This is a genomic window from Peptoniphilaceae bacterium AMB_02, from assembly GCA_036321625.1.
GTDB classification, from domain to species: Bacteria; Bacillota; Clostridia; order Tissierellales; family Peptoniphilaceae; genus Microaceticoccus; species Microaceticoccus formicicus.
Genome location: CP143259.1, coordinates 2,421,789 through 2,479,459 on the forward strand (window position 1 = coordinate 2,421,789; position 57,671 = coordinate 2,479,459).

The following is a 57,671-nucleotide window of genomic DNA, read 5'->3' on the forward strand; positions in this document are numbered from 1 at the left end:
ACAAAGGCAAAAGGTACAATCTGTAAGTCTCCGTTTTCGTCATACTCTACGAAATCAATTTTATTCATTTCAAAGTACTCTTGATAGATATAGTTTTGACCGAGGAGTTTTCTTAAGATTCCTTCCCATTCTTCTCTAGTATGTTCTTTTCCTGCATATACCGAGTAAGACGCGTAGCCGTCATACGGCTTTAGTATATAGTTATCTTTATAAGTTCGTACCCTTTCATAATCGTCTTCTGTTATGAATTCTTCGGTAAAGGGGACATGTAATTGCAGAAATTCATTTTCTTCATCAGTTAAAAAGGCTCTTGTCTCACTCAATCTCAAGATTTTAAAGATGAGTTTGGAGTGCATAATCTGTGATCTGAATGAACCTATCATGACATATGCATCATCCAAGTATGCATCTAAAAATGGTTTTATTTCATCCTTTTTTTCCATTACATCCATGGTAACTGCTCTTCTATAGACTAGGTCAATTTTAAAGTCACCGCTGTAGATTGCTCCGTCTTTATATTCTATATCTCTTGGATCTACAATTTCGCATGGATATCCTGCGTTTTCATAGCACTCTTTGAATTTGATAAACTCGTTGGTGGTTCCCTTGTCGATAAAATCCACTATGGCTACATTTGGTTTTTGAATATCCGGTCTAGCCATATGGAATATTTCAATTGATTTTTTTACCCAAGAATCGAAAAGCTCGAATTGCTTTAATTCGTATTTTTCTTGATACTTTTTAAATCCACTGCTCTCAAGCATTATTCCGCCCAGCACCCAGTCTTCGTTCATGGCAGAAGAACCATCGGTATTGAATTCACAGAATTTATAGTCATCTATGCCATTGTAGAAAACATCATATCTGCAAATAGGAACGGGAATATCGTAACCCGGATTGTGCAGTATAAGTCTTTCCCAGTCCTCAGGAAACTTGAATAGCGCTCTATACTCCGGATTATTCACATACTCTTCGGTTACTTTTCTGGTGATTTCCATTAGTATTCCGGATATTTTCCTGAATTCGTTTAAATCATCCTCACCAATGAACATCCCCTGATAGGTTACCGGAATTGGTTTATTCTTATAGATGGCACTGGAGTTATTTACCTTCTCCTGCATCTCTAAAAAATCTTTATAGTATCCGGGATCGCTCTTTATTATATCCAAATAGTCATTGACCAATTCTCTATTAAACATTTTCCACCTCAATCTTCTCCATTTCAACTGCTGCTTTTAATCCATCTACATTATATATATCTCTAAAATCGTCTCTAGGATTCTTTCCTACTCCTGAGAGTTCCTCTATTGTTTCCAAATACTTTGCTTCATCTTCATCCAAACTGTCTTTTGCCATATAGATTAGCTGATTTGCCCAATCTACAAAACTTCTACCTAGATATTTCCCATTCATTCCATATTTTGAAGCACTTGTTTTACCGGCTTGAACATCGGCATAGCTTATGTCTTTAAATAATTCATCCAGTCTATCTAGGTTTTCATCTGAATACATCAAACCCTTTATAAGTGCTGCAGCTGACAAGTTTAGTGGATATGGCACCGCATCCATCATTCTGAATTCCAAATATCTCTTTAATCTAAGGTCAGGAAATACTATTGAGATTGCGTGGTATATTTCCTCATCACCATGAACTTCAGGATCAAATATATCCTTAAATAGTGAATCACCCGTGGATGCCAGAACTCCATCGTCATCGGTAAAAATTATATTATTATTTAGTATATAGTCAGCATATTTTCCATATGAGAAGTCCTTGTCAAATGCCGTTTTTAATACTCCGGATCTATCCAAGTCGGTGTTTTCCCAAATATGTTGTCTAACGCTGTAATTTTCATAAACTTCACTTTCAAAAATATAGGAATTGTCGTACATGGTATAGAGAATCGGTGACAATGCTGAACCAATTCTGTACTTTCTTATACAGTCTTCTTCCGAAGTAAAGTCTATTGTGACCTGTACGGCACAAGTTCCCTTCATCATATTATGTGCATGAGTTCCTCTTTTCTTGAAATACTCGTACATATATGTGTATCTCTTTTTCGGAGAGATTTTAATCTCATCGATTTTAGTTACGGGATGGTAGCCCATGGCAATAAGTTCTTGATTTTTTGATTTGAAAACAGGAAGTATTTGTCTCATAAATTCTAAGTAAAGCTTATCTAGTTCCGATATACTATGTTGCGCTTCCATGCTAATTTCAAATTGTGCAGCCGGTTCAGTGCTTATTGTATAAGGACCTCGTTCAAGCCCTAATAGGTATTCATCGTTATAATAGCCTTCCCAACCTTGTTTTTCAATGTCTTTTAGGCTTTCTTCAACTCCGTTTTTGCCGTAGTATGAAACAGTTCTAAGTGAGTTTTTATCTATTATAAAATGTTCTAATTCTATTCCTATTTTAAGATTATCCAGGGATTTTTCTCCTGATTTGAAATAATCTATAAGTCTATTTCTTTGTTCTTCTAAATTCCTCATAATCATACCCCCTTATCTAGACTGTAGTTGTTATACATGGTCTATGTTTGATTATACCCATTATTTGCGATATTATGCTATGTAGATATAATAACGATCTCTCTAATAAAAAACCATCCTCCTTAAAAGTTTGAAGGTAGATGGCTTAAGTTTTTTATTCAATTCCGCCGTCAATTCTTATAACCTGTCCTGTTATATAGTCAGATGCCGGTGAGGCAAGGAAGACTACTACAGGTGCAATGTCCTCAGGAACAGCCCATCTCTTTTTAGCAATTGAATTGGTTATATTTTCAACCAGGTCCGTTTTTTCTCTCAATCCTTTTGTATTGTCGGTGATTGTGTATCCCGGCGCAATTGCATTAACATTGATTCCTCTTGCTGCCCATTCATTAGAAAGTGCCTTTGTTATTCCGATAACCGCATGCTTGCTTGCAGTATAAGAGATACAATCAAATCCTCCACCAATCCCATGTATCGATGAGGTATTTATTATTTTCCCATATCCTCTGTCAAGCATATGTTTTCCAACGCTTTGGCATAATAGAAAGACAGCTTTTGTATTGACATCCATGACATAGTCATAGTCTTTAATGCTGTGGACTTCAGCAGGGTCAATTTTAATTACTCCTGCATTATTGACTAGTATTTCTATGCTTCCGTAAACAGCTATTGCTCTTTTAGTAATCTCTTCGATGCCTCGAGTATTCGATAAGTCGAATTCAAGTTCGGTGTAATCATATCCTTTTTCCAGCATCTCTGCTTTAGTTTGACTGCCTTCAGTTCTTACTATTCCGACTACTTTTGCACCGACACGTGCAAGTTCCAAAGCAATGGCTTTTCCCATTCCTTTATTTGTTCCGGTAACCAGGGCTACTTTCCCATCCAATCTGAATTTATCCATCTATGCCTCCATCTAAAAAGAACAGTTCATCGTCATGGTATCCGGGAGATACTACGCATGATACTAATACGAAGTCCCCGTCTAAGACCTTTGCCGTTTGCCAATATCCTGCAGGTACTTTTACTATAAAGTCTCCACTTTCAGGGTCTAGTATGAAGTTTTCCAGTCTTTTAAAACTGTCAGTCTCGGAAATCACTATCTGAAGTGTTCCGCCTGCATGCCAAAGCCAGTATTCTTCAGGTCTTAGCATATGCCACTTGGATTCATCTCCGGCTTCTAATAAATAGTAGATCAGGGATACTGCTTCCCTTTCTCCACTATAATCTCCCAATAGATGATGCGGGATTATAAACTCTCCCCTTGAAACAGGAGCAAAGTAGCCGCCTTCAGGAAGGGGTACCATATCGTATTTTTCTATAAAGAACTTAGCATCTCTTTTCATTATAGATTATTTTCCTCTTTCAGTTTTAGAATTCCTTCTTTAAACGGAGGGTAGATGATACCGTATTCTGTAATGATTCCCGTAATAAGGTCGGCATCAGTTACATCAAAAGCAGGATTATAAACATTTATACCTTCAGGTGCCATTCTCTGTTCATACCACATCTCGGTAATCTCTTCCGGCTTTCTCTCTTCTATTACTATCTCTTCTCCACTTTCTATTGAAAAATCAATGGTGGATGTTGGAGCACATATATAGAAAGGTATATTATGTCTTTTTGCAGCTAGCGCCACCATGGAAGTACCTATTTTATTGCAAGCATCTCCATTTACAGCAACTCTATCACAGCCAACAAATATAATATCCACTTTTCCCTGTCTCATAACTGTCTGAGACATATTGTCACATATCAGCGTGGTATCAATTCCTGCCGCATTGAGTTCATAAGCAGTAAGCCTGGCACCTTGAAGTAGAGGTCTGGTCTCGTCAGCAAATACTTTAATCTTCATTCCAGCTTCATGAGCAAGATACATCGGAGCTGTTGCCGTACCGTATTTTACAGTAGCAAGGCTCCCGGCATTACAGTGAGTCAAAATTCCCATTCCATCTTTTAATAATTTTAGTCCGTTTTCTCCTATACTCTTACAGACTTTTATGTCTTCTTCTCTTATTTCTGCTGCTTCTGCCATAAGAAGTTCATTTAATTCCAGAGGATTATCTCCCCCGTACCCATCCACTACCACTTTCATTCTATCCAGAGCCCAAAAAAGGTTTACAGCTGTTGGTCTGGAGGTTTCGAGATAGTTTTTGATGCGGTTAAATTCACTCTTGTATTCATCGATGTCTTCTGTTTTAATCTTCTTCGATAGTATTGCAATGCCTATGGCAGCTGCAACTCCTATAGCAGGCGCCCCTCTTACTTTGAGTAGATGGATTGCATCCCATATTGACTTTTCGTCATCCAGTTCAAGCATATTTATTTTAGTTGGTAATAGTGTTTGATCTATAATTCTAAGTGCATTTTTGTCGAAATTAAAATCGACGGTATCAAAATGCTCGAATTTCTTTTCCATTTTTACCTCTTTCCTTTATCGTATATTTCACCCAGCGCTCTTGGCGGTCTGTTGTTTTTAGAGAAGAATACCAAAAGTACCAAGGTCAAAACATAAGGTAGTATCATGATTATGTCTGAGAATGTGGAGCTCATCTTTAAGACTTGCGCCAAATAGTATCCTCCGGATCTTGCAAATCCGAATAGTAGTGCAGCGAATAGTGTAGGTTTGATACTCCAGTTTCCGAATATCAAGGCTGCAATGGCAAGATATCCGAATCCTGAATATACTGATCCTGAGAAATTAGCCGAAATTGAGTAAGCGAAGCTTATTCCTCCAAGTCCTGCCAAGGCACCTGAAATCAACACGGCATAAAACCTCATTCTTCCGACGTCAACTCCTGCTGCATCGACTGCGTGAGGATTGTCTCCTGCAGCTTTTAATCTCATTCCGAAGCTCGTCCTCTCAAGTACGAAGTAAGCAATTAACGCCACTATAACTATGACTATTGAGAACGGATATATGTCTTTGAAAAATCCTCCAAGTATCGGGATTTCCGAAAGAACAGGTACAGAGTATCTGGGTGCAACACCTAATTGAAATTTATTAGATGGTCCACCAAATACTTGCATATTTATCTGTCTGGTTAAAAATTCTGTCAACGATACCGATAGTATATTTAAAACTACCCCTGAAATTACTTGATTGGCTTTAAAGAATACACATAGAGCCGCGTGAATTATGGCAAATAACATTCCACCAATCATAGCAAATAGCATAGCTACATAGATACCGTATTTTGCTATAAAGTCGGGAAATGCGATAGCTAATAATATTACGGTAAGAGCTCCGGTAAAGGCTCCAAAGCCAAGCAGTCCTTCGAGCGCTAAATTGATAATACCGCTTCTTTCACTGTAAATACCACCTATGGCTATAATGAAAAGTGGTATTGCAAATGCTAAGCCGTCTATTAAAAGTTTATTCATCGTCACCACTCCTCTTTTCCACAGTCGTCATTTTTTCAGTTTTTTGCATCTCTACTTTTCTGTTAACTCTATATCTTATATATGCACCGGTTGCACTAAATAGTAGTATTAAACTCGTTATTACTCCGGAGATTTCCTTAACTACTCCAACTTTTGAACTCATGTATACAGAACCCTTTGATAGAATCGTTATAAGTATGGAGGAGAAGATTGCTCCGATTGCATTATTATTCGCAAGAAGTGCTGTTGCTATCGCATCAAATCCTAGGCTTGAGATTACTCTTGGCTGCATGGACGCAAAGTATCCGAGATAGTAACTCACACCTGCAAGTCCTGCCAATGCTCCACTTATCATCATTGTTACTATCAGTGTTTCTCCAACTTTAATACCTGCATATGCCGCTGCATTTTTATTGCTACCTACGGCTTTGATTTCATATCCAAGTGTGGTACTTTCCAATAGTTTATATATAAATAAACTGGCCAGTATTGCAAGGATTATAGATATTGGAAAATCTGCCTTTACACCTCCGATATTGATTCCCTTTATGGTTAGAGATGATGCTTTGCTTATATACTCGGATTGTCTCGATACGGGGTTTACATAGTATGAATTTATAAAATAGCTGGTTACGAATTGTATTATATTGTTCAGCATTATACATGATACAACTTCATTTATATTGAATTTGTATTTTAAGAAACCTATAAACCCGCCAGTAAGTGCTCCGACTGTTATTCCAACGATTAATACCAGTGGTTTAGCAATTACTGCATTTAGTGGAGAATATCCAACCAAAATGGTTGCGATAAATCCCGAGATCAACATCTGTCCGGAGACTCCTATATTGAAAAGTCCGGATTTCAAAGCTATTATAACTGCAAGCGCTGCAAAAATCATAGGTGCAAGTATATCCAAAAAGCTTGTAAAGTCAGTTATTTGTCCGGTACCTCCTGCATAACTAGGCTTTGGCACTAAGCCAGAACCTTGAAGTAAACTTATATATGCTTTGAGAGGATTTTTACCGGTCAATAGTATTACTATCGAACCTGCGATAACGCTTAGGAATATGGCAAATAAAGGTATGGTATAAGATTGTCTTTTCTCATCACCTAGTAGGGTGGGTAAGAATCCATAATTTTCAGATTTCTTTTTAATCATCCCTCTTCACCCCCATCATGTATTCTCCGATTTCATTTCTATCAAGTGTTCTTCTATCGGCTACTGTCAGCATTTCACCATTATAGATAACGCCAATGGTATCAGCTAGACTCATAACTTCTTCCAGTTCATACGAGATTAGAAGTATGGCTTTCCCTTCTTTTTTCTCTCTATTTATTTGATCCCATGTATTGGAAATTGCACCTATATCCAGTCCTCTTGTCGGCTGAACAAACATGAGAAGTTTTCCGTCTTGATCAATTTCTCTGGCAATTATAACTTTTTGCTGATTTCCTCCTGAGAGTGATCTCATGGAAGAGGTAATGCCCTTTGAACTTCTGATATCATAATCAACAGAGAGTTTTTCTGCATATTCATCTATATTCTTTCTATTTAAGAATCCGGATTTACTGAATGGTTCCTTGTAGTAGGATTTTAGTATCATATTGTCTGAAATATCGAAGTCCAGAACCAATCCGTACCCTTGTCTATCTTCAGGTATATAGGCTATTCCAGATTCCTTCTTTTCTCTTATGCCCTCTTTGGTTATATCCTTTCCATCCAGAGTTATAGTTCCGGAATCAATCCCTATAAGTCCTGCTATTGCATCTGCAAGCTCATTTTGACCATTTCCTGAAACTCCTGCTACCGCGAATACCTCACCTTGACTGACATTAAAGCTAACGTTCTTTACTCTTTGAACGCCGTCTCTATCGGATACATTGAGGTTCTTAACCTCTAATACCATATCTCCTCTTTCGCATGTTTCGGGTTCATGAGTAAACTCGATATCTCTACCGACCATAAGTCTCGCCATTTCTTTAGTCGAAGTGCTTTCAACATCTTTTACGGCAACGAGTTTTCCTCTATTTAGTACCGCAAATCTGTCAGAAACCTGTTTGATTTCTTCGAGTTTATGTGTGATTAGAATTATCGTTTTACCACTCTTTTGCAGCTCTAGAATAATCTTCAACAGGTATTCTATCTCCTGAGGTGTAAGTATTGCCGTCGGTTCATCAAAAATCATGATTTCAGCTTCTCTGTATAACATCTTTAAGATTTCAACTCTTTGTCTGGTTGCAATATTTACATCTTCAATCTTTGCTTTTGGATTTACTTCAAGACCGTATTTTGCAGACAATTCAGCTATGTCTTTTTCGGCAGATTTCATATCGACTTCATCTATAAAACCGAATCTCTTTTTTATCGGTTCCTCTCCAAGTACTATGTTTTGAGCAATGGTGTAATTTTCAACCAATTTGAAGTGCTGATGGACCATTCCAATATTTAAGCTATTGGAATGCCTTGGAGAATAGATTTCCATCTTCTTGCCTTTTACGTATATCTCTCCGGAATCGGGCTCATACATTCCGAAAAGCATACTCATGAGTACCGATTTACCTGCTCCGTTCTCACCCAGTACTGAAAATATTTCGCCTTCTTTTACTCCGAATGAGATATCATCATTAGCGACAATTCCGGGGAATGTCTTGGTTATGTTTTTAAATTCAACAATATATTCATTATTCATAAAATCACCTCGATAGTATTAGTACTCATCTATGTATTTTGATGAATAAAACACTATTATTTCAAAAAAGGACGTATCTCTACGTCCCTTTTAGGTTTTATTCTTTTATAGACCTGGGAATTTATCAGGTGTATGTCCATTGAAATTAGCTGCAGGCACTATTGTACCGTCTTTAAGTTTTGCATAAGCTTCATTCAATTTTTCGATTGTTTCAGGCTTAAGTTGATGTCTGCCTTCTGCAGTAACTATTCCTGTAGAATCAGTGTCAGCTCTAAGAACGGTGTTTTGTCCTTTGAATGATCCTTCTGAAACAGCAGTAAGAGCTCTGTCCACGTTAATTCTCATGTTTTTAAGAGCAGATGTAATTACAACATTACCACCACTATATGCACCGTCGTCGAATTGATCTACGTCACAACCGATTATCTTAACATTTCCTGCTTCTTTAGCTGCAGTGAATACTCCGTTTCCTGATCCACCTGCTGCAACCAGCATAACGTCAACGCCTTTTTCGATTAGTGCTTGACCGACAACCTTACCTGTAGACTCATCGTTAAATGTACCTACATAGTTTCCGCCAACATTTTCATTTCTAACATCAGTTCCGGCATAAGATTCGATTTCAACTATCTCAGCTTTTGTATCAAGGTGAGCATTAGCATAGTTTACACCTGACATAAAGCCCCATTGATAGTTAACATTTGATGGATATGCGATTCCGTTAACTACTGCAACTTTTCCTGATTCAGTTTCAAGGGCAGCAGCAACACCTGCTAAGAATCCACTTTCTTCCTCAGCAAACATCATAGCATATACATTTTCGAATTCTTCAACTTCGTCAATTGCTTTAGGGAATGAGTCAACAAGTACAAATTTCTTTTCCGGATTATCTTTTGCAATTTGAGAAATACCTGCAAATTGGAATCCTGGAGTAATTACAACATCGTAATCTGCAACTACATCGGCAACAGCTTGTACTGATGCTGTTTCGTCTCCTGATGATTCTTGAACTGCTTGTACTTTGGAATCAGCATGAGACTTGATGAAATCTTGTATACCATTATAGTTGTCTTGGTTAAAACTTCCATCATCTACTCCTGAAGGACTTGTAACAATAACGATTTTTAAAGCATCGCCTGCAGGTTCAGCTTTAGCATCATCTTTTGGTTCTTCCTTCTTCTCATCTTTCTTTTCACCGGCAGCATCTTCTTTCTTCTCGTCCGGTTTAGCGTCTTCTGTTTTAGGTCCGCAAGCTACAAATATCATTGAAAAGGCCAACAACAGAGCTAATAAGACCATTAATTTTTTATTAATTTTCATACTACGCCCCCATTTATTATATTGTAGTTAGATATGCTCCAACTATACCTATATTATAGATTATAATAGAAACGATTTCAAGGATTATGCGATTTTCTAGGCTTTTTAGTATGCTTTATTAAGATATAATAATAATTATTTAAAGGTTATTTAATATTTTCTTTCAGTTTTGTAGGAATCATATCACTTAATTATGATATACTTAATTTAGGTGATGGATATGAAAAAAGACTTTTCTGATACAGACAGATTAGACGAAATCAGAGAACATTTGAACAAACATGCTAACTACAATGAATATAATAATGCAGAGAAAGACAGATACGATAAAAAAACCTACCATTATTATGAAGAAGATGACTACGATTATGATGATGAACAAGAACCTTATAATCCATATGATCCCTTCACTGATTTAAGTAGAAGCAAAAATATAAATAAACAAAATCAATATTTTGGACGTTCAAACAATAATCACTATTATAATGATTATGATTACAATCAAAATGTCCAGACAAAAAAGAGAGGTTGCGGTTGTGGTAACTTCTTTTTCGGCTGCTGTTTAGGAACTGTTATAATTCTTGCAATACTTGGTGCTTTTATAACTGTTGCACTTGGTGGTATAGACGCCATCTTTAGATTAATTTTTTAATATAAAAGAAATTAATAGTATCTGTAAGGCATATGCTTTACAGATTTTTTATTTTCTCCGGAAATTTTATTTTTCGTAATATTTGATATGTTATCTTACCTTATTAAAAAGATATTACACAATCTGTATACTTATATTTCCCTAAATTTCAATATTTAAACTACGATTTTAAAAAGTTACAAAATAGTTACAAACTATGTAATTTTTTATTATTCTCACAATCTACTCTCATTTTTTGCATTATAGCCCTCTAAAATTTGACTCATAAGCCACTTTCCCGTAAAATACTCCTTGTAGCCAAAATGGTTACAAAATAGTTACAACTTTTTTGGAGGATATAATGAACAAATTAACCAAGCAGCTTTTGACTCTATGTCTAAGCTCAACCCTTTTAATCGGAGTACACGCAAAAGCAGATGAATCAAAATATAATATAGAAAAATTACCAAGCGCAAGCCACGAAATTGTAGAAAAGACAAATGACGGAAAAATTCTCTATGTCGCTGACAAGAACGAATTAGCAGATGCATTAACCGGCGGAGTACTTTCTATAACAAATGGTGGAAGCCTACTTACTCTTGATTCAAATAATATTCAAGAGACGGAATCAAATCTACTGGATAAAGCGGAAAAAGTATTTGTCCTCGGAGGCGAAGAAAGAATCGGTAAATCCATTGAAGAGAGAAGTAATTTCTCAGGCAGAATAAGTGGAGCCGATAGATTTGAAACAGCAACAAAAGTTGCAGAAACACTTGGAACCGATAGAAATATTGTCATTGTAAACGGCATGAACTATGTTGACGCCATAACAAGTACGCCTCTTAGCATAATAGAAGGCAGAAATATTCTAATGGTTACCAAAGACGGTATTCCGGAAGCAACGAAAGTATACCTTGAAAAATACGGCAAGGATAGAGACATTATATTTGTAGGTGGAGAAGACTCAATTTCTTCAGAAAACAAGCAAGCTATATATAATCTTACAGGAAACACAAGTTCAGTAGATGCGAACACCTATGCAGGTAAAGACAGATACGAAACATCCATCTCAGTAGCCAAGAGAACAGAAGGAAAGAATATAGTCTTGGCACATGGTGAAGATTTTACTATGGCACTTGCCTCTGTCAACTTTACTAAATCGCATAATACGATGACCTTACTTGTATCACCTACAAATGCCGAAGAAGTTTTAGATGGTCATTTTGGAGAAAGCGAGAAAACCAATATATATTCCATAGGTACTGAAGTATCACTAAGCTCAGAAAAAGTAGAAACAGAAAATAATGAGCAGACAGAAAATTCAGAAAAACCTGAAGAAACTGCCGTAGAAGATAAAAAAGAAGAAAATAACGAATCAAATAAAGAAGAAAACAAAGAACAACCAAGTGAAGAGAATAAAAAAGATGAAGGAACTCAGACAGATAAACCGAGTACAGAATCAAAAGAAACACAAACTGAAACTGAAGTAAAACCTGAAGAACAACCGGTTGAAACTAAATCAGTTCAAAGCTTTATAGATGCTGCACTTGCCATGAAAGGTTGGGATTACTCACAATCCATGAGAATGTCAGACGGTTATGCCGACTGTTCATCACTGGTATTAAAAGCACTGATTAAATCAGGTCTTACAGAAGACACTACGAGAAACCTAACATCCGAAACCATCTGGGGAGATCCAAGATTCTACCAAATCACCCAAGATCAGCTAAAACCGGGAGATGTTTGCTATAACTACGGACACTTAGCCATCTACATGGGCGATAATTCAGTATTCGAAGCAAAAGACTGGGGAGTCCCTGCAGGCTACGGAAACTTCCAAGGAAGATTCTCTGCATTCTTCAGAATAAAAGGACTTTAAATACAAAAAACCAAACCAAGCAAAATATCAATATAAGATACCAAACCTAGTTGAAAAACCGGAAAATATACATTTCCCGGTTTTTTTTTCCCATAATTTCAACGTTAAAACGGGGTCAGGCTACACTTTTTCAAAGTATATTGCATGTTTATAAATTAATGTGCTCATTTTAGTTTCACCTGTCTCAATTTTACAATCTTATGTTTCTTTTTGTTATACTCTTTTAAGCATATTAATGCAAATAAATAAAATTAATTAGGCCTCTTTAAGTCAAGTAGTCTTTTCCAATCTTTTGGAACCCTTTTTCTCCAATGAAGGCTCTATTTTTGGTGTTTATTTTAGTGTAAAGATGTTTTTGTGGTAGTCTAGGTTGCCTTCAGCTTTGAGCTTCATTAGTTCTCTTGAAAGGGCTGAACGATCGACACATAGGTAGTCTGCCATTTGTTGACGGTTTAATGGTATTTTGAATTGTAGGGAGTTTTCTTTTATTGAGATCTCGCTCAGATAGGACATTATTTTTTCTCTTAGGGATCTTTTCGTTAAGTGGTCAAGTTTTTTGGACATTATGATGTTTTTATGTGCCAGGATATTCATCAGATTCATGGAGAATTTTGTAAAGCCAGGGACTCCTAGACTCTTCTCGCTGTAAATACTAGATACATCTATCATTAAGAGCTCAGAGTCTGTTTCTGATAAGGCTGTGACTCCAAGTTTTTCTCCTATTGATATCGCGTATGATTCTCCAAATAGGTCTCCAGGTTTAATTACTGCTATGATATTCAGATTCCCAAGATAATCCAGTTTTGTAATATGGATGCTTCCACTTAAGAGAAGTGCCATTTCTTTTATGACCGATCCCGTTTCAAAAATAACTTCATCTTTACTATATTTAACTAGTCTACTCTTTAAGCTTTTTAATACCGATTCGATTTCATTTTCATCTAATCCTTTAAATATTGGAGTGGTTTTCAGTATATCAATTTTCATTTTTTATTCCTCCGTTGTAATTGCAACGTACTTTTTGTTTTAATTTTACTATACTCTATATGTAAAAACAATATTGGAGGATTAAAATGCTTAGACAGGTTATAAAAATAGATGAAGAACTTTGTATTGGATGTGGGCTATGTGTAAATGCATGCCAAGAAGGAGCCATTGGTATGGTTGATGGGAAAGCTAAACTTCTTCGTGAGGATCATTGTGATGGACTTGGAAGATGTTTGCCGAACTGTCCTGTAGAGGCTATTTCTTTTGAAACTAGGGATGTTGCTATTTTTGATAAGACCGATGTAAAAAATGTGGAGGTAGATGAGATGAAAGATGATAAAAATACTGTAGAACCACTGGCTTGTGGATGTCCGGGAACTCATGCAAAGACTTTTGATAGGTCACAAGTTTCCAATGTAAGCGCCGTAAATGTGAATACTTCACAGCTAAATCAATGGCCTTGTCAGATTAAGCTAGTTCCAGTGAATGCACCTTATTTCCATAATGCAAATCTTCTAATCGCAGCAGATTGCACAGCTTTTGCTCATGGAGATTTTCACAATACTTTTATGAAGAATAAGATTACCATCGTAGGATGTCCTAAGCTCGATGAAGGTGATTATACAGAAAAACTTGAAGCAATTATTAAGAATAATGAAATCAAGAGCGTTACTATTGCCAGAATGGAAGTTCCATGCTGCTCCGGCCTTGAAAACGCTGCTAAAAAGGCACTTCAAAACAGCGGTAAATTTATCCCATGGCAAGTCGTAACCGTTAGAACAGATGGTACTATTTTAGAATAATGAAAATCCCGGATTGTTCCGGGATTTTTTTCTGTAGACAAAATCTAATTGAGAACAAGGTTTTTATTATGTTTTATGTTTTTAGGCTCTATCTGACTAGGAAGCCATGTGCTATAACAGACTGAAGAAATATACACAGAGAAACTTACAATTTCAATCGTTGTATTTTAAATTTATCCCTAATTTCTCAATCCTATCCACCCCTACTATGAGCAGTCATCGATATCTAACTTAGGAGAGTTGAAGTAGGAATTCTATGTAATTCCAGCCATTTGTATTTTTCTATCCCTCCGAGTGTGCTTCACAAACCCACCTCCCTCGTCAGATGGAGGCTATCAAAGACTAAAATTTCACTATTGGCGATTGTTCAAAGAACAATAGGTAATAGATTAAATTCAATTTTATTAATCCGCTTTGTCAAAAGTCTGAATAGGGTTTTTATGATATCTTATGTTTTTTGGTTCTATCTTTTGCAATCGAATTCAAGCCACAAAAATTCTTTAACAGCTCCATCTGACTATCTAGCCATCAGCGATAGCTAGATTAGGAGATATAGAAGTAGGAATTCTATGTAATTCCAGCCATTTATATTTTTCTCTCCCTCCGAGTTTGCTTCACAAACCCACCTCCCTCGTCAGATGGAGGCTATCAAAGACTAAAATCTCACTATAGATAATTGTACAAAGAACAATAGGTAATAGTTAAGTTCAATTTTATTAATCCGCTTTGTCAAAAGTCTGAACAGGGTTTTTATGATATTTTATGTTTTTAGGTTCTATCTTTTGCAATCGAATTCAAGCCACAAAAATTCTTTAACAGCTCAATCTAACGATGTAGGCATCAACGATAACTAGATTAGGAGATTTGAAGTAGGAATTCTATGGTGTTCCAGCCATTTATATTTTTCTCTCGCTCCGAGTTTGCTTCGCAAACCCACCTCCCTCGTCAGATGGAGGCTATCAAAGACTAAAATTTCACTATTGGCGATTGTTCAAAGAACAATTGGTAATAGACCAAGTTCAATTTTATTAATCCGCTTTGTCAAAAGTCTGAAAATCCCGGATTGCTCCGGGATTTTTTATTTATCTTCAGTTTTGAGTCTCTTCTTAAAATATCCATCTTTACAATAGAGCGCTACTACCGGATTATGTCCGGTAACCCTGTCTTTGACCACAAGGGTTGTGCATAATGCTTCTGAATATTTATAGAAGAGTGAATCATGTCCTACACATAAACCCATGACGATGTTGAATTCTGTTTTTTCTTTATTAAGTATCAGCGCTTGAGCAACGGGATTGCAGATTGCTTCGAAGTTTCCGGGTCTAAGTTTTACTTCTTCCGGCATTCCAACTTCAGTTTTATCCAAACCACCGGTCTTACACATTGCAGATATTATTTCGATTCCATTTTCAAGAAATATTTCACTTAAGATTTTAGCTTCCTTTTTAAATCCATTACAAAAAGCCAAACCCACTTTTTTGTATTTCATCTTTTTAATCAATTCCATAATCTCTCGAACTCTCGGCCAAATACAGTAGCCCTCTTTTTCAATTTCGGTGCTGGCTACATAAAACTCATTATATTTATCAGAACTTATAATGTCCACAGCTTCCTGATAGATACTTGAATCTTCCATAGGGCAAAATACAGGTAGGTTTTCTTCTTCCCCAACAGCACATTTTACTGAGCCGCAAATATGGCAACTTGATTGATCCTTCATTAGCTCACCTCTATCGATTAGTATAATGCTATTATACCACTACTTCTACGCATGCTTAAAAATAAAATATATAACATAGACCCAGCCTAAGATTCCATGGATAATCGCCCACAGTATTGATTTCCAAGTAGTATAGCTTATAACCATAGCAAGTACCGAACCGAATGATACCCCTTTATTTATGGTTTTCTTTATTATAGTATTTCCGCCTTTATGCCTAAATTCGTTCATTTAACATTCCTCCCATCAACCAGATATAGATTTAATACCCTAACAGGACTTTATAAAACATTTATCCATTTAAAAAGCCCGAGTTTATCTCGAGCTTTTTTTCATTATTATTCTAAATTGGATACTCTATTTCTAATGAGTTCTATCTCGGCCTGATATCCATCCAGTTCGTTTGGAGTTTCCAAATTCAGCGGCTTATTTACCAGTTCCGGTTTGGTGATGAAGTTAATGAGTGCATCCACTCCAATCAATCCCTCGCCCAGTTTAGCATGCCTGTCTTTTCTAGATCCAAGTTCAGTCATGCTGTCATTTAAGTGTATGGCTCTTAGCTTATTAAGTCCAATGATGCTATTGATTTCATCTATTACATCATCCGGTTGACTGACAATATCATATCCGGCAGAATACATATGACATGTATCTATGCAAATTCCAATACTCTCATGTCCTACACCATCTATAATATCCTTAAGTTGTTCGAATCGATAACCTATCTCCGTTCCCTTTCCGGACATTCCTTCAAGCGCAATATTTGCATGGGGATTGATTTTTACAGCTTCTTTTAAAGCATCCACGATAAACTGAGTACCTATCTCCGGTCCCTGCCCCACATGCGAACCCGGATGAAATACATATATAGTATCCTCAGGCAATTGCATAAGCCTTTTCATATCATCAATTAAAACCATATTTGCAAATTCTCTTACATCTTCCTTATCAGAAGATAGATTCATAGTATAGGAGCCATGAGCAAATAGTGGTCCAAAATCATACTCACTCATAATCTCTTTTAACTGAATTATGTCCTGAGGATCTATCTCCTTAGCTCTACCACCCCTGGGATTTCTCGTAAAAAACTGAAAAGAATTTGCCCCAATTGAAACCGCCGTTTCAGCAGCAGCTTTAAATCCTTTTGTTATTGATAAATGACAACCTAAATACATTATTTAATCCTTTCCAATACATGTTCTCGTGGAGTTAATTTTCTAATTACTCGCAGAGCCATTTGAAGCTCTATGAACCATGTATCTACCGTATCCTATAACCACTCTGTAGTATCCCGATAATTTCTCATCACATTTATCATCAAGTGTATAAATCAGCATATCTCTATCCTGTAGAGTTGCCAACTTACCTGCCGTAGATACTATCGTTACATCTTTTTTATCGACTTTGTTTAGAACTCTACTGGACAGCTGCTGATTTCCTCTACCAAAGATATATCCCTGACCTCCCATAGGTGTCACTATAAGCTTGAAAGGTTCATCTCCTATGATATCTAAAATCTGCTGTTCATTTACATCTTTTGCCACCAGTTTTTTATTCTTAATTATATCTACTCCAAGTATGGTATAGTCGAGTCCCAATTCCTTCATAATATACATGGTAGTCGTTCCAGATCCGATGATATAGAAGAGGTCATCTTGCATATCATCAATAACATCAAGTGCTATCGACTCCTGTGCATGCTCATCTGACTGCGGACTTTGCGACTTCATATTTTGAAGATAGATTTCATTGTAGGGTACTTTCAGATATCCATATACCCTCACTTCAACTCTATCCTCTCTAAATGCATCTTCATCAAGGTCTACTACTTCTTCATCCTTAAGAGTTAACTGAGCCCCATCGAGGTACTCATAGGCCAATTGTCCTGCACTTTCAGGAGTATTCCCATATACAGGTGAGTGTATTTTAACTCCGGCAGGAACTCCTATTGCCGGAATTCTAGTCTCTATTGCATTGAAAATGTCCCTGGCAGTTCCGTCACCGCCCACGAATAAAATCAATTCTACATTTTCTTTTTCAAATATCTTACATAATTCAGTCGTATCTGCATTGGACGTCTCTCCGGGTTCCGGCTTGTAAACTACTTCATAGTTTAGACCTACTTCTTTGACTTCTTCTTCACCCATCTGTCCCTCGGACACCAATACGCTTATGCTGTCTTTTAGTGGCAATAACTTTTCAAGTGCTTTTTTTGCTTTTAAAGGTGCCTCCGGTATAGAGCCGAGTTCTCTAGCTTTTTTAAGGACTTCTATCCCGTCCGTTCCTTTAAGTCCTACTCTACCTCCCATTCCAGCTATGGGGTTTATAACCAATCCTATTTTTCTCAAAATATCACTCCTCGTAAATTAATTTTTCCAATTCACAAACCTTATCTATAATTATGTCAGGGTTTAAACTCGCTAGTTCGTTTTTATCAACATATCCCCAAGTTACTGCACAAGTTTTTATTCCTGCATTTTTACCCGTTTTTATATCTACATCGGAATCCCCAATCATTACCGCTTCCGACTTTCGAATTCCTAAACTGCTTAGTATGAGCTCTACCGTTTGAGGATCAGGCTTGCGTTTATATCTTTCCTGCTGTCCTATTACCATGTCAAAAAGACCTTTTCTGAAATAAGACTCTATTGAACTCTGCGCTGCTCCATCGGGTTTATTCGTGAGCACTGCTAAGTAACTTCCTCTTTTCTTTAACTTTTCAAGCATCTCTTCTATACCTTCATAGGCGGTAGTATCTCCCAGAGGGTTTTCTATATATCTTAAAAGAAAAGCCTTGTAAATATCATCTATTGCATCAGGAGCAACTCCTCTATATTCTGAAACCCTTTCAATCAATACCCTTGCCCCATTACCTATATAAGAAGTGTACTTTTCTGTATCTACCGGTTCATATCCGTACTTTTTAAGTGCATAATTAGAATTGTCGGCAATAACACCTAAAGTATTTAAAAGAGTCCCATCCAAGTCAAAAATGTATAATTTCATACCATCACCTTAACCTATCTTCTCTTTCATAAACCAAAACATCGCAATTCCCGCCGCCATAGTAAGGTTTAAAGAGTCCACTTCATCAGTTTGAGGAATGAATATAGGCTCACCAATATCTTCAAAAAAGTCAGGTAGTCCACTACCTTCATTTCCAAATACAAGCGAAAACTTCCCTTCCGGATTTACATCTACAAGTTTTAACGGATTCTTCAACGAAAGCATAAAGGGGTGTATTTTTCTGTCTTTAAACCTCTCTAAATACTTATGAATATTATTAAAAAACTCAATTCTGACCTTAAAAAAAGCTCCCATAGATGCTCTTGTCACCATTGGATTATAGATATCACATGAATTACCGATTATCGCCAAATCATGTAATCCAAATCCTACCATGGTTCTTATAATAGTCCCTAGATTTCCCATATTTGAGGGACTGTGCAGCACTATATGATTATCATCTCCTATAGTTTGATCGACTTTCTTAAATACTCCAACTACAAAAATATTGCCTTTATTTGCAATCCTGTTTATTGTTTTATCGTCTATATTATAGTTTATACCCTTTGATTCAAGAATTGTCACAAGATTTTCAATTTCATTGTATTTATTGGATATAATGACTTCGATGATTAGTTCAGGTTTTGCTTCTATTAATTCTATGACCGGAAAAGCTCCGAATATATAGGAATATAAATCTTCTTTTCTATATGCTTTATACTTCATATAATCAACTCCTGGCTTTTTTATGTTTTAAATTTAAAATATATTTTTATGAATTCTACATAAAATTTACATTATTTAAGACTATAATGGATTTAAATTTTTATGTTAACGCCCAAAATTTATGATAAAATAAAAATATATTCATTTTAGATATTATGTATGCATCAATTATATTAAAAAATCAAAAATTACTTTGAATTTGAAAGGAGATTTCAATGGGTCATTTTTTTAGAGCCGAGACTGATGGTTATGTATTTAAAGCAATGAGTCCTATACATATTATAACTCTAATTACATTAGTTTTCGGGATAATTGCCATCATCTATCTTTATAAAAACAATAGAAATTTATTAAAACCGATATCAAAGTTTCTTTTCATTGCACTTATTATTGAACAGATTTCTCTTTATGCTTGGTATTTTTTCGTACTGGGTTTCGATCCGGTACAGGCTTTGCCATTGTACAGTTGCAGGATAGCCATGCTTTCAATAATATTTGGTAAGCTTTTAAAATCCGACTCCCTTTTGCTTTTTGGTGGTTATTTCGGTTTCCCGGGTGGAGTAATCGCATTAGCTTATCCGTACCTGGATGCTTATAGCTTTCCTCATTTAACCAATTTTACTTTCTTCCTGGGTCATCTACTGTTGACTTGGCTCTGTACTATAATTCTGCTTGAAAAGAAAGAGCAAAAAAAACAACTAAAGGGAATGCTCATTTGGGTCCATGTATTCTTCATTATAACATATTTCGTTGATATTAATTATGGAGCAAATTATGCATATCTATTGTGGTCTCCTATTATGACCTCAACTTTTGCTAAAATACCGCATTTTCTATATATTGCATTAATATACTTTGTATACGTGGTAATTCTCTTATTGACACATTTAGGATTTAAAAAACTTCGTAGTTTAAGAGATACAAATAGGGAGGCCTTTAACAATATCTTTTGACATTTTTAGGTATTGCTATATAATAGATATACTCTATTAATTTAATCAGATAGAGTTAAGCATTGTATAGGAGGCCGAATATGATTGCAATTATCATAAATGCACTTGCCGTATGTGCCGGTGGAACTGTTGGCATAGTCTTGAGAAATCATATTTCAAAAAGACATATAAATTCCATCTTTTCCATTATGGGTGTTTTAACTATTGTAATGGGTCTGCAAGGGGTAATCCCTTCCGATCATATGATTTTTATTATGATTGCCCTGTTTTTAGGTTCGATACTCGGCAATTTTATAGATATAAGTGGTAAAATCGATAGCATATCAGAAAGATTTTCAAGTGAAGACGGTGAAACAAATCTCATCAGCGGCGCCATTACCATATTCTTGATTCAATGCACAGGGGCTCTTGCAATCCTGGGTCCGATGAAGGCAGGACTGGTTGGTGAGTATGATCTGATTTACTTTAAAGCTATACTGGATGGAGCATCCGCTATAATCTTTGCAAGTATTTACGGAAAGAGCATATATCCTGCAGCACTCTTACTACTTATTTACCAAGGTGGCATTTTTTTAGTCTCCAATATAATCGAACCTGTACTTACACCGCTCGTCATTGAACAAATCGGTCAAATCGGTTCAGTGCTATTAGTTGCACTGGGGATAGAAATGCTGGAACTGAAAAAAATGAAGGTAGTAAATTATCTACCGGCAATTCTCATACCCATACTATATACATTAATACGTGGTTTTTTTATTTAATACACGTGGGGAGTAAAATACTACTTCCCTTTTTTAATGCTTTTTTACAATTCCTATAAATAAAAAGAGCCGACATAAATCGACTCTTAAATCGCTAATTATTTATTTGTACTTGTCGCTCCCTGACTCTTCATTGACTTTAATAATCCTTCGGTAGCTACTATGGAATTATCATTGAGTATCCAGAGTGCTTCAGCTCCTTTATAGGACTCTATAAACTTTTTACTCTCTTCAAAAGGCATTAGATAAGCAGCTGTAGAAAGAAAATCTGCAATTCCACTATCTTCAGTTACGACCGAAACCGATCTGAAGTAAGTCATAGGCATCAATTCTTCCGGATCTATAAGATGGTGATATGTCTTACCGTCAACTGTGTAAAACCTTTGATAATCACCACTTGTAACGACTGAGGTATTTTCAACATAGAGTACTTCTATAGTCTGTTCCTCAGATTTTCCAAGTGCATTGTCAGGATTCTGAATTCCGATTCCCCATCTCGCTCTGACTCCGTCTTCCGGTTTGCCAATCGTTCTGACATTTCCGCCGGCACTGATGATTCCCGTCTTCAATCCCTCTGCCATTAATTTTTTGGAAATGAGTTCGGTTGCATAACCTTTTGCAACTGCTCCAAGATCCACAGACATCTTTTCATCTGTAAGTTCTACTGTATTGTTCTTTTTATTGACCTTAATATTATCTATATTCATATTGTCCTTGACGGCTTGTAGCTCATCAAGACTTGGAATCTTTGCAGTTTCCGGTTTCTCAATACCTCTTTCTCTGTATTCATGCCAAATTTTCAAAACCGATCCCATTGCAATATTGGTCTTATTGCTTGTTTTCTTATAATTTTCTTTTGAAAACTCGATTAAATTTATCAAATCCGGATCTACTTCAATAGGTCCTTTTCCGGCATTGTCGTTAACGGTTTTGATATTATTTATACCGTCATAAGTATTATATCCGTCATAGAGTTTATGCAGTCTTTGAAACTCGCTAACAACTATATCCTTATACTTATCAAACTCTTCTTGTGAACTTTGATACGAGACAAATTTAATGATGGTATCAAAGGTATCGAAAAAAGTATGTTCATACTTCTCTAATTTATTGTCCGTATTCTCTTTATTCTCATTAGATGCTTTTTTACAACCGGTAAATACCAGCACCATAGAGAGTAGAATTATTAGTATCTTCCTCATGTTTTCCTCCTGTAAAATGCTATCTAGATAATAACAGATATGTTCATCTTTTACAATAATTCTAGATGATCTATTATTGCTTAATCCACTTTACTATATTTTAGTTGACCATCGACATAAGTCCTAATAAGGTTTAAGGATTTATCCATTACGACGATATCAGCCGATCTTCCAATATCTATTACACCTATCTCATTATCCAGTCCCAGTGATTTTGCAGGTACATAGCTCGCCATCATTATCGCTTCATGAATCGTCGCCGCACCCCAGTTTACGACATTTTTTACCCCGTCGGATAATTTAAGAACAGATCCCGCAAGTGAGCCCGATTCAAGTCTTGCCTGACCGTCTCTAACATCAACATCATATTCACCCAATGTATAACTGCCTTCCGGCATTCCTCCTGCCATCATACAATCGGTAATCAGAGCTATTTTTTCTCTGCCCTTGGCTTCCATCAATATATCCACTACAACGGGGTGAACATGATATCCGTCACAAATCAGCTCGGAATAAGCTTCTTTTAGATGCATAGCTGCACCGACCATACCCGGTTCTCTGTGATGTAGTCCACTCATCCCATTAAAGGTATGAACGAATACATTTGCTCCTGCTTCCACAGCCTCTCTGGCTTCTTCATAGCTGGCATCACTATGACCAAGTGCGACATAAATCCCCATCTTATTCATATCTTTAATAAAATCCACAGAATTTTCATACTCAGGTGCAATCGCAACTTTCTTGATTAAACCTCCTGATATTTCCTGTAATTCTTCTATCATCCGGGTATTTGGAGCTACCATATAGTTGGCATTTTGTGCGCCTTTATATTTAACAGTAAAAAAAGGTCCTTCTAAAAATACTCCCTTTAATTTTGCTCCATTTAATTTATCCTTCTGGTTTTTCACAAGTCTAAGAGCCTCTTCCAGAGTTTCTCTAGCTGAAGTTAAAGTAGTCGCTAAAAAACTCGTAACTCCCATCTTTACAATATTTTGTGAAATATGTTCAACATTTTTAGGCTTTAAATCCATGATATCATAACCTTCATAACCATGTATATGAGTATCAAAGAAACCCGGTCCAATTATATGACCGGTTAAATCTTCAAATTCACCGGTATATTCACTCTTTATATCTACAATCTTGCCATCTTCAATTACTAAAAATCCGTTCATCAGAATTTTGTTTCTTAAATAGCAATCGCCTTTTAAAACAAGTCTAGTCATAGTACCTCTCCTCAATTTTATTACTATTAATATATCGTAAACGCCTATTAATTGCAATATTTTACAAATACTCTATTCTATTTTATATTTATTAAACATCTTAATGTTTTCAATCCTGTTTTTTAGGGTAAAGTAATAATAAGCTATGTAGTTTATTATTTATCAGCTACAATTAATTCAGTAGTCTAGCTATGTGTTTAGTTAAAACTGTTCATAAATCCAATAAAAAGGATAAACTATAATTATATTTAAAGGAGTGTTCGTATGAAAAAGTACTTAGTTCCAACTGATGGTTCTGAAAACTCGGAAATGGCCATTAAGACCGCCGTTAATATGGTAAAAAAATCAGGCGGCTCAATAACCCTATTGTCTGTATTGGATTCGGATGCATTTATGACAGGTAGTCAAGTCAATGTATCCATAGCTGAAGTAATGGAGAAAAACAAAAATGCATTGGATGAATTGACAAATAACTATATCGACAAATACAAGGATCCTTCTTTTGAATTCAATGCAATAATAAAGACCGGAAATGTAGCAAACGAAATAATTTTAGAATCTGAGAATGGATACGATATGATAGTTATCGGTTCAAGAGGACTTTCGATGCTGAAGAGAACTTTCCTGGGATCGGTATCAAATAAAGTAGTTAACTCCGTCCACACGCCAGTCTTGGTTGTTAAAGAGTATCATGAGAACGACTTTTCAAATATCTTAGTTCCTATTGACGGTTCAAATAACTCTAAAAGAGCAATGTATATCGCAGCCGAAATAGGAAGATTATTTGGAAGTCAAATCACCTTAATGAATATAGTAACTGAGCTGCAAGTTCCTCAAGTTCGTGGAGTTGAATTTGGAGTTGTTTCAGATTATTATCCAACCCTTTCTCAAAACTCCAAATACCTGCTTTCCGAATCAGCTAAGAAAATAGAAGATTATCCTTACCAAATAAAACTCGAGACAAAAACAGGCAATGTTGCCAATGTCATTATCGAGGTGGCTGACGAAGAAAACTACGATATGATAGCTCTAGGATCAAGAGGTCTTGGTAAAATTTCCAGAGCATTCATGGGTTCAGTATCAAATGCAGTTCTGCATAATACTAAAAAATCTGTACTGATTATCAGATAGTATGTTTAAAGCCCTCAACCTAGAGGTCGAGGGCTTCATTTCTAGAATAAAGGACTTGCTACTCTCAGTATTGCTCTATAAATTCTCACAATACCGCTTCGGTTTAAATCGTCTTCATTTAATAATCTGCTAACTTCAAAGACTTCCATATAGTCTTTTTTTATATCATGAATTACACTTGAATTCACCATATATGTTCCACATTCGAAATGTAAGTAAAGACTTCGGTAATCCATGTTAATCGTCCCTACAATCGCAACATTATCATCGGAAATATAACTCTTTGCATGTATAAATCCAGGAGTGTACTTGTAGATTTTTACCCCCGCATCCATGAGTTCTTCAAAATAAGACTGTGTAAGTTCGTAAACTGTCTTTTTGTCAGGGATCCCCGGTACGACAATCCTAACATCTACACCTCTTTTAGCAGCCATTTTAAGTGCCGAGGTCATCTCAAAATCAATTATCAGATAGGGTGTAAATATATAAACATATTCCTCTGCTTGCCAAATAATCTCCAGGTATACATTATTACTGAGAGCTTCATAATCGAATGGCGAGTCGGAAAACGGCTGAATATAACCGTCTGATCTATACTTTATATCAGTTCTCGGTCTAAATTTACTATTGTCGAAACTGCTCTTCTCATATGCTTCCCATAAACTTAAAAACATCGAGCTCAAGTTCCATACAGCCTCTCCATATAGTCTAACTCCGGTATCTTTCCAGTGTCCATAAGGAGATTTTAAATTTATATACTCGTCTGCAATATTTATGCCGCCATTGTAACCGATATTCCCATCTATAACTATCAGTTTTCTATGATCTCTATTGTTCATAATAGAAGAAATTATGGGCTTCATCCTGTTGAAAGAGACGACTTTTACTCCTGCATTCTTTAAATCCAATCTCTCTTTGACTGGAAAATGACCCATGCATCCCATATCGTCATACATCAGCCTGACATCCAACCCCTCTTTTGCTTTAGCTACGAGTATCTCCTTTATGCTATCCCACATAAAGCTGCTCTTTATAATAAAAAACTCCATAAAGATAAACTCTTTTGCATCGTTCAAGTCTTTTAGTATGGATTCATACATCTGTTCGCCGAGTTTAAAATACTCAACTTCAGTATTTTTATATATGGGAAATTTGCCCGTATCTGCCAAATACTTTGAAGTTTGCTTCAATCTTTTTTGGTAAGTTCTCGATTATATCGAGCTCTTGCGAGAGTAGTGGCTGTATTGATTTTTCTGCCAAGTGAATCTTTTTGTTTAATCTTTTGGTGGGTCTTTTATCTCCCCAGAGTAAGTACATAACTCCCCCTATAAGAGGAAAGACACCTATCGTAATTATCCAGATTATTTTATATTCTGGATTCTCGCTTGCAACTATTACACTGAGAAACATAAAGAAACTTAAAATTGTAAGAACGCTACTAATCCAGCTCGCATGTTCGGTCAGTTTAGAAAAAAATATAGCTATCCAGGCTATTTGTAGTACTATCAATAGAACAATAAATGGTAGTCTACTGAATAAAAACTTTAGATATTTTTTCATCCGTCCCCTCCGGAAACCTCTATTAGTTTTAAATTAAAATAGAATTGTCTTTTGCAAATTCTTCAGGCAAATTTTAAAGTATTTACTAGTGTAATACCCTTTTACAAATCATTAAATAAAAAACTCCCTATTGATTCTATTATAGACCAATAGGGAGTAATCGCAAGTACTGATATTATTTAATTATACTTATCTTGCAAGTTTAGCTGCTTCTGTAACTGCCGCTTGATAGCCTTCTACTGTTATAGTAACAGATGATGTAAGATCAGGATCGTCCGGTACCGCTTTATGTCCCGGATCTCTTTCTTTTACTTTAAGTCCATTGATTTCATCTATGGTCTTGCCTTCCATCCATTCAGTAAAAGATTTGATTTGCTCATGCCATTCCTTCTTAATCTCAGATTTATCTTTCATTCCATACTCATCACCAAGATCAAGCTTTGATTTGTCTTCAGCTGCCAGTTCTGCTTCAAACTTACCATTATCGTCAAATTTAACTTTATTTTGAACTACGTCAACTATTGCCTTAACCACTTTATCTTCCGCATCAAGTGCTACAGCTGCTGCTGTTGTATCGACTTGAGAAGCCATTCCTTTGCCTTCTTCCAATTCCTTTGATCTAAGTGTGTTTGTAACTACGCCAAGACCGACTTTTACAGCTCCTTCTGCATCTACAGCATTATCCCAAGCTTCTTTAACGGCCGCTTGATAAGATTCAACAGTGATAGTTACAGATGATGTAAGATCCGGAATGTCCGGTACTGATTTATGTCCTGGGTCTCTTTCTTTAACTTTAATACCCATAACTTCATCTGCTGTTTTTCCAATCATCCACTCTTCGAAGGAAGCCATTTGCTCATCCCATTCCTTCTTGATTTCTGATTTATCCTTCATGCCGTATTCTGCGCCTTTTTCTTTCTTACTCTTTGCATCAGTTTCTAGTTCTTTAGCGAATTTTCCGTCTTCAGCATATTCAACTTTTGTCTGAGCAACGTCTATAGTAACGCTCACTATCTTACCTTCAGCATCAAATCCAACTGCAGCAAGAGTAGTATCAGCCTGAGCCACAGCACCTTTTCCCTCTTCTGCTTCCTTACTTCTACCTGATGAAGAAACAAGACCTAGACCTACTTTTGCTATTTTACCTTCAGCTTCTTTAGCACCATCTTTTGCTTCGTCCTTGGCTTCTTCCTTTTCATCCTTTTTTTCTTCAGGCTTTGTTTCTTCTACTTTATCTGCAGGTTTTTCTTCAGTTTTACATGCAGATAATGGTATAAGAACCATAACCAAAACAAGTAACAATGAAATTATACGTTTCATTATTCTCCCCCTTTTTATTTATTGCGTTCAATACAATTTTAGCATATTGAACTTTACTGTACAATTATTTCACTATAAATACAACAACAAATTGCGATATTTAAAATTTTCTTAATAATTTGTTAAATCTATATTTTATTATTCTTTATGAGCATAGTGTTAATATCTTGTCATTCTATTTTATTGGTTTTTGTAAAACGAAAAGACAGTCATTATAAACTTATGACTGTCTTTAAAATTCTATTAATTATTTTCATTCTGTTGACAATATAGATATTAATACTTGAGTTTGACCTCTTATCTACTGTTATTAAAAGATTTGTAACCGGTAAGACTTTAGTCTTTGAGCGCCTCCATCTGACGAGGGAGGTGGGTTTGTGAAGCAAACTCGGAGGGAGAGAAAACTACAAATAAACGGAATTCCATTGGATTCCTACTTTCAATAACCCAGCCCAGCTCTCTCTTATAGCTCATCGTTTGGATTAGTAGTAGTCAATTTGAGATAAGTTTAAAATCTAAAAGTGGAATTCTCTAAATTCTTCTTTAGCATATCTCTCCCTCAGTCAGCATACTGACAGCTCCCTCGTCAGATGGAGCCTGTAAAGAATTCTTGAAATCACCTGATCGGTTAGAGTTTCACTACCAAAAATAAAAATCTTAAAAAACATCAGATAAAATCTATTCCCAAACAGGGTATTACTGTCTGAATTATTTTTTTAATATTCCGTTTATTTCCATACCTACTGAATTTAATACATCTTCTACAGCTTCTCCTGCTGCGATTCTGTTGACTATATCCTTAAGATGTGATCTGGCTTCAATAATCCCCTTTACGGCAGGTATGCTTCCGGCATCTTTCATCGTACCGGAGAGTACTTTCATGGAAGGATTTGCATTTAAATACTCGCTATAGGCTGTGTTTCCTCCATAATTAAATGGTGATATACCATGGTATTTTTTTACAAATTCTATATTTGACTGTTCAGATATAAAGTATTTAATAAAGTCGAAAGCTGCTCTTTGTCTACTTTCATCGCTTTTTAGAATTCCAATAGATGGGCCAATAAGTGGTTGAAACGGTTTTTCGGGGTTTTGAGGTAATGGAGTATAACCCACCTCAAATTCCATCTCTTCAGGGTTCAAGAATAGGGAATAATAAGATGATGTCATATACATTGCAAGTTGACCACTTTCAAATGTACCTATTAGCGAACCTTCTTCTGCAGGAGCTTTAAAGCTTCCGAGATTGTATGAGTTCTGAAGTTTAATCATAGCTTCAATTATCTTGGGTTGAATAAGACTGAAATCATCTTTTCTGTATACATCATCTCCATACTGACTAATAATTAAATCCGCCAGCTCAGAACTGGACTCTGCTGCAAAACCGGCGATTCCTTTCTCATTCAGTATCCTTTCAGAGACCTGAGCCAATTCATCCCAAGTAGTCGGCGACTGAATTCCCATGGAATCAAAAATGGTCTTATTATAGTATATGAGTTCTCCCGTCTTAACTATCGGAATCATATATCTTCCGCCTAATTCCATGCCTTCCTTGCTCAAATTGCCGGATAAAATCTTGTCGAAATCCGGTAGACCGATTTTCTCGTGATTTATATATTCGTCCAGATTAATAAATGATTCGGTATTCTCCTTAGTAATTTCAAATGGAAATGCAATGAGTAAATCGACTTCTCCTTTGTGTGCTGCATCAGTTGCTGCTTTTAAATTGGAAGCTTCCTGCTTAACCGTCTTTACCTTGATACCCCTGTCAGAATTATTGTAGACCTCTACTAGTCTTTCGAGTTCAGTTTGTAAATCATCCGAGAAACTATGCCATAGTATCAATTCGGATTCAGGTAATGGAATTTCCTCCTCAACCTTTTCTACAGGCTCTACTTCCTCATCTTGTTTTTGGACTTTTGCATCCTCTTTATTCTCTGAAGTATCCGTTTTTTCTTGCGGCTGCTCCACCTCGGTTTGAGGTTTTATGGCACAAGCCGACAACAAAAGCGATACTGCTATTAAAACTGCTAATAACTTTTTCATCCATACCCTCCTACTAATATTATCCGCAAGTACTGCTCTGATAAATATAAGATATATTCTAATCTATATAATAATGTTTTTCAATTCGTGCTTTAGATTCAGGCAAGTCCTTTGGGTATCCTATGGTCATGGCACCATATACAACTTCATCTTCCGGAATATTTACCAGCGTCAAGAGCTCTCTGATTTCTCTGGTATCATAGCAGTGCTTAAGCTGGTTTATCCAGCAGCATCCAAGTCCATAATAAGTCGCTGCCAGGTAGAGGTTTTGAATCGCTACTGCAGTATCTGCCAATCCGTTTTCAGAGTCCCTTGGTACCGAGATTATTAAAAACACCGGCGTATTAAAAAGAGAGTAATCTTCCCTATTAAGAGCAGACTCTATCTCCCTTTCAAATTTTTTTATTATTTCAGCATTTTCTATTATCGTAAATCTTCTATTTTGGTTATTCATTCCTGTAGGTGCATGCTTTGCTGCTTCCATTAATTTTTCGAGTATGTCCCGATCGACTTTTTCTGTTTTATAATTTCTAATGGTTCTTCTCGTTTTTATTATATCAATAAGGTCCTTCATATCCGTCTCCTATGTAATGTCTATCACTCTTGCTTCAGTTAATTTTATTAAGTCATCATGGTGTAGTTCTATCTGAAGCCCAATCTTTCCTCCGCTTACAATTACCATATCATTATTTTTTACCGATTTGTCAATTATAGTCTCGTATTTCTTTTTCATACCGATAGGAGAGCATCCTCCTCTGATATAACCTGTAATTGACAGTATTTCGTTGACATGGATGGGCACTATTCTCTTCTCTCCTACTTCATTGGCGAGTTTCTTTAGGTTTACTTCTCTTTCAACAGGTACAACTGCCACATATACTTTATCTGAGTTTCCTTTTAATACCAATGTTTTAAATACTGATTCCATCGATCTACCGATTTTTTTAGCTACCGATATGCCGTCTATTTTACCATCATCAGCTTTATATTCCAGCACATTATGCTCAATTTTTTGAGCGTCTAAGATTCTCATGGCATTGGTCTTGTTAATTTTAGCCAAGTGATCACCAGCCTTTTTTAATCTTTTCCAATAAGTCGTTCAGAAGTTGTTTTTCCATCATTCCAATTCCTCTAATTGGATATTTATCTGCTACTTCAAGTCCTTGTTCTGCATAGTATTTTGCTTTATCGAGGTCTAGATGTGCACTGTAGTAATAGTATGCCAGTATTCGTCTTGCATTTATGTCCATATCTTTTTCCAATCTATTCTCAATACCTGCAAAGAACTTAGTGGCTTTTAATTTATCTCCTATTATATAGCAGTAGTAGAATATTAATTCGTATATAATGGAATCCTTTTGTATATTTTCTAGATTATCGTATCTATTCTCAAGAAGGTTTATACGACTGTTCATAAGCGAACTGTCTCTCATATCAAGACCTTTATAATACATCATTAAATTTATAAGTATGGCAAATATATTCTCTTCATATTGGATCTCTTGAAGTTCAAGATCAGCTGGTCTTGTTCCCGATATCAATTCATTTTGTAATTTTTGATATATAAGTGCCGGTCCATTATCCTTACCTTCAGATTTGTAGAGTTTTACTAAATAGCCGTCGTTAAAATTCCCGGCGATTTCCCTGGGTATGGCATTGGAAAGTATTATTATTGTAGTCACTATGATTGAAATACCGATTAAAAACCTTTGGGAAGGAAATAAGATAAAAGTGATAATAAGAGGTATTAATGTTATAGAATTGGCTATGTATCCTGATTTAAAGAATTTGATTTGATCTTCATCCTGCACATCTTCATTAGGTATCATAATAGCTAAGCCAAGGGCATCTGTAAAACCATCCACCCTTAGCTTTAGTTTATTATTTTGTTTATAAATAGTTATCCCAAATACTTGAAAACCTAAAAAACTGTAGTTGTTTTTTACACCACAAACAACATGACCTAATTCATGTACAATTATCTGTATGAAAAGTGTCATGAGGGCAACTGCTAATAATTTGTAGATTTGTACTCCAAACTTAATAGCTACGTCATTTATTTTACTTACATCTATCATAAGTGATAGGATTGAGAGAATAATGACTAAAAAAATAGCTATCTGTTTAATAAGTTTTTTCATAATTAGTCTAGTAATAATCCCGGTAACTCTAATGGGGTTACGGACTCCTCTCCTTTATATACTCTCATATTTCCTCCGGAGATTTCATCTATCAGCATGATATCTCCATTTTTATCTTTGCCGAATTCAAGTTTGATATCGTATAATGATAGTCCTCTGGTTGCAAGGATTTCTTTTACAATATCGGATATTTCTTTTGTAAGTTTTATAATCATATTATATTCATCTTCTGTAAGTATTCCAAGCATCAATAATGCGCTTTTACTTATAGGAGGGTCTCCGGCAGAATCATCTTTAATGGTTATTTCTACAAATCCGTCTAAGTCTTGGCCTTCTTTGACATACTTGCCAAATCTTCTATAAAAACTTCCAATTGCTTTATATCTGCAAATACACTCAAGTCCTTCCCCAAAAGGTTTTGCCTCAAGAACTTCCATGGTTCTCTTTTCGGTATCTGCACTTATATAATGTGTTGGGAGTCCTCTTCTCTTGAAAGTCTCAAAAAAGAACTTGGATAGTTTTAGTCCGGCTTGACCTGCACCTTCCATTTTTAAACCAACTTCGTTTGCACCCGGGTCAAAAACTCCATCTTTTCCGGTTACATCGTCCTTAAATTCAAGTAGTAAATTCCCATTGCTAAGTTTGTAAACATCCTTAGTTTTTCCATTGTTGATAAGCTGCATAAAATCTTCCTCCCCTTGAATACCCTAATGTTTTAGAATTTGTTTCACATTAATTATACTACAATTAAGTTATAATAAAAAGTTATGGAAGCTCATTATACAGAAGATATTATATAATTTTATATTGTTTTAACTTTAATCTATTTTTTAGTCTCTTACTTAAATCCGGAGTAATGCTTGAAACCGCATATCCCAACAATAGCCCTGCTATAATGTCAGTTGGCCAGTGAACACCCAGTATTATTCTGGTAAGTCCTATTAGAAATGGTAAAAAGATAGCTAGGTATCTAAGGTATTTGTCCCTATTGGTCTGGACTCTCATAATTCTTGCAAGAGTCCATAGGGTCGCTGAACTTACCGATGCATGTCCACTTGGAAAGCTAAATCCCCCTTGAGTAATCCTCATGAAATTCTCAGGTCTAATCCTTATAAAGATATGTTTGAATACCTCAACTAATAAATTTGAAATCAGCGTAGCCATTAAGAGTGTAATAAGCAAGCGGTAGTCTTTCTTTAAATAACAGTAAGCCAAAACTATTGGGTAAATAGCAAAGTAAGTTGATACATTACCTATAGTGGTTATAAAGTATGGCCAGTTCCATTTGGCGCTTACCAGGTTTTGTACAGCCTCAATAAATATATAATCAAGGGCAATTCCTCTTCCTCCTCTGATACTTATTCCAAATATAATCAACGAAAGTATAATAATAGATGGTATTGTCCATTTTTTCATTTAAATCATCCTTTAAAATAATATTCCTGCAATTATCACTCCTAAGACCACCAGTGGAGCAGGAATTCTCTTAGTTGCCAATATAATAATTGTTAAAATGAGTATAATTGTATTTGAAATGCTCAAACCCGCATTTCTTAAGATTATAAGTGCAGCCGAACTTATCATACCACCGGCTACTGCATTGATACCTCTTAACGAAATTTTAATCGATTTAACAGCTTTGAGTTCTTCCCAAAGAGGATATACAAAGTATATCAGCAGTATTCCCGGTAAGAATATTCCAATACCACCAATGAATCCGGCTATTATTTTGTATAAAACTCCATTTCCGGTAGCTGACATTGCCGATGCATATGCGCTGAAACTGAACATCGGTCCGGGTATGCCTTGAACCAATCCATATCCGGTCAAGAACTGTTCTCCGGTCATATACTTACTGATTTCCACCAAATCAGTGTACATCATCGGAACGACCACTTGCCCTCCTCCAAATACTAAGTAACCATATCTGTAGAATCTGTCGAATAGATAGAAGAGTTTTGAGCCCGTTGTTCCATATAATAGTGAGCCAAAAATTGCAAATCCCAGAAAGGCTATAATGATATTCCAGTTCGGTCTTAGCTTTGGACGAGACCAGAGATTTTCTTCCTTTGAACTGATTATTGCAACTATCCCTCCGATTATTAAAATTAAGGGAAAAGTCCATGCTCTTCTTACAAAATAAGTCATCAATAATCCCATAATAAATAGTGCTACTGTAAGCGGATCGTGGATTACTTTTTTTCCTATTCTATATGCAGCTAATATAATAAAACCTGCCGACATTGGGGCTATAAACCTTAAAATTGCAGGATTCAGATTAAAACTGTCAAATATCTCGGATAAAAACGAGAGCGCGGTCATTATTATTATTGCAGGAAGTCCCCAAACTAGCATTGTTAGAAAACCCAATATAGGTCCTCCCATTTTATAGCCTATTGCAACAATGGTCTGAGTGCTGCCGGGACCGGGTAATAAACCGCAAAGTGCTATTAATTCTATCAGTTCTTCTTCAGTGATGTACTTCTTTTTAGCAACCATTTGGTCCATAAATACTCCATAATGCGCCTCCGGTCCTCCATATGCTCCTAGTGAACATATGAGTACATCTTTGAGAAAGGATATCCTATTCATCTCACTTAACTACCACCTTTTTCTACTAGTATATAATTCTATGTACCTAAACTTGGTAGATTAATCTATATAGTTTTCTTATATCCAAAGATTTATCAAACCTTTCTCTTAAATATGCCTATGTATTTTCTATACCCTTAAATAGCCAAGTTTAACGATATAGTCTTATTTTATTCCGATTTGTTTATTATTTTACAAATACTATTATAAACTATTTATTTTCTGCTATTTAATATGTTATAATTTAAGTATTATATACAAGGAAATGGTGCCGATATGAAAACTAAAAAATCAATTTCAATTTTAATCGCTTTTATCATGTTTTTCCAAATAATAGGGATTAGAGTCATGGCCGATAATGAAACTAAAAGTGTTATTCGGATACATGGTTCTGACAGATTTGAAACAGCTATTAAAATAAGTAATAAAATAGCTGATAGTTCAGATATTGTACTCTTAGCAAATGCTCAAGATTACCCTGATGCACTAGCCGGATCGACTCTATCAGGAGGAAAATACCCTCTTTTGTTTACAAATAGGGACAAACTGGACGATAGGATTGTCACTGAAATCGAAAGACTTAAACCTCAAATGATAATAATACTGGGAGGAGTAAACTCCGTATCCAAAGAAATCGAATTAAAACTCAACCGGTCTTATGAAATTATGCGTATCGGCGGTGCCGACAGGTATGAGACTATGGAGCTTATTAGGGATTATAGTCCTCAAAAAAACGCCATACTTACTACGGGCGATGATTTCCCAGATGCGCTGGTTTCAGCGCCACTTGCAATATCTAAGGATGCTAATATAGTTCTGACTCCAAAAGCAAGAATGGGAGAGAATGCCTTAAATATTTTGAAGAAGACAAGCGAAAGTCTTTTTATCGTCGGTGGTGAAAACTCGATAACCAAATCCATGAAAGATACCATCAGATCACTAAATGAATTTGACAGCATCAAAGAACTATATGGAGATAACAGGTATTCCACATCTGTAAAAATCGCTGAAGAGTTCTTTTCCGATACCGTAATTCTAGCAAGTGGTAATGTCTTTCCGGACTCACTTGCAGGTTCTGTATTGGCAGGTTCTATGAATGCACCAATACTATTATCTGCACCTGATAAACTTGACCAGAGTGCAAGGGAGTATTTGAAACAAAATAAGGACAATATAAATAATATTATAATTGTCGGTGGTGAAACCTCTCTATCTGAAGCAGTAGTAGAAGAATCACTAGCACATATAAAGGGCGAAAATTACGTACTAGAAGGAGATTTTTCGGATCAACTACAGGAATTTAGAACTGTTTCCATATCATCAGAACTCTACGATAAACCAGATAGTAATTCTGAAGTAACAGGAAGTACTTATGTTGGTCAGTATCTGGAATGTTATGGTGAATCAGGCGGATATTTAAAAGTAAGGCATGATGGAAGGTTCTCTTACACAAATGCAAGCAGAACCCAAAAGATAAGTGATCCAAATATGTTTAAGGTCGTAGGAGGAATGCTTATCCTCAATAAGAAATACTATGTACCATCTGATTATGCACCGGGTGTTCATCCCGATGCCAGAAAAGCTCTAACAGAGATGCAGCAAGCAATATGGGCACAAGGTTTAGGCATATACATTGAATCGAGTTATAGGAGTTATTGGTATCAAAACACCATACATAATAACTATCTGGCAATGGATGGATATTATGCAAAGCAATACTCTGCAGAACCGGGACATAGTGAACACCAAAGCGGTAGAGCATTCGATGTATCGTCTTATGGTGAAGGATTATATACTTCATTCGAGAATTCAGCTACCTTTAGATGGTTGTCTGAGAACGCTCATAAATACGGATTTATCCTGAGATATCCCTATAATAAAATCCATGTAACGGGATATATCTATGAACCTTGGCACTATACCTATGTTGGTGTCCCTCTGGCAGAAGAGATTAAAAACAGCGGATTATCAGTAGAAGAATATTTCAATTTAGTAGAGGAGTGATATTGTGAATAAAAAAAGATGGTTTGCCTTTGCACTGGCAATTGTTATTTTGGCAATTTCCTATGTCGTACCGGCATATAAACCTGAAACAGAGGATATGAGTCAGGTATTTGATAAAATGCTTCCATATGGACCTTTTTCAAGAGAACATAAACTTATAGAAGAGAAGATAACTGACGGTGGTCAAAATAAGATAGCAGTGCTTGAATTAAGTGGCGCAATAACATCCGCTCAAGCTTCTGCACTGTCACCTGTAGGATATGATCACGCATTTTTCTTAAATCAACTGGATGCAATTAAAAAAGACCCTGCAGTCAAAGGTATACTTTTCGTCGTTAATACTCCGGGTGGAGGTGTTTTTGAAAGTGCGGAAATTCATAGAAAAATAAGTGAAATAAAGTCCGAAAAACAAATCCCGATATATGTAACAATGCAGCAGCTGGCTGCCAGTGGTGGTTACTATGTATCGGCAAATGCAGATAAAATCTATGCTAATGAGGAAACCTGGACAGGATCTATTGGAGTTATTATGCAGTCCTTCAACTTCACAGGTCTGTTTAAGAAATACGGTATCTCTGTAAATACCATAACTTCCGGAGATAACAAAGATATGGGATCTTCTTTCAGAGAATGGACGGCAGAGGATAAACAACTATTCCAAGGTCTCGTAGATGATGCATATGAAAAATTTGTAAATATAGTAGCTGAAGGTAGAAACATGGACAAAGCTACTGTCAAAAAAATTGCCGATGGTAGAATTTATACAGCCAAACAAGCACTTGATAACAATTTGATAGATGCCATAGGTAATAAAGACGATGCTCTTGATGCACTTATGTCCGAAAAAGAACTGACCGGTGCCACAGTGTTTAAATACAGACAATTAAAGGCACCTACATTCATGGACTTCTTAAAAACATCAGTAGCAAAAATAAAGGGAGAATACGATCCTGTACTATTACAAATGGAATCCCTTCTTAAAGAATACGGAAATAATGCACCTAGATTAATGTACCTCTACGGAGGTGAATAAAAGTGAACGATAAAAACACTTTTGAAGAAAAAGACCTTAACAATGAGGAAACCAAGGTCATCTTTGAAGATGAAAAACCTGAATTTGAAAGTATTGAATTTGTAGAAGAACCTAAAGAAAATAGTAATAGACCTAATAATGATGGAAAAAAATCATACAATGATTATCCCGATTTTTTCTTTGCAGGTTTTTTTATAAGATTCTTTGCCTTTCTCGTCGATTCAATCATTATCGGAGCATTTTCCAGAATATTAGTAGATGGTAGTTTGAGCCTTATATTTAAGGACTTCTATGTATCAAGCATGGCAATTAACTTATTGAGACTACTGGTATTAGTACTATACTTTACCATCTTAACCTATGCAACTAATGGTCAAACCATAGGAAAAATGCTCTTTGGAATAAGAGTCGTCTCCTTTAGAGAACCTAGACTGAAACTCGGAACGGTTATAACGAGAGAGTTTTTCGGAAGGATAATTCACAGCTACGGAATCTTACAAGCTCTATATGTAATCTGTGCGTTCTCACCTAGAAAACAGCACCTGGGAGACATATTGGCAGATACATCCGTAGTAACAGAAAAAGTAATAGAAGCAAGTAAATTAGATTTATCTACAGAAAATTATTAGAAATAAAAAGTGGTAGTGTGTCGGAATATTGAGAATTCTGATACACTACTTTTTTATACTCTTATACCGGGGTCAGGGTTGACTTAATTGACTTTTTCGTATATATATCCACTTTTCCCAGCTATTCTACTCACTTAGGTGTTATATATATTTACTATTATGTATTTATATTTACTCATTATTATCAATATACCTTTTATTAACTCCTAATTTCATTACTCCATCCGGTATTATTTCTACTATTTATCAAATCTTTTGAAATTCATTCATAAATCTTTCTAGAATAATTCGCGGTATATCAGTTGATAAAAGAGGTATTAGAATCTTAATTATCAAAAAGCTGACTGCATCCAAAAAAATACTTCAGGCAGTACGAACTGCCTGAAGTAACAAGTTTGTGATACAATTGGATACCAGCACTATTTAAGAAATAGCCTTTATTATATTCACTAAATACGCTAAACATACTCCAGTTATTAATAGCCATATGATTGTTTCAAGTTTCTTTTTTTTTACTAAAATAAAAAAACACGCTCCAGAAAGAAATAAGTGATAGAACTACACCTGTTAATAAACTTGGCCATCCAATCGATATGAAAAACACAATAGAAAAAAGTATAAGTATTTTACTCTTTTGTTTTTCATATGTTGACAAAAGTATTCTTTTCATTTACATCCCTCCTCTTTTAATTGATATCCTCTGTTTAATATATTGTAACATGATAATATCGTTTTAAGTTTATTTTTATATTCTTTCTAATCATTTCAGAGTCAAGTCAGTCAAGTCTAAATAGTGTTTAATTTGTTTTATCATAACTTTTGATTAGTAGTATCTCTTTTGTTCAGAACGAGCAAGAACCTTTAATTCATTTATGCCCAAAGTGATTGATTCTGTAGCTTTGTCAGTAAGCTTAGACATATAAAAAAACAAATCCATCTCTTCGGCAGTCCATGAAAGCATGGCGAAACTATTTAAACCATTAAGATATATAACTATTTCAGCAGCCGTAGAATTATACCTATATTATTTGTTATTATTATAATACTGCAGAATAATTATGGTTCATTCGACTTTCATAAGTTATTTTAATACTTTCTTATGCTTCACATTTGTTCTTATAATTCTCGTCTAAATCGTCATAGTTAACACATCCGATGACCCCGTTTGTGCTTGTTTTTTTGACGGATTAATAGGCAAAAAAAGAGCACCTAAGTGCTCAGAAAATCGTGATGATTTTTTTATGCTTCAGCTTTCCAAAGTCCGTGTAAGTTGCAAAATTCAAATACAACAACCGGTCCGTCTTCTAAGTCAAATTTTGCTTTTGGAGGATCTCCGGGTTTTAAGTTTGCAATTTGTATTTTTGCTCCTTGTTGTGCTGCAATAAATGTAATATAATGCGCTTCTTCCATTGGATGTTCGGTTGATCCGACTACTACTTCCAATTTGTTTCCATCTCTATTAAGTACTGGAACATGCTTTTCTACAGCTGCATCTACGGTATTTGCATTCAGTTCATTCATCGGTACACCACAGCATACCAATTCTCCGCCACCTTCTACTAAAAGTGCTACTACATTACCACATTCTTCACAGTGGAAAAATCTAATTTCTTTCATGTCTACCTCCTTATATTAGGCTACGGTCCGTAAACTTAAAAAAGAATAAGAGTCCAGACCCCTTGTGATACAATAGTTTTATCCACAAAACCAGTACTCCCAAGAAAGGAATGAACTCTTATGAATAATAATGTATCACTTATCTGCCCAAGATGCAACAATAACTCGTCTTTTTATCGTTACGGCTTTGATTCTCGTGGATATCAAAAATATCTTTGCCGATCATGTAATAGACAGTTTGCACCTAATAATCCAAATACCATAATAGGTAAGCTACCTTCAAGAAAATATCAGCCTTGTACTGTTTGTGGTAAGGCTACTTTTCTTCATCATGACTTTACTTACTATAGCAATCTTAGGTGTTGTGATAAGTCTTGTAATCACTCTTTTAAGGTTTCTAAAGCCATGCCTATTGATTTCCAACCTTACCGGTAAAGACCATTTTAAAGGACTCAGATTTCCTGTTAATATAGTTTTAAAAGCCATGCACCTTTACTTCATCGGTAAAAACTCTCTTAGAGAGTGTGCTTTTTTGATGAAAACCCTGTTTAATGTGTCAGTTAGTCACACTACTATCCATAGCTGGGTATCGGGGTTTGCTCCTGCCTTTAAAGAAATTTCAGATTATTTTAAGTCTTATCTAGATCTAAATTCTGATGAGTGGCATTTGGATGAAACCGTAGTCAAAGTTGCTGGGATTAAATCATATATTTGGTTTGTTGAAGATTCTGAAACCAGGTTTATCGTAGATTTTAACCTATCTCCTCACAGAAATTCTGATTCTGCTTTTGAGTTGATTAATTCTGCAAAAGAACATGGTTGTCCTAACTCTTTGGTCACTGATCGCTACAGTGCCTATTTAAAACCAATTGAGGTCTATTTCCCAGACCAAGAACATATTAGAGTTGAAAGTTTTCACGACGATATTTCAAATAATCTAATTGAATCTTTTCACTCTCAGTTTAAGTCTTGGTATAAAACAAAGCGTGGTTTTGAAAGCTTTGAAGATGCTAACAATATTATTTCCATGTTTGTTTTCTACTATAATTTTATTAGACCTCATAGTTCTTTAAACGATATGACTCCTGCTAAAGTAGCTGGTCTTGATATCTCTGAGGCTGAGCAACACAAATATTTGATAGCTGCTTGATTTTTTACTCAAATAAGTTAGGCTTTAGTTGAGTAAATAATCTCATCATTATTATAATTATTCGTACTTTTGTGAATATATTCTATTGTTTTTTCTATTCTTTCATTTTAAGTTTACATTACCTTAGGCTATGCATATTCTATATACCCTTTATCAGATAATATATTCATGTTAAATGATTGATAATCATTATCAATTCCTGTATTCTAGGGAAGTAGTCCTTATTAGAGGTTATTTATTCCATATCCAAAAGAGACATTTGCCTATCGATTTGAGCTTCCAAAAATATGTGATTAATCTCATCGATCTTATAATATAGTTCGTATTTTTGACATGTGATTTCAAACATTTTTCTCAGTTCATGCGTTTTAGGACTTTCACAGTAGTATTTATTTCCAAAAGTCTTTTTGTAGATTTCACTAATCCCCGGAAAGTGAAGGTCTAATTTTTCATAATAGTAGTTCCTTTGATTGCCTCTGAGTGTAAGTCCAAAAGAAGGATAGATGAATTTAGCTCCTGCACTTTTTGAGGCTTTAACTACTTTTATAATATTATCCTCATTATCGCTTATAAAAGGTAATGTTGGAATGAGCAAAACTCCGGTATTGATACCTGCAATATTGAGTTTTTCTATAGCTTTAAATCTTTCTGTAGGTCTAGAGGTATAAGGCTCTGTTTTTGAAGCCAGTATATCATCGGCAGTATTGATTGAAAATAAACAGAGTACCGGCTGAGTTTTGTTAATTTCTGTCAATATATCTATATCTCTAATTACAAGATTACTCTTCGTAGTAATTATGATTCCATGTTGATATTTTAGTATTAATTTAAGAGCCGCCTTGGTAAGCTCTTCTTCTTTTTCTACGGGATTATAGGGATCACTCATAGCCCCCATCCCTATTGTCAAGGATTTTCTTTTTTTCCTAAGCTCGTTTTCCAAGATTTCAATGGCATTTGTTTTCGCTTCTATTTCATCAAAGTTTATTATCCCATAGCACTGACTTCTACTGTCACAATATATACATCCATGACTGCAGCCTCTATAAAGGTTAATACCATAATCATAATTAAACCAGTATTTGCTCTTTTTTTGTCTAATCAGTATACTCTTGTATTCCCTTGGTCTATCCGCCATTTTATCACCATTATTAGAAAATATTTTTCTTACCTTTTTGTAATCTTTATAACACATTTCCTACATATATTTTATTTAAAATAGTCTTGTAATAAGGAAACACAAATAAATCTTAGGAGTGATGCCTTGTATATAGAAACAATAAAATATAAACAAAATAATAACTAACACAAAATAATGCTAACAACAAAATAAAATAAATATTTATAGTCGAGAAAATAAATACAAATCTTATTCCTCCTACCCGTCGTAATTGCGACCAATAAGAAATTGTTAAAATAGATATCGACTATGAGGAGCAGACTTCTGCTCCTCACATACTTACCCCATAGTGGATTTCCACTATTTAAAATATGCAATTTTCTTCACTCAGTTCAATACTTCCTCCTTTCAAATTTTAGTAGGAACTGAGTTTATATAGATAATTACTCTCCTAAAAACATCCACTCCCCTAAGTGGATGTTTTTATTTGATTTTTATTCCATAATTTTTTGAATCCATTCCATTTCGCTGCGATTGAGTTCTCTGTATTCACCTTCACCAAGATCTACATCGAGTTCGATTTCACCCATCGAGAGTCTCTTGAGTTCCACTACTTTCATACCAACGGATTCAAACATCCTCTTGACCTGATGATACTTACCTTCCTGTATAAAAACATGCACTGTAGACATCTGGCCTCTTTTAAGTATTTCCAGCTTAGCAGGTAAAGTTGTATAATCCTCCTCCGCTAGATATATTCCGTTTTTAAAAATTTCAATTTCTTTTTCAGTAACTCTTCCGTCAATTTCTGCATGATATTTTTTAATAATCCCGCTCTTAGGTGATATCAGTTTATGTGTCAGATCTCCATCATTGGTTAGTATCAGAAGTCCGGTGGTGTCTATGTCAAGTCTTCCAACAGGATATGGTTTGAAATGGAGATAGTCTTCATCTATCAATTCAATAACCGTTTTATGATAGTCGTCTTCCGTAGCACTTATATAGCCTTTCGGTTTGTTAAGCATAAGGTATATAAATTCCCGATATTCTAGTACTTCTCCCCTAACTTCAATGATGTCTAAATAGGCGTCCACTTTTATGGACGCCTGTTTAGCATATTCATTATTTATTTTTACTTCCCCTTTTTTTACTAGTTCTTTAACTTCTTTTCTGGATCCGTACCCCATATTAACTAGGATTTTGTCCAGTCTCATCATCTTCTTCATCTACTAAAACCTCTTTTTTCTTAGTGCTTTTGAATTTAAAACCTTTCAATCGCTTTTTAAGGAATTTATAAATAAGTCTTAATATCACAAATAGTATAATCAGCAGAATCAAATTTGGGAAGAAATATATGAAACTAATCAGTAAATCCCCCATACCTTCTACAAATTCTTTCATCGAACCGGATACTGCGTTTTTCAGTCTGTCAAAATATGAGGTAGTAGGTGTTTCTACTTGAGTAATAACCTTGACTTCTTTTAATTGAATGTATACAGTGCTATAATCTACCTTATCATCGATATTTTGCAAATCCGATTTGATTATCTCAATTTTAGTTATAGTTTCAGATAAGCTATTTTCGATTTCTATAATATTTTCAACTGTTTCAGCCTTTTTAAGCAGTTCTCTGAGTCTATTTTCTTTGTCTTGAAGTACTCTTAATCTTGTTTCATTATCCCTATAAGTCTTCGTAACATCGGATTTACTGATGTTTTCTGATATCAGTGTTCCTACCCCTTCACCCAAGGATGCCTTAAATTCCTCTACCTTGTCCTTAGGTACCCTTATAGTAATATAAGCATATTTGACTTTTCTGTTATAACTACTTCCGAATTCTATATTTGAATCTTGTACATAAGCTTTTACAGCTTTAGCAGCTTCGTTTATTTTCTCTACAGATTCTTCAAATTTTGTTGTTTCAAAATTCATATCGATAGTGACTATTACTTTTTCCGGTTCTACACTTTTAGATTCTTCGGCACTCTCTCCTGCATCTTTGTAATCTTCTGTAGTGCTTCCACCGGTTCCAAAATCTCTATCACTTATATATATTTCACCTGCAGGCATCTCGTATTCATTTTTACTAGCAGGTTTGGAACATGCAGTAAATACTAAAAACAATACTAATAACAAAACGATACTGACATTTCGCTTTCTCATCGTTATTACCTCACTTTTTATTTAACTTCGAATTTCAGCTCTAAATTTACCCCGTTAATATCTTTAGTAAGTGTATAATTCCCGTTTTCAAGGTTTATTCCGAAATACTTTTCAGAATTCAGTTCTACATATCTTGTACTTCCTGTTGGAATTTTTAGATTTCCAACTTCCCTATCTGCTAATACTTCCAATGCTTCCACCATCTTTGGATAAAACAAAATTATCATCGATATTTATTTCAGCACCGGTATCATTTCTAATATAAATTCCTATAGGATCTCCAGTTTGATATGAAGGTTTATTTAAGCCCATAGACAGTTTATCAACTGTAACAATCGGTGCATCCTCGCCATCAGTCCTAGACTCGACAGTTGTCGTTTCATCATTCGCATCTTCTGTTTTGGCTTCTTCTGTTTTTTCCTCTTCTTTTTCGACTTCTTCGTTCAGTTTTACTTCGACTTTACCCTCAACCTTTTCTTCTACTCCCTGATCTTTTTTATCTTCAGTCTTTTGTAGCTTAGCTTCTTCCTTCTTGGCTTCCATCTTGGTATCCATAGCAGGTTTATCAGATTTTAAACCGGGCAATAAGTTGATACTTGCTGCAACTATAATCACAAAAACAGCCGCAACAGATACGAGCTTTCCTGTTTTACTGGTCAGAAAACTCATAATATCAAAACCAGGCTTATTAATTTTCTCCATCACTTTTCTATCAAATCCCGGAGAAAACTGAATATCCATATCGGATATCTCTTCATAATGTTTTGATTTATCAATTACGTATTCAGTTAGAGCTTTTTTTATTAAATTGTCTTTTTTATTCATCGCTATCACCAAACTTCCCAAGAGCAAATATTATTCTTTTTCTTCCTCTCTCAGCTCTCTTCCTAACAACTTCTTTTGATATTCCCATGCTCTTTGCAATCTGTTCATCGTCCAGTTCATTTACATATCTTAGAATAAGAACATCCCTATATATATCCGGTAGTTTATTAATTGCATTTACCACTCTTCTATACTCGTCTTTGTTCTCAATTTCTTCACTTACATCCGGAACATAACCCATATAGGATTCGTTAAATTCAATATTTCTACCTTTATTTTTTCTATATATATCAAGCGCGGTGTTTTTAACTATAGCTGCAATATAACCTTTTGTCTTATATGACTCTAAATCGTCTATATTGCTGAGCGCACCACTTATTTTAAGTATTGAATCACTTACTGCATCCTCGGCTTTGGCTTGATTGCCTAATACCTCGTATGCTATTACATACATGTAATTCTTGTATCTTTCATAAATATGAAGAAGTTTACTTTTTTCTTCTTCATTCATTAACATGCTGATAAATAACATCTTTCCCTCCTAATCCATCTTTATCCCCGTATTGAGGATACTTTACTCTGTTTAATAAAGTATATCATAAAATCAGCATTTAACTACTTTTTTTCTTCATATATATAACGATTAAACCGTGATTCTGTGACATATGGATATTCTTGCATAATATATACTATTATTTACATTTATACGATACCTTTTCAAACAAAATTTATTGCTAAGTAAAACAGATTCTAGTGTGAATTATAGCTTATTTCATAATTCCACGATATATGCAATGAAAAATATATTCTCTTGTATATATATTTAAACCATGATAGAATATATTTGTAAATATAAGTACAGTAAAACTGTCAGAGTAGGTAATGGTGCGTTAAGTGCTGGTAGATGGGAAGTTGCTATCAGACGAAAACCTTGGTTTACGATACCATTCCGCGTCCGCTGCCACCTATAACTCCTTTGTGTGGCACAAAAGGAGGTTTTTTTATGCTTGATACTAAAAAATTGGTAACTGTTGGACTTTTAATAGCAATAGATGTAGTCCTAACCAGGTTTTTCAGCTTTCAAACACCGATTGTACGATTAACTTTTAACTTTATTGCAATTGCTGTAACAGGAGCTCTCTATGGTCCTCTTACTGCAGGAATAGCTGCTGCACTTGCAGATATAATAGGAATGTTATTGTTCCCATATGGTACTTTTTTCCCGGGATTCACGCTTTCCGCTTTCCTAAGAGGTGCTGCTTATGGAGCGATATTCCATAATAGAAAGATCGATATTAAATCAATAATCTTGGCTTCTGCTATAGTGGCCTTTGTTATTGGACTTGGTATCACTTCATTATGGCTAAATATGACTACCGGTACACCATATTTTAAACTGGTACAAGTAAGAGCCATTCCGAATCTTATAACTTTTGGAGCTCAAGTATTAATACTATCAGTAATTCTAGATAGAATCGTAAAAACCGGCAAATCAATTTTAAAGAGTTATTAATAAACAAAAAAGAATAAACTAAGGTAAAGCTAAAGGCATTAGAATTTCTTCTAATGCCCAGACTGAAGACAAACCCTGATTAAAAATCAGGGTTTGCTCTATCTTGACAAATCTATTAGCAAAGTTCAATATTTTTCTTAAAACACTATTATTTTTGGGTGGTTTTTTATCTCTTTTACTTAAGATTATTGCTAACTTTTTCATATTTAGGGTCGCAAAAGTAAGTGCTGCTTTCATATCCATTTTCTTTATACCTACCATATTGGTATATCTAAATCCATGATATTCCTTTGCACTCCCAAATTGCCTTTCTATTGTTTTTTTTCTCTTTTTATACTCTGCTTTCCCTTTATATGTATACCGGTATTCTTCTGAGATATCAAGATAATCTTGCCAGATATGTCTAGTTATTATCTTTTGGTGTTTTTTACTACTTGTACACCTTCCTAGGTACCCACAGTTTACACAGATCTTTGGGTTGCTCTTGTACTGCCTATATCCTTCTCTATTTGTGGTTGAGTATTCTAATATTTCATTTGCTGGACAAAGGTAACAGTTGTAGTATTCGTCATACACAAAATCTCTTTTGTAGAATGGGTTTTCTAGTTTTGGTTTTGTTTTTTGCCTGGTGTATGGAAATACTGGAAATACTCCATCATCAAACAGTTCTTTCGCTATTGCCGGGAATTTGTAGCCTGCATCCATAACTAGTTTTTTAGGGTTCAATCGTTTTAACTTTTCATCAAAGAAATCTTTAAATGTTGTTCCATCGTGTAAGTTTCCAGGATATGATTTAAAACCTAATATCCATCCATTTTTATCACATGATGTCTGTACGCTGTATGCAAATACTTCTTTATGTTCACCTTTATGGAATAGTCCTGCTTCAGGATCTGTTGTGCTTTTTGTTACTTCTTTTAGTTCTTCATCTTTATCTTTAGGATCAAATGGCTTTTTATCATGTTTTTTTCTATCTTCGTTTATTTCTTTTTCTAACTTTTTTTGATAGTATTTTACCTCTTTTTTCACTTTTACTTTAACAACCTTATACCTATTGGCATGTGCTTTAACATGTGTTGAGTCAACAAATTGGATATTTGTATCAACTAAGCCTTCTTCAATGGCTTGTAGTAGTATGTTTTGAAAAATATCTTCAAATATGTTTGTATCTTTAAATCTTCTTCTGTAGTTTTGACTAAAAGTTGTGAAATGAGGTATTTTATCGTAAAAATCAAAACCTAAAAACCATCTGTAAGCAAGATTTACTTCAATATCTTTAATTGTTTGTCTCATGCTTTTTATGTTGAAAAGGTATTGGATTAAGGTAATCTTAAGCAAAACAACGGGATCTATACTAGGTCGTCCGTTATCAAGACAGTACAAATCTTCAACTAATTCATATATGAAATCAAATTTAATGTATTTATCTATTTTTCTAAGTATATGATCTTCGGGAACCATTTGATCTATTGAAATCATTTGAACTTGATCAACTTTGTTTTTAGAATTTTTAAATAGCATATTAACACCTCTCTCTTAGTGTTATATATACCCAAAACGGCTTAAACTACACATAATATGGCATTTTTAGAACAAAAAAAGCACAGCTAGAAATTTTTTCTAGCTATGCTTTGTCAACAGTCTGGGCATTAGAATTTCTTCTAATGCCTTTACTTTTTTATATAAATATTTTTGACTACTTAGTACTAAACAATATTCCAAATGCCTTTAAACCTATATGACTGCCTATTACCGGTCCCAAATCATCTATTGTAATTTTTGCATCCGGATGTTTTATGCCCAGGGATTCAATCAATTGATTTGCCACCTCATCATTTGAGATATGGCAGATAGAGATTCTATTGGTGTTTTCAGGAATCATCTCTATAACCCTTTCTATGGCTTTTTTAGTTCCTCTTATTTTCTCAACCAGTTCCAATTTACCGTCAATTAAGCCGATTATCGGTTTTAATTGAAGAAAATTACCTATGGATGAAGCAAAGGATGAAATCCTTCCACCTCTTTTTAAGTACTCCAAATTATCTACGATTAGAAATACTTCGTAATTATCCCTCTCTTTTTCAAGAATTTCCACTACCTCTTTAACCGACTTCTCTTCTAATAATTCCAAAGCTCTTTCTATCATAAATCTTAAATTGCTTGCAGTATTTAAGCTGTCTACTATGGTAATTTTGGAGTTCTCGATCATCTCAGATGCAAGTACCGCATTGCTATAAGTTCCGCTTATCAGCGAAGAAATGGTAATTACCAAGAGCTCATCGTATTTCTCTAGCCATTCATTATAGACTTTTAAGAAATCACCGGTAGAAGGTTGACTTGTAACCGGAAAATCCTTAGATTTTTCAAATCTATTGAAAAACTCATCAAAAGTCTCGGTAACGCCCTCGCAGTAGTTCTCTCCTTCGAAAGTGTAACTCAGCGGAACTATCCCAATATCATGTTTCGAAATAAACTCACTATCCAAATACGCAGTACTATCCGTAATAATACCTACTTTTTTCATCTTATCTCCTTTATATTTCCTATTATCATATTTACTAATCTTATATATTTAATTATAATATAATATTAATTTATTGACAATATCTATTCATGGTTATAAATAAGCCATCTATGAGAAATAGATTCTGTTTAATTAAAAATCATCCGTATTTTGATTTTTTATGTAGAGTATATTTCCTGTCATAATCTATCTTTTCCCAATTAAATCCATATTCGTCTTTTATGAATCGGTATTACATATTTTGCCTCTCATCTTTCAAGTAAATAAAAAGGATAGTGTCGGAATTATTCATCCCAATACACTACCCCTTATATACTTGAGTATTCTTATTTCATATCCAATGCTTTACGGACCTTTAATTGGTACTCTTTGTCACCTTTTAGACCCTGTTTCTCTCTTATTTGTCTACTTAAGCCGAGGAAGCCCTTTAGCACATAGTGTTTAAGTTCATCTTCTGTCAAAGTGGTCTTTCTCATTGCTAATGTTCTTGCCATACCGTAGATATAAAATATCATCATCTCTGAAAACTCTATTACATGCTCAGCATCCAAATCCGTTAAATCTCTTATCATTCCTATAACTTCTGTATTTGAGCTGTCTAAAAAATCATAGAGATTAGGTGCATCATATTTATTATTCATAAACAGAAAACCAAATAAATTTTTCTGTTTATCTGCAAAATTTACATATTCCATAATCATTGCAAATAGTGGAGTCTTATCAACGATTCTCTTCTGTTTCTCCGTATTAAAATAATCCTTGGCGCTTTGATATACGGATTCTCTTAAATCGTCCATATTTGTAAAATTACTGAATATAGGTTGAGTGGAGCATTCTAATTCATTAGCAATCTCCCTTGCATTAAATCCATCAATCCCGTGTTTTGATATTACATTTAGTCCTGCTTCTATAATATCATTTTCACTTATCCTTTTTTTCGGTGGCATTTTTTCAACTCCTTTCCAAAACCTATTATAAATCATTTATATCCTCAGTAATATATTTACCCTTATTTTACAAATCTAACTATTTTTTAAAATATTTGTTAAATATCAACGGTTATATCTAGGTTTTGTAATATATTAAATTAATATTGCCAAAGGAGTTGTCTTTATATCCAAATCTTCAGATAATTTATGGCTATCTTCTTCTTTGAGTGTAACCAGTACCGATGTACTTGGTCCACTGCTTTTCTCCAAATCTAAATCCGTTTTAAAGATAAGCGCTTTTGATTTTGCATCTCTTTCTATGTTTCTAAGTTCATTCCTGATGCCCGTTGAGCCTACAGGTAAAATCTCCTTAATATAAGGCAGTGACCTTACTTTTTTTAAAAGTCCGGCATTCATTACTTCACTTTTACCAGCGTCGATAATTTCCTGCCCAACTAAGGGCATACCAAGAACTGCAACTAAATCTCTTTTTTCAGATTTGAAAATTGGAGTCTGTACAATATCAGTCACACCCAAAACGGTAATTCCTATTCCCGTCATGGTAGTGATAAAATTCTCTTCGGTACTTCCATTCAAGCATTGAGTAGTATCCATACCAACTGAATTCATGGCTTGGACTACTCCATCTATTATCCGTTTTCCGGTGGGTTTCATCTCCACACATAGATTATTTATGACGAGCACAGGCTTCGCGCCATAGGCGATAATTTCCATAAGGGCGACCTGTGCTGCATGGTATCCTACAACTTCAGGATCTACCTTTAGTGCATCATTTTCTTTTGATCCTATGGATCCGGAAGAGTCGTTGGCAACTACCAGATTTTTATCCCCAAGATTTATAATACTTAAATCTCTAAACTTGACGATCTCCATATACTATAAACTTTGTAGAGCGGTAATCATTGCAAGTTTATAAACATCTTCTTCAGAACATCCTCTCGAAAGATCTGAAATTGGAGCATTAAGTCCCTGTAGTATCGGTCCTATAGCCTCGAATTTACCAAGTCTTTCTGCAATCTTATATCCTATATTTCCAGCTTGTAAGTCCGGGAAAATAAATACATTTGCCTGACCTGCAACTTTTGACTCAGGAGCTTTTTTCTTTCCGACTGAAGGTACAAGTGCAGCGTCGAATTGCATCTCACCGTCTATTGCAAGTTCCGGAGCCATTTCTTTAGCTAGTCTGGTAGCCTCTGCAACTTTTTCCTGCTCCGGAGATGAAGCTGATCCCATAGTTGAGAAACTCAGCATAGCAACTTTAGGATCGATTCCAAAGATTTTTGCCGTTTTAGCAGTTTCAACAGCCAGTTCTGCCAATTGATCCGCTTCAAGAGTTATATTGATAGCTATGTCCGCAAATACATATCTTTCATTATTTGGTCCCATCATTACCATGGCACCACTAATTCTCGATACCCCCGGAACAGTCTTTACAATTTGAAGTGCAGGTCTTACAGTATCTCCCGTTGATCCAACAGCACCACTGACCATCCCGTCTGCTTTTCCAAGGTATACAAGCATAGTGCCAAAGTAGTTGCTGTCTTTTAATAGTATTCTGGCTTGCTCCTCAGTAGCTTTACCTTTTCTTCTTTCTACAAATGCATCGACCATAGCATCAAATTCATCATATGAATCTGGATCGATGATTTGTATACCTTCTAAATCAAATCCTTCGTTTTTAGCTATCTCTTTAACTTCTTCCTCTTTTCCTATTATTATAGGAGTTACTATCTCGTCTTTCTTGAGTCTTGCACAAGCACCCAGTATTCTAATATCTTTTCCTTCCGGAAATACTATGGTCTTGTCAATACCATCCAATTTAGCTTTTAGTTCTTCAAATAATCCCATTTTTCTCCTCCTGTTTACACTATAATTTTTAATGCATCTCTTTTTATAATTACATTTAATTCCTCTTTAAGTAAGCTTATCTCTCCATCTATATTGAGCTCAATATAATCCTTTGGTTTAATTGTAACACTCTTGGCCCTAAAATATACGACTTTTTCACGGTTTTCCAGATGTACGCCTTTAAGTAATTCAATAAATATCCTTATAATCGATATCTTGGACATATCATTTCCTATGCATACATCAAGCAGTCCATCATTCATCTCAGCCAAGGGCAGTATATTGAACCCGCCACCGTAATAATTTCCATTTCCGATAGCTGCTAAGAGGACACCGCCCTTATATCGTCCTTCTTCAGCATATATTTCCAGCTCTTTATTTTTATACCTGGTAAAAGCCATTATAAGTCCCAGATAATAAGCAAACTTACCTTTGATATGTTTTTTTACCATATCGGTATATTTTACTACTTCGGCATCAAATCCAACCGATAAGACATTTAAAAATATATTTTCACCTGCAATCCCTATATCTACAAGCTTTTCCTCACCATAGATTATTGAATACATGGATTCTTCAAAATTTCGACTTATATTTAAACTTTTTACAGCATCATTTCCGGTCCCTGCAGGCATGATTCCCAATCGTACATCTCCAAAGGCAAGTCCCTTTGCTACTTCTTTGACCGTTCCATCTCCACCTACTGCAACTACGGTATCAAAGTCTTCGAAAGCTGTTGCTTTTGCAATTTCAGTTGCATGCCCCGAACTTTCCGTCAGTACTATCTCATATTTAATATCAGTACCGTTTAGATAATCAGCTATTTTCTCTCTATAGTTTAAAGCACGACCTGATCCCGCAATAGGATTTATTATAAATAATATCTTTCTTTGCATTTTAAAAACTAACCGTTTTGAAGAGCTCTACCAAGTGCAATCTCTTCTTCTATTGAAAGCTCCTGTACGCCCTTGCCCTTTCTGATTTCCTTGGCATATGTGCTGGAACTTTCTCTTCCAAATATGCTCGTAATTATTATTCCGTCCGATCTCGAATCTAAAAGTGTCAGTGAAAAAGACATCTCATTGGTAACATACTCAAATGCATTATACTTATGAAATCCGATTTTCTGGATTGAATCAGAACTCTTACCACTGATTTCATTTAGTTTTGAATTCAATAACCTGCTATTTTCTTTCATTTCTTCTTGCAATTTCATGATTATTTCATCATGATTTTCAAGATCGGTACTATGTGCAGCAATTAAACCCTCCATATCGAGTTCACCCCTGCCTCTTAATAATGTGTCGTATCTCCTTCTTAATCGATTTAACTTTCTATTTGTATTAGATAAAATCATAAAACAAAAAATTATAGCAACCAATAGAATAAAGAATAATACCACATTAGCTGTTTGGATAAAATTAATGAAACTTGACATTTTAATACTCCTTAGCTATCTCTTTTAAAATTCTAACTGCTTCCAAGACTTCTTTATCGGTGTTAAAGTAGCCAAAACTAAACCGAGCAGCCCCAAAATCAGTAGTTCCTATCGACTTATGCGCAAGAGGAGCGCAGTGAAGTCCGGGTCTAATAAAAATTTCATAATCCTCACTTAAAATGTATCCAAGCTCGGAAGAGTCCATATCTTTAAGATTCAAAGAAACCACAGCGCCCTGTCTATTATCCAGAGTTCCGTATAATTTGAAATCCTTATCGTCTAAAATATTCTCAATAAATAAATTTTTTAAAGATTCCTCATGTTCCCTTATATTCTCAAGACCCACTTCTTCAATAAATTTCAATCCCTCTCCGAGTGCAATAATTCCGGGACCATTAGAAGTTCCACATTCCAGTCTGTCCGGATAGATTGACGGTTGCAAGGGATCACTGGAAAAACTTCCCGTTCCGCCTTCTTTAATATGATCCAGCTCCAGTCCCTCTCTTATATATAATCCTCCCGTTCCCATAGGTCCAAGCAATCCCTTATGTCCCGGAAAGCATAAAATATCGATATTCATCTTCTGTACATCTATATCGAGTACTCCAATAGACTGAGCCGCATCTACGATATATATTATATTATAATTCGCAGCTATTTGTCCTATTTTTTCAATATCCAATATAGTTCCGGTCAAATTGCTCATATGAGTTGTAACAATGATGCCGGTATTCGGTTTTATCGACTTTTCAATATCTTCAGGTTCTACCATGCCCTGTTGATTTCCTTCCACTATAGTCAGCTCTATTAATGCTCTTCTTTCAAGCTCTTTAAGTGGTCTTAGAACAGAATTATGTTCCATGGAAGTTGTAATTACATGCATACCTTCTTTTACTACACCTTTAATAGCGATATTTAAACTATCGGTACCGTTAAAAGTAAATATTGTATTCATGGTATTTGTTCCATTGACAAATTTAGTCAACCTGTCTCTAACATCGAAAATCTCTCTATCCATTTTTAATGCAAATTTATGACCACTTCTACCTGGGTTAGCACAATATCCGGTAACAACTTCCAGCAACTTGTCGGTAACAACCGTGGGTTTAGGAAAAGTAGTAGCTGCATTATCGAAATATATCATAATTCCCTCCTAAAACTTTTACATTTATGTATGAATTTTGACCTTAAACTGATTCGCTTAAGGTCAAAATTCATATTATTTACTTTAATCTCAAATTAGTCTAATCTTCTATAAGTTCTTTCCAAATAGTCATCCCTTAATCTATGAGCATTTGCTATTAATTCATGGACCTCATCATCAGCCTGCTTGCAAAATTCCTCATCTTTAATGCTCTTTAAGTTAATTATAACATTGAATAGTGCCGCTTCTATAGCAGAAGCTAAGAAAAGTATAGCACATCCGACGTCTGTAATAGCCGATACCGTACCATGCTCTACAAATGGTTCCAATTTGTTAAGAGCTCTATTTGCCAATCTAGCAGTATTTAAAGGAACCTCCAATGCATACTTGTACCCTTCTTGAATTGCATTTGATCTGATTTCCTTCTCTTCTTCTGTTTCTTTAGGAAGTTTGAAAGCTTCGAGTACTTTATTAAATGATTTTGCATCTTCATTTACATAGACTTCCAATTCCTTAATAATCTCAAAATACTCATCTTTTAAATCTTCCAATTGATCTTTGATATTCTGATCCAAATCCTCATAAGCTTTTTTGCCATAAGAAAGATTTAAAACCATTATAGCAAGAGCTGTTCCCAGTCCACCTACATAAGCTGCAACTGAACCTCCACCCGGATTAGGTTCTTTATCCGAAGCATTGTCCAAATACTGTTTTAAGCTTAATCCCATCAAATTATCCATAATTTTCCTCCTTAAAGAATTCATATATTCTATCGAGATCCTCATTGCTAAAATAGCTAATCTCGATTTTACCACCTTTTTTACCGGGTATGAGTTTTACCTTTGTAGCGAGTACTTCGGTAAATCGCTCTTCCATGTCCTTAATAAAAATATCAACTTTACCGGTATGCTTTTTCTTAGCCCTTCTCTCAATCTCTCTGATATTGATTTTGTTTTCGAGAAGCTTGTTCAAATACTCTTTTCTCTCCAGTGGGTTCTTAATTGAAAGCAAGGTCCTTCCTTGGCTGGAGGTGATTTCCCCTTTAATTAAATACTCCTTAATATAATCATCCAAGCCCAATAATCTTAAACTATTAGCTATATAGGATCTGCTCTTCCCAACTTTAGCAGCTAATTTTTCCTGAGTTAAATTATATTCGCTTAATAACTCTTCGTAAGCCAGAGCTTCCTCAATCGGATTTAAATCTTCCCTTTGTATATTCTCTATTATAGATATTTCTTTAACAATGTTGTCTTTTACATCCTTTATAAGAGCAGGTACTTCTTTTAAACCCGCAATCTTAGCCGCTCTATACCTACGTTCTCCTGCAATAATCTCAAACTTATCTCCAACTTCTCTCAATAAGAGTGGTTGAAGAATTCCATGATCACTTATGGATTTTGCAAGTTCAGCTATGGTTTCATCATCGAATTGTTTTCTAGGTTGATCTTCTCTAGGATAGATTAATTCAATATCGATACTTTTAATTTGCTCAATATCACTAGACTCATTATCAGGTGCAGTATCCCTGATAAGAGCGCCAAGACCCCTACCTAGTCCGGTCTTTTTTTTCATATTACCAGGCTCCTTATCATCTCTTATTATTTCTGACAACTTCTTTTGCAAGTTTGGTATAGGCCTGTGCACCCTTAGACTTTTCGTCGTACTCGATTACACTTAAACCATAAGATGGTGCTTCGGCAACCCTAATATTTCTCGGAATAATACTTTTAAAAACCTTATCCTTAAAGTATTTTTTGACCTCCTCTACCACTTCCAAAGCCAAATTGTTTCTACCGTCAAACATAGACAGTAGTACTCCTTCTATTTCCAGCGAAGGATTTAAACCGGTCTTTATAAGCTCTAAAGTAGCAATCAATTGGGAAACACCCTCAAGTGCATAATACTCACACTGAATCGGAATAAGCACAGAATCTGCAGCAACAAGAGCGTTAATGCTCAACTGTCCGAGCGATGGAGGGCAATCCACAAGTATAAAATCGTAATCATCTTTTACATAATTTAATACTTTAGAAAGTCTAGTCTCCCTGGTATCCAGCATCACTAGCTCCACTTCAAGACCTGCCAAATCCGGTGTAGACGGTAAAATACCAACATTTTTTGAACTGGTTTCAAGTATGAATTCCCTGGAATCTTCAGTACTTATAAGCAGCTCATAAATCGTATGCTCCAACTCTTCCTTATTTATACCCAGGCCTGAGGTAGCATTTGCTTGCGGATCGACATCCGTTACCAATACCTTTTTCTTTAAATTCCCGAGTGCAGCTGCTAAATTAACAACTGTAGTCGTTTTACCGACTCCACCCTTCTGATTAAAAACACAAATAATTTTACCCATAAACACTCTCCAAAGTATTCAAATCGGCATTACATTTCACCGGATAATAAATATATATTTAACAATCAATTCATAAAAATACAGAATTCTACTCAATCTATTTTTATCAATTTATTATTAAATATCATGTTTTCTTTAGCCCCAGCTAAAAGGAATAAAAGACAAACTTTGTCATATTATTAACTATCTCTTTATTATAAAAATCCCTCCATAAATTTATTTCGTAAATACATTTTTTAACAAACTATCTATAATAAATGTATACTGATAAATTTGAAAATAATACTTGTATTTAAAATATCTTGCCTACATACGTCTAAATAATCCACTCGTATTGAATGTATTTTAAGACATATTACAGCTCCTTACAGCTATTATCAATTACTAAAATCTCAAATTCAAATTAAATAATCACTTATGAATATTATAACATAGACATAGGAATATACCAATTTTAGAAAGTTAAAGATTGCATATTAACCATTTTAAAATCTCGCATGAGCATACAATATAATTATAGCTTAAATTACTGTCATTTATTCGAAATCATTAGACATCAAATGATATATTAGTTTTGAGAATGTTTCATGTGAAACATCATTATTAATGAAAGAATATTTTGATACTATTAAGAAATATGATTATTGGATTGAGCGGATTTAATTTGCTAAGTATAATAATTGTACTTAATACTTTTAATTATTTAAACAATTTAAAATTTTCAGATTGAATTATTTTATTATAATAGTTTACTCGTTTTAGTGGATTTAAACTATCACGGTAGAT

General features: G+C 35.0%; 57 protein-coding genes, 1 pseudogene and 1 riboswitch (1 of these 59 only partly in view). Of the genes and pseudogenes, 11 read left to right on the plus strand and 47 right to left on the minus strand.

All coding sequences use genetic code 11. The features are described from left to right. From VZL98_11470 to VZL98_11510, 9 genes are all read right to left on the minus strand, one after another. Window positions 1-1,199 carry the 5' portion of a glutathionylspermidine synthase family protein gene (locus VZL98_11470; GenBank protein ID WVH63294.1) on the minus strand. 124 nt of this gene lie to the left of the window's left edge, so only the first 1,199 of its 1,323 coding nucleotides appear in the window; it begins with the start codon at window positions 1,197-1,199; its stop codon lies off the left edge, out of view. After that, entirely contained in the window at window positions 1,192-2,493 is a 1,302-nt protein-coding gene (locus VZL98_11475) for a glutamate-cysteine ligase family protein (protein WVH63295.1), read from the minus strand. The genes VZL98_11470 and VZL98_11475 overlap by 8 nt, the downstream gene beginning before the upstream one ends. A 154-nt stretch (window positions 2,494-2,647) precedes the next feature. Further along, on the minus strand, window positions 2,648-3,394 hold the full coding sequence (locus VZL98_11480; protein ID WVH63296.1) for an SDR family oxidoreductase: 747 nt from the start codon (window positions 3,392-3,394) through the stop codon (window positions 2,648-2,650). Further along, entirely contained in the window at window positions 3,387-3,836 is a 450-nt protein-coding gene (locus VZL98_11485) for a cupin domain-containing protein (GenBank protein WVH63297.1), read from the minus strand. Before VZL98_11485 ends, VZL98_11480 begins: the two co-directional genes overlap by 8 nt. Then, window positions 3,836-4,909: an S-methyl-5-thioribose-1-phosphate isomerase gene (mtnA, locus tag VZL98_11490; protein ID WVH63298.1), complete on the minus strand. Its 1,074-nt coding sequence runs from the start codon at window positions 4,907-4,909 to the stop codon at window positions 3,836-3,838. The genes VZL98_11485 and mtnA overlap by 1 nt, the downstream gene beginning before the upstream one ends. Before the next feature lie 2 nt (window positions 4,910-4,911). Beyond that, complete coding sequence (locus VZL98_11495) at window positions 4,912-5,874, minus strand: ABC transporter permease (GenBank protein WVH63299.1); 963 nt, start codon at window positions 5,872-5,874, stop codon at window positions 4,912-4,914. Further along, window positions 5,867-7,036 carry an ABC transporter permease gene (locus tag VZL98_11500; GenBank protein ID WVH63300.1) on the minus strand — a complete coding sequence of 390 codons (1,170 nt, stop codon included), beginning with the start codon at window positions 7,034-7,036 and terminating at the stop codon, window positions 5,867-5,869. The genes VZL98_11495 and VZL98_11500 overlap by 8 nt, the downstream gene beginning before the upstream one ends. Further along, window positions 7,029-8,567 (minus strand): ABC transporter ATP-binding protein, encoded by a 1,539-nt coding sequence (locus VZL98_11505; protein ID WVH63301.1) that lies wholly within the window; start codon window positions 8,565-8,567, stop codon window positions 7,029-7,031. The genes VZL98_11500 and VZL98_11505 overlap by 8 nt, the downstream gene beginning before the upstream one ends. 105 nt (window positions 8,568-8,672) lie before the next feature. Then, window positions 8,673-9,887 carry a BMP family ABC transporter substrate-binding protein gene (locus VZL98_11510; GenBank protein WVH63302.1) on the minus strand — a complete coding sequence of 405 codons (1,215 nt, stop codon included), beginning with the start codon at window positions 9,885-9,887 and terminating at the stop codon, window positions 8,673-8,675. A gap of 220 nt (window positions 9,888-10,107) precedes the next feature. On the opposite strand from VZL98_11510, the gene VZL98_11515 reads away from it, so the two are divergent. Both VZL98_11515 and VZL98_11520 read left to right on the plus strand, forming a co-directional pair. Beyond that, entirely contained in the window at window positions 10,108-10,539 is a 432-nt protein-coding gene (locus VZL98_11515) for a hypothetical protein (protein ID WVH63303.1), read from the plus strand. A 340-nt stretch (window positions 10,540-10,879) separates the two neighbouring features. Further along, window positions 10,880-12,397 (plus strand): cell wall-binding repeat-containing protein, encoded by a 1,518-nt coding sequence (locus tag VZL98_11520; GenBank protein WVH63304.1) that lies wholly within the window; start codon window positions 10,880-10,882, stop codon window positions 12,395-12,397. A 333-nt stretch (window positions 12,398-12,730) separates the two neighbouring features. Here VZL98_11520 and VZL98_11525 read toward each other — a convergent pair whose 3' ends face one another. Beyond that, window positions 12,731-13,384 carry a Crp/Fnr family transcriptional regulator gene (locus tag VZL98_11525; protein WVH63305.1) on the minus strand — a complete coding sequence of 218 codons (654 nt, stop codon included), beginning with the start codon at window positions 13,382-13,384 and terminating at the stop codon, window positions 12,731-12,733. 86 nt (window positions 13,385-13,470) lie between these two features. Between VZL98_11525 and VZL98_11530 the strand changes: the two genes are divergently transcribed. Continuing rightward, window positions 13,471-14,187: a 4Fe-4S binding protein gene (locus VZL98_11530; GenBank protein WVH63306.1), complete on the plus strand. Its 717-nt coding sequence runs from the start codon at window positions 13,471-13,473 to the stop codon at window positions 14,185-14,187. 1,078 nt (window positions 14,188-15,265) lie between these two features. On the opposite strand, the gene VZL98_11535 is transcribed toward VZL98_11530, so the two are convergent. The 6 genes from VZL98_11535 to VZL98_11560 all read right to left on the minus strand — a co-directional run bounded on the left by VZL98_11535 (window position 15,266) and on the right by VZL98_11560 (window position 19,639). After that, window positions 15,266-15,907, minus strand: coding sequence for a DUF1847 domain-containing protein (locus tag VZL98_11535; protein ID WVH63307.1), 642 nt, complete (start codon window positions 15,905-15,907; stop codon window positions 15,266-15,268). 45 nt (window positions 15,908-15,952) lie between these two features. Further along, window positions 15,953-16,138, minus strand: coding sequence for a hypothetical protein (locus VZL98_11540; GenBank protein WVH63308.1), 186 nt, complete (start codon window positions 16,136-16,138; stop codon window positions 15,953-15,955). A gap of 107 nt (window positions 16,139-16,245) precedes the next feature. Next, window positions 16,246-17,082: a deoxyribonuclease IV gene (locus VZL98_11545; protein ID WVH63309.1), complete on the minus strand. Its 837-nt coding sequence runs from the start codon at window positions 17,080-17,082 to the stop codon at window positions 16,246-16,248. A 42-nt stretch (window positions 17,083-17,124) separates the two neighbouring features. Next, a complete protein-coding gene (locus tag VZL98_11550; protein ID WVH63310.1) occupies window positions 17,125-18,255 on the minus strand; it encodes an ATP-NAD kinase family protein in 1,131 nt (376 codons plus the stop codon). Between the two features lie 4 nt (window positions 18,256-18,259). After that, a complete protein-coding gene (locus VZL98_11555; GenBank protein ID WVH63311.1) occupies window positions 18,260-18,913 on the minus strand; it encodes an HAD-IIIA family hydrolase in 654 nt (217 codons plus the stop codon). A 9-nt stretch (window positions 18,914-18,922) separates the two neighbouring features. After that, a complete protein-coding gene (locus VZL98_11560; GenBank protein ID WVH63312.1) occupies window positions 18,923-19,639 on the minus strand; it encodes a TrmH family RNA methyltransferase in 717 nt (238 codons plus the stop codon). A gap of 215 nt (window positions 19,640-19,854) precedes the next feature. Between VZL98_11560 and VZL98_11565 the strand changes: the two genes are divergently transcribed. Both VZL98_11565 and VZL98_11570 read left to right on the plus strand, forming a co-directional pair. After that, window positions 19,855-20,592, plus strand: a complete 738-nt coding sequence (locus VZL98_11565) for a TIGR02206 family membrane protein (GenBank protein ID WVH63313.1) — start codon at window positions 19,855-19,857, stop codon at window positions 20,590-20,592. Between the two features lie 80 nt (window positions 20,593-20,672). Further along, on the plus strand, window positions 20,673-21,353 hold the full coding sequence (locus tag VZL98_11570; GenBank protein ID WVH63314.1) for a DUF554 domain-containing protein: 681 nt from the start codon (window positions 20,673-20,675) through the stop codon (window positions 21,351-21,353). A 98-nt stretch (window positions 21,354-21,451) separates the two neighbouring features. Here the strand turns inward: VZL98_11570 and VZL98_11575 are convergent, their stop codons facing one another. Together VZL98_11575 and nagA are read right to left on the minus strand one after the other, a co-directional pair. Beyond that, window positions 21,452-22,555 (minus strand): FAD:protein FMN transferase, encoded by a 1,104-nt coding sequence (locus VZL98_11575; GenBank protein ID WVH63315.1) that lies wholly within the window; start codon window positions 22,553-22,555, stop codon window positions 21,452-21,454. An 80-nt stretch (window positions 22,556-22,635) separates the two neighbouring features. Beyond that, window positions 22,636-23,781: an N-acetylglucosamine-6-phosphate deacetylase gene (nagA, locus tag VZL98_11580; protein ID WVH63316.1), complete on the minus strand. Its 1,146-nt coding sequence runs from the start codon at window positions 23,779-23,781 to the stop codon at window positions 22,636-22,638. A 264-nt stretch (window positions 23,782-24,045) separates the two neighbouring features. On the opposite strand from nagA, the gene VZL98_11585 reads away from it, so the two are divergent. Continuing rightward, complete coding sequence (locus tag VZL98_11585; protein WVH63317.1) at window positions 24,046-24,912, plus strand: universal stress protein; 867 nt, start codon at window positions 24,046-24,048, stop codon at window positions 24,910-24,912. A 41-nt stretch (window positions 24,913-24,953) separates the two neighbouring features. Here VZL98_11585 and cls read toward each other — a convergent pair whose 3' ends face one another. The 10 genes from cls to chrA all read right to left on the minus strand — a co-directional run bounded on the left by cls (window position 24,954) and on the right by chrA (window position 34,571). Further along, a complete protein-coding gene (gene cls / locus VZL98_11590) occupies window positions 24,954-26,102 on the minus strand; it encodes a cardiolipin synthase (GenBank protein WVH63318.1) in 1,149 nt (382 codons plus the stop codon). Further along, entirely contained in the window at window positions 26,050-26,472 is a 423-nt protein-coding gene (locus tag VZL98_11595) for a PLD nuclease N-terminal domain-containing protein (protein WVH63319.1), read from the minus strand. The genes cls and VZL98_11595 overlap by 53 nt, the downstream gene beginning before the upstream one ends. A 189-nt stretch (window positions 26,473-26,661) precedes the next feature. Next, complete coding sequence (locus VZL98_11600; protein ID WVH63320.1) at window positions 26,662-27,792, minus strand: hypothetical protein; 1,131 nt, start codon at window positions 27,790-27,792, stop codon at window positions 26,662-26,664. Between the two features lie 708 nt (window positions 27,793-28,500). After that, window positions 28,501-29,838: an extracellular solute-binding protein gene (locus VZL98_11605; protein ID WVH63321.1), complete on the minus strand. Its 1,338-nt coding sequence runs from the start codon at window positions 29,836-29,838 to the stop codon at window positions 28,501-28,503. A 58-nt stretch (window positions 29,839-29,896) separates the two neighbouring features. After that, complete coding sequence (locus VZL98_11610; protein ID WVH63322.1) at window positions 29,897-30,412, minus strand: nitroreductase family protein; 516 nt, start codon at window positions 30,410-30,412, stop codon at window positions 29,897-29,899. Between the two features lie 9 nt (window positions 30,413-30,421). Further along, window positions 30,422-30,898 (minus strand): Cys-tRNA(Pro) deacylase, encoded by a 477-nt coding sequence (gene ybaK / locus VZL98_11615; GenBank protein ID WVH63323.1) that lies wholly within the window; start codon window positions 30,896-30,898, stop codon window positions 30,422-30,424. A 4-nt stretch (window positions 30,899-30,902) separates the two neighbouring features. Continuing rightward, the gene (locus VZL98_11620) at window positions 30,903-31,979 is read right to left on the minus strand and encodes a hypothetical protein (protein WVH63324.1); all 1,077 of its coding nucleotides are present in this window, start codon (window positions 31,977-31,979) and stop codon (window positions 30,903-30,905) included. A 2-nt stretch (window positions 31,980-31,981) separates the two neighbouring features. Further along, window positions 31,982-32,662: a phosphoribosylaminoimidazolesuccinocarboxamide synthase gene (locus VZL98_11625; GenBank protein ID WVH63325.1), complete on the minus strand. Its 681-nt coding sequence runs from the start codon at window positions 32,660-32,662 to the stop codon at window positions 31,982-31,984. Between the two features lie 109 nt (window positions 32,663-32,771). Continuing rightward, window positions 32,772-33,395, minus strand: coding sequence for a phosphatase PAP2 family protein (locus tag VZL98_11630; protein ID WVH63326.1), 624 nt, complete (start codon window positions 33,393-33,395; stop codon window positions 32,772-32,774). Between the two features lie 12 nt (window positions 33,396-33,407). Next, window positions 33,408-34,571 carry a chromate efflux transporter gene (chrA, locus tag VZL98_11635; GenBank protein WVH63327.1) on the minus strand — a complete coding sequence of 388 codons (1,164 nt, stop codon included), beginning with the start codon at window positions 34,569-34,571 and terminating at the stop codon, window positions 33,408-33,410. Window positions 34,572-34,847: 276 nt separating this feature from the next. On the opposite strand from chrA, the gene VZL98_11640 reads away from it, so the two are divergent. The 3 genes from VZL98_11640 to VZL98_11650 are packed head-to-tail and all read left to right on the plus strand — an operon-like array spanning window position 34,848 to window position 38,237. Continuing rightward, entirely contained in the window at window positions 34,848-36,575 is a 1,728-nt protein-coding gene (locus VZL98_11640; GenBank protein WVH63328.1) for a cell wall-binding repeat-containing protein, read from the plus strand. 4 nt (window positions 36,576-36,579) lie between these two features. Next, window positions 36,580-37,608: a signal peptide peptidase SppA gene (gene sppA, locus VZL98_11645; GenBank protein ID WVH63329.1), complete on the plus strand. Its 1,029-nt coding sequence runs from the start codon at window positions 36,580-36,582 to the stop codon at window positions 37,606-37,608. 2 nt (window positions 37,609-37,610) lie between these two features. Continuing rightward, on the plus strand, window positions 37,611-38,237 hold the full coding sequence (locus VZL98_11650; protein WVH63330.1) for an RDD family protein: 627 nt from the start codon (window positions 37,611-37,613) through the stop codon (window positions 38,235-38,237). 496 nt (window positions 38,238-38,733) lie between these two features. Here the strand turns inward: VZL98_11650 and VZL98_11655 are convergent, their stop codons facing one another. Next, entirely contained in the window at window positions 38,734-38,907 is a 174-nt protein-coding gene (locus VZL98_11655; protein ID WVH63331.1) for a hypothetical protein, read from the minus strand. A gap of 569 nt (window positions 38,908-39,476) precedes the next feature. Beyond that, window positions 39,477-39,854 carry a desulfoferrodoxin family protein gene (locus VZL98_11660; GenBank protein ID WVH63332.1) on the minus strand — a complete coding sequence of 126 codons (378 nt, stop codon included), beginning with the start codon at window positions 39,852-39,854 and terminating at the stop codon, window positions 39,477-39,479. Between the two features lie 120 nt (window positions 39,855-39,974). Between VZL98_11660 and VZL98_11665 the strand changes: the two are divergent. After that, window positions 39,975-41,004, plus strand: a pseudogene (locus tag VZL98_11665) (IS6 family transposase). 235 nt (window positions 41,005-41,239) lie between these two features. On the opposite strand, the gene VZL98_11670 reads toward VZL98_11665, so the two are convergent. From VZL98_11670 to VZL98_11695, 6 genes are all read right to left on the minus strand, one after another. Continuing rightward, window positions 41,240-42,139 carry a radical SAM protein gene (locus VZL98_11670; GenBank protein ID WVH63333.1) on the minus strand — a complete coding sequence of 300 codons (900 nt, stop codon included), beginning with the start codon at window positions 42,137-42,139 and terminating at the stop codon, window positions 41,240-41,242. Between the two features lie 476 nt (window positions 42,140-42,615). Continuing rightward, window positions 42,616-43,347 carry a pseudouridine synthase gene (locus VZL98_11675; protein ID WVH63334.1) on the minus strand — a complete coding sequence of 244 codons (732 nt, stop codon included), beginning with the start codon at window positions 43,345-43,347 and terminating at the stop codon, window positions 42,616-42,618. Continuing rightward, window positions 43,310-44,284: a DUF4349 domain-containing protein gene (locus VZL98_11680; GenBank protein WVH63335.1), complete on the minus strand. Its 975-nt coding sequence runs from the start codon at window positions 44,282-44,284 to the stop codon at window positions 43,310-43,312. Before VZL98_11680 ends, VZL98_11675 begins: the two co-directional genes overlap by 38 nt. Before the next feature lie 17 nt (window positions 44,285-44,301). Further along, window positions 44,302-44,475, minus strand: coding sequence for a hypothetical protein (locus VZL98_11685; protein WVH63336.1), 174 nt, complete (start codon window positions 44,473-44,475; stop codon window positions 44,302-44,304). After that, window positions 44,456-45,109 (minus strand): hypothetical protein, encoded by a 654-nt coding sequence (locus tag VZL98_11690; GenBank protein WVH63337.1) that lies wholly within the window; start codon window positions 45,107-45,109, stop codon window positions 44,456-44,458. Before VZL98_11690 ends, VZL98_11685 begins: the two co-directional genes overlap by 20 nt. Continuing rightward, a complete protein-coding gene (locus VZL98_11695; GenBank protein WVH63338.1) occupies window positions 45,102-45,641 on the minus strand; it encodes a sigma-70 family RNA polymerase sigma factor in 540 nt (179 codons plus the stop codon). The genes VZL98_11690 and VZL98_11695 overlap by 8 nt, the downstream gene beginning before the upstream one ends. A gap of 337 nt (window positions 45,642-45,978) precedes the next feature. Further along, a riboswitch (THF riboswitch) is annotated at window positions 45,979-46,072 on the plus strand. 40 nt (window positions 46,073-46,112) lie between these two features. On the opposite strand from VZL98_11695, the gene VZL98_11700 reads away from it, so the two are divergent. Next, the gene (locus VZL98_11700; protein WVH63339.1) at window positions 46,113-46,622 is read left to right on the plus strand and encodes a folate family ECF transporter S component; all 510 of its coding nucleotides are present in this window, start codon (window positions 46,113-46,115) and stop codon (window positions 46,620-46,622) included. Between the two features lie 18 nt (window positions 46,623-46,640). On the opposite strand, the gene VZL98_11705 is transcribed toward VZL98_11700, so the two are convergent. The 11 genes from VZL98_11705 to VZL98_11755 all read right to left on the minus strand — a co-directional run bounded on the left by VZL98_11705 (window position 46,641) and on the right by VZL98_11755 (window position 56,885). Beyond that, entirely contained in the window at window positions 46,641-48,143 is a 1,503-nt protein-coding gene (locus VZL98_11705) for an IS1182 family transposase (protein WVH63340.1), read from the minus strand. 175 nt (window positions 48,144-48,318) lie between these two features. Continuing rightward, the gene (locus VZL98_11710) at window positions 48,319-49,146 is read right to left on the minus strand and encodes a DegV family protein (protein WVH63341.1); all 828 of its coding nucleotides are present in this window, start codon (window positions 49,144-49,146) and stop codon (window positions 48,319-48,321) included. 326 nt (window positions 49,147-49,472) lie between these two features. After that, a complete protein-coding gene (locus VZL98_11715; GenBank protein WVH63342.1) occupies window positions 49,473-50,093 on the minus strand; it encodes a TetR family transcriptional regulator in 621 nt (206 codons plus the stop codon). Between the two features lie 135 nt (window positions 50,094-50,228). Beyond that, window positions 50,229-50,969: an AIR synthase related protein gene (locus tag VZL98_11720; GenBank protein ID WVH63343.1), complete on the minus strand. Its 741-nt coding sequence runs from the start codon at window positions 50,967-50,969 to the stop codon at window positions 50,229-50,231. Window positions 50,970-50,972: 3 nt separating this feature from the next. Continuing rightward, on the minus strand, window positions 50,973-51,944 hold the full coding sequence (gene pta / locus VZL98_11725; protein ID WVH63344.1) for a phosphate acetyltransferase: 972 nt from the start codon (window positions 51,942-51,944) through the stop codon (window positions 50,973-50,975). 14 nt (window positions 51,945-51,958) lie between these two features. After that, complete coding sequence (locus VZL98_11730; GenBank protein ID WVH63345.1) at window positions 51,959-52,840, minus strand: diacylglycerol kinase family protein; 882 nt, start codon at window positions 52,838-52,840, stop codon at window positions 51,959-51,961. A gap of 8 nt (window positions 52,841-52,848) precedes the next feature. After that, window positions 52,849-53,382 carry a DUF4446 family protein gene (locus VZL98_11735; GenBank protein WVH63346.1) on the minus strand — a complete coding sequence of 178 codons (534 nt, stop codon included), beginning with the start codon at window positions 53,380-53,382 and terminating at the stop codon, window positions 52,849-52,851. 1 nt (window position 53,383) lies between these two features. Then, entirely contained in the window at window positions 53,384-54,526 is a 1,143-nt protein-coding gene (locus tag VZL98_11740; GenBank protein WVH63347.1) for an aminotransferase class V-fold PLP-dependent enzyme, read from the minus strand. A 95-nt stretch (window positions 54,527-54,621) separates the two neighbouring features. Continuing rightward, the gene (locus VZL98_11745) at window positions 54,622-55,266 is read right to left on the minus strand and encodes a cyclodeaminase/cyclohydrolase family protein (GenBank protein WVH63348.1); all 645 of its coding nucleotides are present in this window, start codon (window positions 55,264-55,266) and stop codon (window positions 54,622-54,624) included. Next, entirely contained in the window at window positions 55,259-56,101 is an 843-nt protein-coding gene (locus tag VZL98_11750) for a ParB/RepB/Spo0J family partition protein (GenBank protein ID WVH63349.1), read from the minus strand. The genes VZL98_11745 and VZL98_11750 overlap by 8 nt, the downstream gene beginning before the upstream one ends. A gap of 16 nt (window positions 56,102-56,117) precedes the next feature. Continuing rightward, window positions 56,118-56,885, minus strand: coding sequence for an AAA family ATPase (locus VZL98_11755; protein WVH63350.1), 768 nt, complete (start codon window positions 56,883-56,885; stop codon window positions 56,118-56,120). Window positions 56,886-57,671: the final 786 nt, after the last annotated feature.

What these genes read in the sequence shown, in the direction of transcription:
- VZL98_11475 (WVH63295.1), bottom strand. Translation starts at nt 2,493, where the DNA reads ATGAGGAATTTAGAAGAACAAAGAAATAGACTTATAGATTATTTCAAA.
- VZL98_11480 (WVH63296.1), bottom strand. Translation starts at nt 3,394, where the DNA reads ATGGATAAATTCAGATTGGATGGGAAAGTAGCCCTGGTTACCGGAACA.
- VZL98_11485 (WVH63297.1), bottom strand. Translation starts at nt 3,836, where the DNA reads ATGAAAAGAGATGCTAAGTTCTTTATAGAAAAATACGATATGGTACCC.
- mtnA (WVH63298.1), bottom strand. Translation starts at nt 4,909, where the DNA reads ATGGAAAAGAAATTCGAGCATTTTGATACCGTCGATTTTAATTTCGAC.
- VZL98_11495 (WVH63299.1), bottom strand. Translation starts at nt 5,874, where the DNA reads ATGAATAAACTTTTAATAGACGGCTTAGCATTTGCAATACCACTTTTC.
- VZL98_11500 (WVH63300.1), bottom strand. Translation starts at nt 7,036, where the DNA reads ATGATTAAAAAGAAATCTGAAAATTATGGATTCTTACCCACCCTACTA.
- VZL98_11505 (WVH63301.1), bottom strand. Translation starts at nt 8,567, where the DNA reads ATGAATAATGAATATATTGTTGAATTTAAAAACATAACCAAGACATTC.
- VZL98_11510 (WVH63302.1), bottom strand. Translation starts at nt 9,887, where the DNA reads ATGAAAATTAATAAAAAATTAATGGTCTTATTAGCTCTGTTGTTGGCC.
- VZL98_11515 (WVH63303.1), top strand. Translation starts at nt 10,108, where the DNA reads ATGAAAAAAGACTTTTCTGATACAGACAGATTAGACGAAATCAGAGAA.
- VZL98_11520 (WVH63304.1), top strand. Translation starts at nt 10,880, where the DNA reads ATGAACAAATTAACCAAGCAGCTTTTGACTCTATGTCTAAGCTCAACC.
- VZL98_11525 (WVH63305.1), bottom strand. Translation starts at nt 13,384, where the DNA reads ATGAAAATTGATATACTGAAAACCACTCCAATATTTAAAGGATTAGAT.
- VZL98_11530 (WVH63306.1), top strand. Translation starts at nt 13,471, where the DNA reads ATGCTTAGACAGGTTATAAAAATAGATGAAGAACTTTGTATTGGATGT.
- VZL98_11535 (WVH63307.1), bottom strand. Translation starts at nt 15,907, where the DNA reads ATGAAGGATCAATCAAGTTGCCATATTTGCGGCTCAGTAAAATGTGCT.
- VZL98_11540 (WVH63308.1), bottom strand. Translation starts at nt 16,138, where the DNA reads ATGAACGAATTTAGGCATAAAGGCGGAAATACTATAATAAAGAAAACC.
- VZL98_11545 (WVH63309.1), bottom strand. Translation starts at nt 17,082, where the DNA reads ATGTATTTAGGTTGTCATTTATCAATAACAAAAGGATTTAAAGCTGCT.
- VZL98_11555 (WVH63311.1), bottom strand. Translation starts at nt 18,913, where the DNA reads ATGAAATTATACATTTTTGACTTGGATGGGACTCTTTTAAATACTTTA.
- VZL98_11560 (WVH63312.1), bottom strand. Translation starts at nt 19,639, where the DNA reads ATGAAGTATAAAGCATATAGAAAAGAAGATTTATATTCCTATATATTC.
- VZL98_11565 (WVH63313.1), top strand. Translation starts at nt 19,855, where the DNA reads ATGGGTCATTTTTTTAGAGCCGAGACTGATGGTTATGTATTTAAAGCA.
- VZL98_11570 (WVH63314.1), top strand. Translation starts at nt 20,673, where the DNA reads ATGATTGCAATTATCATAAATGCACTTGCCGTATGTGCCGGTGGAACT.
- VZL98_11575 (WVH63315.1), bottom strand. Translation starts at nt 22,555, where the DNA reads ATGAGGAAGATACTAATAATTCTACTCTCTATGGTGCTGGTATTTACC.
- nagA (WVH63316.1), bottom strand. Translation starts at nt 23,781, where the DNA reads ATGACTAGACTTGTTTTAAAAGGCGATTGCTATTTAAGAAACAAAATT.
- VZL98_11585 (WVH63317.1), top strand. Translation starts at nt 24,046, where the DNA reads ATGAAAAAGTACTTAGTTCCAACTGATGGTTCTGAAAACTCGGAAATG.
- VZL98_11595 (WVH63319.1), bottom strand. Translation starts at nt 26,472, where the DNA reads ATGAAAAAATATCTAAAGTTTTTATTCAGTAGACTACCATTTATTGTT.
- VZL98_11600 (WVH63320.1), bottom strand. Translation starts at nt 27,792, where the DNA reads ATGAAACGTATAATTTCATTGTTACTTGTTTTGGTTATGGTTCTTATA.
- VZL98_11605 (WVH63321.1), bottom strand. Translation starts at nt 29,838, where the DNA reads ATGAAAAAGTTATTAGCAGTTTTAATAGCAGTATCGCTTTTGTTGTCG.
- VZL98_11610 (WVH63322.1), bottom strand. Translation starts at nt 30,412, where the DNA reads ATGAAGGACCTTATTGATATAATAAAAACGAGAAGAACCATTAGAAAT.
- VZL98_11620 (WVH63324.1), bottom strand. Translation starts at nt 31,979, where the DNA reads ATGAAAAAACTTATTAAACAGATAGCTATTTTTTTAGTCATTATTCTC.
- VZL98_11625 (WVH63325.1), bottom strand. Translation starts at nt 32,662, where the DNA reads ATGCAGCTTATCAACAATGGAAAAACTAAGGATGTTTACAAACTTAGC.
- VZL98_11630 (WVH63326.1), bottom strand. Translation starts at nt 33,395, where the DNA reads ATGAAAAAATGGACAATACCATCTATTATTATACTTTCGTTGATTATA.
- chrA (WVH63327.1), bottom strand. Translation starts at nt 34,571, where the DNA reads ATGAATAGGATATCCTTTCTCAAAGATGTACTCATATGTTCACTAGGA.
- VZL98_11640 (WVH63328.1), top strand. Translation starts at nt 34,848, where the DNA reads ATGAAAACTAAAAAATCAATTTCAATTTTAATCGCTTTTATCATGTTT.
- VZL98_11655 (WVH63331.1), bottom strand. Translation starts at nt 38,907, where the DNA reads ATGAAAAGAATACTTTTGTCAACATATGAAAAACAAAAGAGTAAAATA.
- VZL98_11660 (WVH63332.1), bottom strand. Translation starts at nt 39,854, where the DNA reads ATGAAAGAAATTAGATTTTTCCACTGTGAAGAATGTGGTAATGTAGTA.
- VZL98_11670 (WVH63333.1), bottom strand. Translation starts at nt 42,139, where the DNA reads ATGGCGGATAGACCAAGGGAATACAAGAGTATACTGATTAGACAAAAA.
- VZL98_11675 (WVH63334.1), bottom strand. Translation starts at nt 43,347, where the DNA reads ATGAAGAAGATGATGAGACTGGACAAAATCCTAGTTAATATGGGGTAC.
- VZL98_11680 (WVH63335.1), bottom strand. Translation starts at nt 44,284, where the DNA reads ATGAGAAAGCGAAATGTCAGTATCGTTTTGTTATTAGTATTGTTTTTA.
- VZL98_11690 (WVH63337.1), bottom strand. Translation starts at nt 45,109, where the DNA reads ATGAATAAAAAAGACAATTTAATAAAAAAAGCTCTAACTGAATACGTA.
- VZL98_11695 (WVH63338.1), bottom strand. Translation starts at nt 45,641, where the DNA reads ATGTTATTTATCAGCATGTTAATGAATGAAGAAGAAAAAAGTAAACTT.
- VZL98_11700 (WVH63339.1), top strand. Translation starts at nt 46,113, where the DNA reads ATGCTTGATACTAAAAAATTGGTAACTGTTGGACTTTTAATAGCAATA.
- VZL98_11705 (WVH63340.1), bottom strand. Translation starts at nt 48,143, where the DNA reads ATGCTATTTAAAAATTCTAAAAACAAAGTTGATCAAGTTCAAATGATT.
- VZL98_11710 (WVH63341.1), bottom strand. Translation starts at nt 49,146, where the DNA reads ATGAAAAAAGTAGGTATTATTACGGATAGTACTGCGTATTTGGATAGT.
- VZL98_11715 (WVH63342.1), bottom strand. Translation starts at nt 50,093, where the DNA reads ATGCCACCGAAAAAAAGGATAAGTGAAAATGATATTATAGAAGCAGGA.
- VZL98_11720 (WVH63343.1), bottom strand. Translation starts at nt 50,969, where the DNA reads ATGGAGATCGTCAAGTTTAGAGATTTAAGTATTATAAATCTTGGGGAT.
- pta (WVH63344.1), bottom strand. Translation starts at nt 51,944, where the DNA reads ATGGGATTATTTGAAGAACTAAAAGCTAAATTGGATGGTATTGACAAG.
- VZL98_11730 (WVH63345.1), bottom strand. Translation starts at nt 52,840, where the DNA reads ATGCAAAGAAAGATATTATTTATAATAAATCCTATTGCGGGATCAGGT.
- VZL98_11735 (WVH63346.1), bottom strand. Translation starts at nt 53,382, where the DNA reads ATGTCAAGTTTCATTAATTTTATCCAAACAGCTAATGTGGTATTATTC.
- VZL98_11740 (WVH63347.1), bottom strand. Translation starts at nt 54,526, where the DNA reads ATGATATATTTCGATAATGCAGCTACTACTTTTCCTAAACCCACGGTT.
- VZL98_11745 (WVH63348.1), bottom strand. Translation starts at nt 55,266, where the DNA reads ATGGATAATTTGATGGGATTAAGCTTAAAACAGTATTTGGACAATGCT.
- VZL98_11750 (WVH63349.1), bottom strand. Translation starts at nt 56,101, where the DNA reads ATGAAAAAAAAGACCGGACTAGGTAGGGGTCTTGGCGCTCTTATCAGG.
- VZL98_11755 (WVH63350.1), bottom strand. Translation starts at nt 56,885, where the DNA reads ATGGGTAAAATTATTTGTGTTTTTAATCAGAAGGGTGGAGTCGGTAAA.